The 53539-nt window shown below is 69.7% G+C and carries 37 protein-coding genes and 7 pseudogenes; 32 read left to right on the top strand and 12 right to left on the bottom strand.

Features of this window, described 5'->3' with window-relative positions; genetic code table 11:
• Together SSP29_RS58175 and SSP29_RS50315 are read left to right on the top strand one after the other, a co-directional pair.
• Positions 1 to 191 (top strand): annotated as a pseudogene (locus SSP29_RS58175) (IS110 family transposase); the annotation flags it as partial.
• Positions 192 to 232: 41 nt separating this feature from the next.
• On the top strand, positions 233 to 985 hold the full coding sequence (locus SSP29_RS50315) for a hypothetical protein (RefSeq protein ID WP_089107747.1): 753 nt from the start codon (positions 233 to 235) through the stop codon (positions 983 to 985).
• Between the two features lie 110 nt (positions 986 to 1095).
• On the opposite strand, the gene SSP29_RS50320 is transcribed toward SSP29_RS50315, so the two are convergent.
• Together SSP29_RS50320 and SSP29_RS50325 are read right to left on the bottom strand one after the other, a co-directional pair.
• A complete protein-coding gene (locus tag SSP29_RS50320; RefSeq protein ID WP_089107748.1) occupies positions 1096 to 1458 on the bottom strand; it encodes a DUF8825 domain-containing protein in 363 nt (120 codons plus the stop codon).
• Positions 1459 to 1964: 506 nt separating this feature from the next.
• Positions 1965 to 2753 (bottom strand): annotated as a pseudogene (locus SSP29_RS50325) (ATP-dependent DNA ligase); the annotation flags it as partial.
• Positions 2754 to 2938: 185 nt separating this feature from the next.
• On the opposite strand from SSP29_RS50325, the gene SSP29_RS61105 reads away from it, so the two are divergent.
• Positions 2939 to 4312, top strand: a complete 1374-nt coding sequence (locus SSP29_RS61105) for a site-specific integrase (RefSeq protein WP_275539802.1) — start codon at positions 2939 to 2941, stop codon at positions 4310 to 4312.
• An 80-nt stretch (positions 4313 to 4392) separates the two neighbouring features.
• Here the strand turns inward: SSP29_RS61105 and SSP29_RS52795 are convergent, their stop codons facing one another.
• Positions 4393 to 4803 carry a hypothetical protein gene (locus SSP29_RS52795; protein ID WP_145969081.1) on the bottom strand — a complete coding sequence of 137 codons (411 nt, stop codon included), beginning with the start codon at positions 4801 to 4803 and terminating at the stop codon, positions 4393 to 4395.
• Positions 4804 to 4859: 56 nt separating this feature from the next.
• Here SSP29_RS52795 and SSP29_RS50335 point away from each other — a divergent pair, with 56 nt between their 5' ends.
• The 5 genes from SSP29_RS50335 (at position 4860) to SSP29_RS50355 (ending at position 9080) form a co-directional block, all read left to right on the top strand.
• Positions 4860 to 6122 carry a hypothetical protein gene (locus SSP29_RS50335; RefSeq protein WP_089107751.1) on the top strand — a complete coding sequence of 421 codons (1263 nt, stop codon included), beginning with the start codon at positions 4860 to 4862 and terminating at the stop codon, positions 6120 to 6122.
• The gene (locus SSP29_RS50340; protein ID WP_145969082.1) at positions 6119 to 7090 is read left to right on the top strand and encodes a site-specific integrase; all 972 of its coding nucleotides are present in this window, start codon (positions 6119 to 6121) and stop codon (positions 7088 to 7090) included. The genes SSP29_RS50335 and SSP29_RS50340 overlap by 4 nt, the downstream gene beginning before the upstream one ends.
• Positions 7091 to 7177: 87 nt before the next feature.
• Positions 7178 to 8203: a hypothetical protein gene (locus SSP29_RS50345; protein WP_089107753.1), complete on the top strand. Its 1026-nt coding sequence runs from the start codon at positions 7178 to 7180 to the stop codon at positions 8201 to 8203.
• Positions 8200 to 8601, top strand: coding sequence for a hypothetical protein (locus tag SSP29_RS50350; protein ID WP_089107754.1), 402 nt, complete (start codon positions 8200 to 8202; stop codon positions 8599 to 8601). Before SSP29_RS50345 ends, SSP29_RS50350 begins: the two co-directional genes overlap by 4 nt.
• A 239-nt stretch (positions 8602 to 8840) precedes the next feature.
• A complete protein-coding gene (locus SSP29_RS50355) occupies positions 8841 to 9080 on the top strand; it encodes a hypothetical protein (protein ID WP_245883600.1) in 240 nt (79 codons plus the stop codon).
• A 403-nt stretch (positions 9081 to 9483) separates the two neighbouring features.
• Here the strand turns inward: SSP29_RS50355 and SSP29_RS50360 are convergent, their stop codons facing one another.
• The gene (locus SSP29_RS50360) at positions 9484 to 10743 is read right to left on the bottom strand and encodes an MFS transporter (RefSeq protein ID WP_218036984.1); all 1260 of its coding nucleotides are present in this window, start codon (positions 10741 to 10743) and stop codon (positions 9484 to 9486) included.
• A gap of 470 nt (positions 10744 to 11213) precedes the next feature.
• Here SSP29_RS50360 and SSP29_RS50365 point away from each other — a divergent pair, with 470 nt between their 5' ends.
• From SSP29_RS50365 to SSP29_RS50405, 9 genes are all read left to right on the top strand, one after another.
• Entirely contained in the window at positions 11214 to 14825 is a 3612-nt protein-coding gene (locus tag SSP29_RS50365; RefSeq protein ID WP_145969083.1) for an AMP-binding protein, read from the top strand.
• Between the two features lie 44 nt (positions 14826 to 14869).
• On the top strand, positions 14870 to 21271 hold the full coding sequence (locus SSP29_RS50370; protein WP_089107757.1) for a non-ribosomal peptide synthetase: 6402 nt from the start codon (positions 14870 to 14872) through the stop codon (positions 21269 to 21271).
• Positions 21268 to 24264, top strand: a complete 2997-nt coding sequence (locus tag SSP29_RS50375; RefSeq protein ID WP_089107758.1) for a condensation domain-containing protein — start codon at positions 21268 to 21270, stop codon at positions 24262 to 24264. Before SSP29_RS50370 ends, SSP29_RS50375 begins: the two co-directional genes overlap by 4 nt.
• The gene (locus tag SSP29_RS50380; protein ID WP_089107759.1) at positions 24261 to 25379 is read left to right on the top strand and encodes a condensation domain-containing protein; all 1119 of its coding nucleotides are present in this window, start codon (positions 24261 to 24263) and stop codon (positions 25377 to 25379) included. The genes SSP29_RS50375 and SSP29_RS50380 overlap by 4 nt, the downstream gene beginning before the upstream one ends.
• A 72-nt stretch (positions 25380 to 25451) precedes the next feature.
• Positions 25452 to 27404, top strand: coding sequence for a thioesterase domain-containing protein (locus tag SSP29_RS50385; protein WP_167450208.1), 1953 nt, complete (start codon positions 25452 to 25454; stop codon positions 27402 to 27404).
• The gene (locus tag SSP29_RS50390) at positions 27401 to 27670 is read left to right on the top strand and encodes an acyl carrier protein (protein WP_089107761.1); all 270 of its coding nucleotides are present in this window, start codon (positions 27401 to 27403) and stop codon (positions 27668 to 27670) included. Before SSP29_RS50385 ends, SSP29_RS50390 begins: the two co-directional genes overlap by 4 nt.
• A 31-nt stretch (positions 27671 to 27701) precedes the next feature.
• A complete protein-coding gene (locus SSP29_RS50395; RefSeq protein WP_089107762.1) occupies positions 27702 to 28919 on the top strand; it encodes a cytochrome P450 in 1218 nt (405 codons plus the stop codon).
• Positions 28920 to 29050: 131 nt separating this feature from the next.
• On the top strand, positions 29051 to 30379 hold the full coding sequence (locus SSP29_RS50400) for a hypothetical protein (RefSeq protein ID WP_145969084.1): 1329 nt from the start codon (positions 29051 to 29053) through the stop codon (positions 30377 to 30379).
• Between the two features lie 199 nt (positions 30380 to 30578).
• Positions 30579 to 31331 (top strand): DeoR/GlpR family DNA-binding transcription regulator, encoded by a 753-nt coding sequence (locus SSP29_RS50405; protein ID WP_089107764.1) that lies wholly within the window; start codon positions 30579 to 30581, stop codon positions 31329 to 31331.
• Between the two features lie 1057 nt (positions 31332 to 32388).
• On the opposite strand, the gene SSP29_RS59035 is transcribed toward SSP29_RS50405, so the two are convergent.
• Both SSP29_RS59035 and SSP29_RS61110 read right to left on the bottom strand, forming a co-directional pair.
• The gene (locus tag SSP29_RS59035) at positions 32389 to 32526 is read right to left on the bottom strand and encodes a hypothetical protein (RefSeq protein WP_167450209.1); all 138 of its coding nucleotides are present in this window, start codon (positions 32524 to 32526) and stop codon (positions 32389 to 32391) included.
• Between the two features lie 651 nt (positions 32527 to 33177).
• Positions 33178 to 33306: a hypothetical protein gene (locus SSP29_RS61110; RefSeq protein WP_275539803.1), complete on the bottom strand. Its 129-nt coding sequence runs from the start codon at positions 33304 to 33306 to the stop codon at positions 33178 to 33180.
• 650 nt (positions 33307 to 33956) lie between these two features.
• Here SSP29_RS61110 and SSP29_RS58185 point away from each other — a divergent pair.
• Together SSP29_RS58185 and SSP29_RS50415 are read left to right on the top strand one after the other, a co-directional pair.
• Positions 33957 to 34213: pseudogene (locus tag SSP29_RS58185) on the top strand (DUF485 domain-containing protein).
• Positions 34210 to 34434, top strand: a pseudogene (locus SSP29_RS50415) (radical SAM protein); the annotation flags it as partial. The pseudogenes SSP29_RS58185 and SSP29_RS50415, both read left to right, overlap by 4 nt.
• Before the next feature lie 158 nt (positions 34435 to 34592).
• Here the strand turns inward: SSP29_RS50415 and SSP29_RS50420 are convergent.
• From SSP29_RS50420 to SSP29_RS50440, 5 genes and pseudogenes are all read right to left on the bottom strand, one after another.
• Positions 34593 to 35330: pseudogene (locus SSP29_RS50420) on the bottom strand (hypothetical protein); the annotation flags it as partial.
• Between the two features lie 17 nt (positions 35331 to 35347).
• Complete coding sequence (locus SSP29_RS50425; protein ID WP_089107766.1) at positions 35348 to 36046, bottom strand: hypothetical protein; 699 nt, start codon at positions 36044 to 36046, stop codon at positions 35348 to 35350.
• An 18-nt stretch (positions 36047 to 36064) separates the two neighbouring features.
• A complete protein-coding gene (locus SSP29_RS50430) occupies positions 36065 to 36547 on the bottom strand; it encodes a type II toxin-antitoxin system RelE family toxin (protein ID WP_089107767.1) in 483 nt (160 codons plus the stop codon).
• Positions 36544 to 37096 (bottom strand): annotated as a pseudogene (locus SSP29_RS50435) (DUF4913 domain-containing protein). Before SSP29_RS50435 ends, SSP29_RS50430 begins: the two are co-directional and overlap by 4 nt.
• A 722-nt stretch (positions 37097 to 37818) precedes the next feature.
• Positions 37819 to 38544 carry a class I SAM-dependent methyltransferase gene (locus tag SSP29_RS50440; protein ID WP_089107768.1) on the bottom strand — a complete coding sequence of 242 codons (726 nt, stop codon included), beginning with the start codon at positions 38542 to 38544 and terminating at the stop codon, positions 37819 to 37821.
• Positions 38545 to 38710: 166 nt separating this feature from the next.
• On the opposite strand from SSP29_RS50440, the gene SSP29_RS50445 reads away from it, so the two are divergent.
• From SSP29_RS50445 to SSP29_RS50485, 8 genes are all read left to right on the top strand, one after another.
• Positions 38711 to 40168, top strand: coding sequence for a site-specific integrase (locus SSP29_RS50445; RefSeq protein ID WP_089107769.1), 1458 nt, complete (start codon positions 38711 to 38713; stop codon positions 40166 to 40168).
• Between the two features lie 670 nt (positions 40169 to 40838).
• The gene (locus SSP29_RS50450; RefSeq protein WP_145969085.1) at positions 40839 to 42113 is read left to right on the top strand and encodes a hypothetical protein; all 1275 of its coding nucleotides are present in this window, start codon (positions 40839 to 40841) and stop codon (positions 42111 to 42113) included.
• Positions 42110 to 43678, top strand: a complete 1569-nt coding sequence (locus SSP29_RS50455) for a serine/threonine-protein kinase (RefSeq protein WP_089107771.1) — start codon at positions 42110 to 42112, stop codon at positions 43676 to 43678. Before SSP29_RS50450 ends, SSP29_RS50455 begins: the two co-directional genes overlap by 4 nt.
• Positions 43679 to 44159: 481 nt before the next feature.
• Complete coding sequence (locus SSP29_RS50465; protein ID WP_089107773.1) at positions 44160 to 44546, top strand: hypothetical protein; 387 nt, start codon at positions 44160 to 44162, stop codon at positions 44544 to 44546.
• Positions 44547 to 45026, top strand: a complete 480-nt coding sequence (locus SSP29_RS50470; protein WP_150136525.1) for a hypothetical protein — start codon at positions 44547 to 44549, stop codon at positions 45024 to 45026.
• A 239-nt stretch (positions 45027 to 45265) separates the two neighbouring features.
• On the top strand, positions 45266 to 45868 hold the full coding sequence (locus tag SSP29_RS50475; protein ID WP_089107774.1) for a winged helix-turn-helix domain-containing protein: 603 nt from the start codon (positions 45266 to 45268) through the stop codon (positions 45866 to 45868).
• Positions 45865 to 47136: an MFS transporter gene (locus tag SSP29_RS50480; protein ID WP_089107775.1), complete on the top strand. Its 1272-nt coding sequence runs from the start codon at positions 45865 to 45867 to the stop codon at positions 47134 to 47136. The genes SSP29_RS50475 and SSP29_RS50480 overlap by 4 nt, the downstream gene beginning before the upstream one ends.
• Before the next feature lie 352 nt (positions 47137 to 47488).
• Positions 47489 to 48358 carry a DNA polymerase Y family protein gene (locus tag SSP29_RS50485; RefSeq protein ID WP_245883601.1) on the top strand — a complete coding sequence of 290 codons (870 nt, stop codon included), beginning with the start codon at positions 47489 to 47491 and terminating at the stop codon, positions 48356 to 48358.
• A 164-nt stretch (positions 48359 to 48522) separates the two neighbouring features.
• On the opposite strand, the gene SSP29_RS50490 is transcribed toward SSP29_RS50485, so the two are convergent.
• Positions 48523 to 48882, bottom strand: a complete 360-nt coding sequence (locus SSP29_RS50490; RefSeq protein ID WP_145969086.1) for a hypothetical protein — start codon at positions 48880 to 48882, stop codon at positions 48523 to 48525.
• Between the two features lie 176 nt (positions 48883 to 49058).
• Between SSP29_RS50490 and SSP29_RS59040 the strand changes: the two genes are divergently transcribed.
• The 5 genes and pseudogenes from SSP29_RS59040 to SSP29_RS50515 all read left to right on the top strand — a co-directional run bounded on the left by SSP29_RS59040 (position 49059) and on the right by SSP29_RS50515 (position 53263).
• The gene (locus tag SSP29_RS59040) at positions 49059 to 49202 is read left to right on the top strand and encodes a DUF6207 family protein (RefSeq protein WP_167450207.1); all 144 of its coding nucleotides are present in this window, start codon (positions 49059 to 49061) and stop codon (positions 49200 to 49202) included.
• 161 nt (positions 49203 to 49363) lie between these two features.
• A pseudogene (gene istA, locus SSP29_RS58190) lies at positions 49364 to 50996 on the top strand (IS21 family transposase).
• 11 nt (positions 50997 to 51007) lie between these two features.
• The gene (istB, locus tag SSP29_RS50505; RefSeq protein WP_089107778.1) at positions 51008 to 51802 is read left to right on the top strand and encodes an IS21-like element helper ATPase IstB; all 795 of its coding nucleotides are present in this window, start codon (positions 51008 to 51010) and stop codon (positions 51800 to 51802) included.
• Between the two features lie 48 nt (positions 51803 to 51850).
• Positions 51851 to 52546, top strand: a complete 696-nt coding sequence (locus SSP29_RS50510; protein ID WP_150136528.1) for a chloramphenicol phosphotransferase CPT family protein — start codon at positions 51851 to 51853, stop codon at positions 52544 to 52546.
• A gap of 72 nt (positions 52547 to 52618) precedes the next feature.
• Positions 52619 to 53263 (top strand): class I SAM-dependent DNA methyltransferase, encoded by a 645-nt coding sequence (locus SSP29_RS50515; protein WP_089107780.1) that lies wholly within the window; start codon positions 52619 to 52621, stop codon positions 53261 to 53263.
• Positions 53264 to 53539 lie beyond the last annotated feature (276 nt).

Below are 53539 nucleotides of genomic sequence, written 5' to 3' on the forward strand. Positions count from 1 at the left end.
AGGCCTTCTTCCTGTCCGCGTTCGCGGCTCTGGCCGACCCGGTCTCCCGGACCTACTACGACAAGAAGATCAGCCAGGGAAAGCACCACACCCAAGCCCTCCTCTGCCTCGCCAGACGACGAGCCGACGCGCTCTTCGCAATGCTCCCCGACGGCACCTTCTACGACCCACAGCCCGCCCCATCAGCTTGACGAACCCCATAGGGGCACCCCCCCCCGAGAGCACGGCGCGGTTGCGCGCGGCGGTGGCCAACGCCTTCGAGCGGCCGTTCCGGGGAGCCGGGATCGACTTCGCCCAGATCCCCCAGGGTGACTCCGACGAGGCGTTCGACGCCCGCCGGGAGATGGCGGCCAGGATGCTCCGGGACCGGCGCAGCCCCCGCCAGGACTTCGACGGTGCCCCGCGCGCCGTCGCGGCCGGCGCCGAGTTCGAGCTGCCGCCGTCCCGGTCGGTGTCCAGCATCTTCCACCCGGCCCTGATGGGCCCGGGCGCCCGGATGCTGATCGGCGGCACCGAGGACGTCGGGTTCGACGAGATGGCGGACGCGTGGGCGGCCGCCACGCCGGGCAACCCCGAGATGATCGAGCACATCCGCGCTGCCCAGCGCGACGCCGCCCTCGCCGGTGACGACCTGTCCGCCCAGTTCCCCCTGGCACACGGCCTGCCCGGCCTGATCCGCGCCGTCCAGGAGGCCGACAGTCAGCGGCTGTGCACCGCGGTACGCGACTGCACCAAGGCGAACTCCGCCCTGACCATGCTGTTGGCGTACGCGGGTCACGAGCCCGAGATCCTGCGGACCCTGATGACCGACGAGATGTGGGACCAGTGGGTCCGCGTGGGCTACGCCCCCGTCCTCGGGATCGGCGGCGAGGCCGCGGTCGCCATGAGCGTCATCCTGCATCTCCTCATGCCCGAATGGGCCGAGGGACTGGAGCGCTACCAGATCCTCATGGACGCCCTCCTGATCCAACCCGCCGCCGTGTGACCGCCGCCGGGGGGGCCGGTCCGCGGACGCGCGCCCACGCGAAGGAGGCAATGCGGCCCCGTACCGACCGGCTGAGGTTGAGGTTTCCGAGGCGGCGGCCGGTCACCCCGCTACGCCGCCTCCGTCTCCTGGTTCTCGCCGTGCTCAGCGCCGAGGGCGTGCTTGAGCTGGGAGCGGGCGTCAGGGCGCTGGGGTCCGGTGACCTCGCTCCAGAACCGGTGGGTGACGATCTTGGCGGCCAGGTCGCGCTCCTTCTCACGCAACATGACGACTTGCTCCTGTTCCTCCTCTTCCCAGCCGGGAGAGTCCGGGAAGGATGGGGATGTGCTCAGCCAGTAGCCGTCGGGGCGCTGCCAGGCGTCGGCGGGCTCTGTGGAGTAGGGCAGGCTCCGGATCAGGGTGTCGAGATCGGAGCGCACGGTGTTGAGGTCCTGCTGCAGTTTGAGCAGATCGTCGGGGCATTCGAACGTCACGCCTCCACAGTAGAACGCCGGCTGACTGCTCGGCGTCGACGGCTCCCGGTGGCCCGCTGGAGCCGCGGTACGCCTGCGCCGGCCGCGGTGGCTTGTCCGATCAGGCCGCCGGTCGAGCTTTCCCAGGGGTGGCGCGGTCGCCGTCTCCTTCGCCTTCTTGCTCTTCGCCGATCGTTACGACGACGCGATCGGTGAGGTCGGAGGGGCGGTACCCGGCTCTGCGCCGCTGTCGTGCCGGGCACGGACACCGCATTGTCAGACCTGGCCGGTAGCGTCGGGAGTGTAGGACTCCGTGCACGACCAAGGGGCCCTGGAAGGGCGGACTTTGCTTGGCGGCTGGCCGCGCCCCAGGGCTCCCGGTGTGTCCCGGGTCCCCCAACCCCCTCGTACCGGCAGAAGGAGAAGCCGGACGGCATGCAGCCGCCCGGCCCCACGCGCGTCGGGGGGTACGTGGCAGCACACGACGGTGACGCGCAAGGGAGTGCTCGCAAGCGGCGCGGCTCGGTTCAGGTACTGCGGAGCCGGGTAACAGTGACCACGGCGTGCCGGGTCGTCCCGGCCAGGACTTCCACCACGAGTCCGGACGCGGTGGTGGCGTAGGCCTCCCCTGAGTGGGTGCGGGCGGAGCGCGGTGGGCCGCTGGCGGCCAGGTGCACCGCGACCTGGGCCGCGAGCGGCGCCGTCAGGGACTGGGTGAGCGCAATGCGTCCGGTGGGCAGTCGGACGGCGAGCGCCCGCGGCCGGGCGGCTGGCCCGGTGTAGCCGACGACATCGGCGTCCACGGTTTCGGCGTGACGGATCTTCTTCCAGATCCTGCCCGGCTTGTAGAGGGAGGTGGCGCGTTTGGCGACGACGCCTTCGATGCCCTGCTCCGGGAGTTGCTGGTACCAGGTCATGGCCACCGCCGGGTCGTCGGTCATCGGTACCAACTGGATCGGAGGCTGGACGTCGTGCTCCCGCAGCAGGGCGGCGAGCAGGGCACGCCGGTCGTCGTACGGCCGTGCCCGTACGTCTCCCTGTTCGGGGTGGAGCAGGATGTCCCAGGTCGTGAAGTGGGCGGGCAGGTCTTCGGCAAGGCGGCGCGCCCGGGCCGGAGCGGACACGGCACGCGACTGCGCCGCCCCGAAGTCGATCCTCCCGTGGGCGTAGATCACGGCCTCGCCGTCGAGAACGGTGCCCGGCGGGAGCATGTCGAAGGCCGCGAGGGCCAGGTCCATCCACACCGCGGTGACGTCGCGCCCGGAGCGGGCCTGCAGCCGGACGGTGTCCTTCTCGCGCCAGATGACGGTCCGGTGGCCGTCGAACTTCGGTTATGCGCTGTTGAGCTGTCCAGGCGCTATCGTCCACCGTCATGTCGATCACGGGTTGGCGGGTGCATTTCACTCGCCGAGACCTGGCGTGGCCACGCGAAGAGACCCCGTTCACACGGGAGTTCAGCGGCCTGTTTGCCGGACTCGATCAAGGGCTTGACGATCTGGGTGTGCCTGTGGGGCAGCCCTTCCTGATCAGTCCGGTGGGTGGGTACGACGTGGCGCTGAACCGGTACTTCTCGGCGTGGCTCGCGTCGTCACCGTGGAACACCCAGGCCGCCCATGCCCGGGATCTGCGTACGTACTTCGACTTCCTGTGGTTCGCACGAGGCCGGCGCGACTGGCGTCATGCGAGCGTCGACGACCGGACGGCGTACGAGTGGTGGCGTCGTCGCGACGAGCTGGGACCTCGTCTGGAGGACACCAGCTGGGACCGGGAGGTGTCCACGGTCAACCAGTTCTACCTGTGGGCGATCGAGCAGGACCTCGTTAGGGCCAATCCCATTCGCCAGCGTACGGCCGCGGTCTGGTCGCCTTGGCGGGGAGGGGTGGGCGGCGGCATGATGCGGCAGGTTCCGGCCGAGTCCTCGCACGCGGGGTCGCGGCGGGAGGTGAAGTGGCTGCCGCCGAGGTCGTATCGGCTGTGGCGCAATGTCGGGTTGTGCGGCTTCGACGCGAAGGAGATGCCGAGGCGCGGTTTTCGCGGGAGGTGGGCGGTACGGAACGCGGCGTACGCGGACTCGATGGTCCGCACGGGGCTGCGGTCGTGCGAGCACTCGGCGCTGACGGTGTTCGAGCTGCCAGAGCTGCCGCCTTCGGCGTCCGGGATCGTCAACGCGCGGGCGGTGCTGCCGCACGCGATCTCCAAGGGAAGATCGGGGCGGGCGGTGTACTGGCCGGTGTCGGTGCTGCGGGACGTGCGCGACTACATGGAGTGGGACCGGGCCGAGATGCTCGACTACGGCCGTGCGCGCGGCTTCTACCGCCCGGCACGCCGGTCGCTGCTGGTGGAAGATCCGTCCGTGCCCCGGGTGCGGATGGGTGGCCGGTGGGTACCGGTGGCCCGCCTGGACGCGGCCGAGCGGCGCCGGCTGCTGGTGGCGACGGCGGAGGGCGGGTGGGAGCCGGCGATGGTGTGGCTGAACCAGTGGGGCCTGCCGATGACGATGTCCGGGTGGAAGCAGGTCTTCGCCGATGCCAACGCACGGTGCCGTACCCAGGGCGTGGCCGTCGGAGCGACGCCGCACATGCTGCGGCACACGTACGCGGTGATCACCTTGGAGTTGCTGTGGCGTGGGCATCTGCAGGCGCTGGGCGAGATGAACGAGCAGCAGCGGCTGACGTATCAGCGGGTGTTCGGTGATCCGCTGAACTGGGTGCGGATCAGGCTCGGTCACCGGTCGGCGACGACCACGGCGCTCTACCTGCACACCTTGCAGGAGCTGGAGATGCGCACCCGGCTGGAGCTGGTACCGGAGGGGGCGTGGGAGCCGGTGGGCTTCAGCGAGGAGGGCTGGTTGGAGCGGTCGGCGGTGGCCGCGTGAGCCGGCCGGTGCCGCGCGCGGGCCGTGGCCGTGCGGCGGCCGTGCCCGAAGGCTTCTATGAACCGCCCCCGGCGGTGGAGTTACCCGAGGACGGCGGGGCGCCGATGGTGCGCTTCACCGGTGAGGACGGCCGCGAGCGCGTGTTCCGGTTCGATCAGTTGCCGCTTGCCGGGATGCACCGGGACTTCGCATACGCACTGGGGGCACGGATCGGGCCCGGCGGCGGGCGCCGCACGCAGCGGGCGGCGAGCAGCCAGTGGCAGACCATCAAGCGATTCCTGCTGCTCCTGGACCAGTTGTCCGTTCCGCCGCGGCGGGTGGAGGAGCTGCGGGTGCGTCACCTGGAGCGGTACCTGATGGCCCAGCGGCAGACCTGCGGGGAGAAGTCCGCCCGCCGCAAACTCCAGGACCTGCTGCGGATCGTGCGTGCCCTGCCCGGCCAGGACCGGCTGAACGGCGCCGTGGCGGACTACGCCGGGCGGCCCGGGCACGGCGTGGATGCCCAGCAGGCCGGCCGGGGTACTCCGATCGCGAGTTCCAGGCCATCATGGCCGCCGCCCGCTCGGACGTGGCGGCCATCCGCGACCGGATCGCGGCGGGCGAGCACCTCCTGCGGCGCTTCCTCGACAACGCCGAGGACCTGTCGGCCGACGAGCGGGAGCAGGGGGCGCGGCTGGAGGCAATGGCAGCGACGGGCCGAGTCCAGGTGGACTACCGGGGGCTACCGATGGGCGAGTATCCCGCGGCCTGCTATGCGCAGGCCCGGCAGTTGTTCGTCGTCGACCCCGACCTTGCCCCGCTGCTCATCTACGCGGCCGGGCTGAGCGGGCGCAACCCGGAGACGCTCAAGGAACTGCCCGCCGAGCACCGAGTGCTGGAGGAGCGGGCCGTGGCGGTCACGCTGACCAAGCGCCGCCGTGGCAAGGCCAACTCCCGTACCACGGTGCACTGGAGCGTCGATACGGAGCGGGAACTGCGCACGATGGGCGGCTTCTACCTGCTGCTGCACCGGATGATGGGCCGCAGCCAGGCGTTTTCCGGGACCGGCTCGGTGTGGTCGATCTGGGCGGGCAACGGCCGCGGCAGCGTCCGTAACACCGCCACCGGCGGGCACATCGGTCCTTTCGATACCGAGCTGGCCCGCAAGCTGAAGCTCGGGGCGTGGGCCGAGCGCCACGGCCTGCTCGGCGACGACGGCAAGCCGCTGCAGATGATGGTGACGCGCATCAAGAAGACCGTGGAGGTGCGCACGGCGAAGCAGGTCGGCGGGCATCTGCCGTCCGCGCGGGTGACGAACACGGCGGACACCTCCTTCACCCACTACCTGCGACATGACCCGTTCATCGCCGAGTGGGCGGCCGATGTGCTCACGGAGGCGATCACCGACGCCGAGGAGAGTGCCCGCGCGGTCGTCGTCCGCCTCGGTGGCGGATCGCTCGCCGCCGTGCCGGATCAGGTGCGCGAACAAGCGGCCGCGGGCAACCTCGACACGCTGGCCTGCGCGTGCACGGACATCGAGCACTCACCGGACGGAGGGCGCTGCCACCAGTCGTTCCTGGCCTGCTTCGGCTGCCCCAACGCCCTCGTGCTGGAGCGGCACCTGCCCGCCCTGCTCGCGCTGGCCCAAGCCCTGCGCGACGACCTCCAGCGGCGGGACGTCGCCCAGTGGACGGCCCGGTACGGGGCCACCTGGCAGATCCTCACCCGCGACATCCTGCCCCGCTTCAGCCCCGCCCAGCGCGCCGCCGCCCAGGAGACCCTGCCCCATCTGATGCTCGACCTTCTGGAAGGGCCGACCCAGTGGTCATGACACATGCGGCCCAAGAGCCCGCACCCTGGGCCGCCGCGCCCGCGGACGCCCTGGTCCTGGCTACGCGCCCGCTGCGCCCCGAGAGCCGGCTGGAGGAGACCTCCCAGTACGGCGACGACGTGTGGACGCTGACGCCGGCGTGGCTGCGCGCGGACCGCAAGCCGCTCCGCCTCGACTTCGCCCTCGTCCCGCCCGCGCACCGGGACACCGCCAAGCTGCTGTTCTACGCCCTGCTGATCGAGGACACCCCGCCCGGCGAAGAGCCGATCACGATCTCCAGCATCCGCGCCTACTACACGTGCGTACGCCACTTCCTGACGTGGGCGCAGGGCCGCGGGCTCGCGCTGACCGAGCTGACCGGCGAGGACCTGGACGCCTACCACCGCGACCTGACGGGACTACGGCTGTCGATCAGCGGGGTGTACCGCCACCGCCGTGCCGTGCGGATGCTGTGGGCCTACCGCTCGCGCCTCACCGACCCCCTCGGGCAGGACCCGCTGCGGCGCTCCCTGTGGCAGGCATGGGCGCGGGCTAACCCGCGCCGGTACGACGAGAACCTCACCGACCGTATCCCCGAGCACGTCATGGGCCCGTTGCTGAGCTGGGCGCTGCGCTGGGTGGACGACTTCGCCGACGACGTCCTCGCGGCCCGGGCCGAACGCGACAGCATCGACGCCCGCGCGCCTGTTTCCCCCGATCCGCTGGCGGCCCTTGAGGCCGTCCTGGACGACTTCCGCCGAAGCGGACAGCCGCTGCCTGCGGCACCCGCCCATCAGGCGACCGGGCGGCGCGGCGGGGAGGGGCTCGCGAACTTCACCCATCTCGCGCGGCTCGCCGGTCATCCGCGGTGCCGGTACGACAAGGTCCAGCCCCGGCGGCTGATCGAGGAGGCGGCCCGCGACCTCGGCGTAGACACCGACTCCCCACTCCAGCACCCCGTCCAGGCACAGCTGGAAGAACAGCGCTGACTGGAGAGGATCTCGTACTACGACGTCGGCCAGTACGAGAGGCTGCTGCAGGTCTCCTGCTGGATCGTCATCGCCTACCTCTCCGGCATGCGCGACTCCGAGATCAAACACCTGCGCCGCAGCTGCGTGAGCACGCAACGGGACGCCGACGGCCGGATCTACCGCCACCGGCTGCACGGACTGGCCTTCAAGGGCGAAGGCGTCCACGGCGCAGCCGCCACCTGGATCGTCACCGCCCCCGTCGCCCGGGCCGTCGCCGTCCTCGAACGCTGCCAGCCGGCCGACGAGCCCTACCTGTTCGCGCACCCCCTCAAATCGGCCAACCACCAACGCCACCACATCGCCGGACGCGTGCGGACCAGCGCCACCACCATCAAGGACATCGCCGCCTTGGCCAAGTGGATCAACACCTACTGTGGTGTCCACGCGCGCACGGATTCGATCCCCGAAGTCGGAGGGCACCTGCCGCACCTGACGACCCGCAAGTTCCGCCGCACCCTGGCCTGGTTCATCGCGCGCCGTCCCGGCGGCACCATCGCCGGCGCCCTGCAGTACCGCCACCAGCGCATCCAGATGTTCGAGGGCTACGCCGGCACCAGCGACTCCGGCTTCCGCGACGAGGTCGAGGCCGAAGAAGCCTTCGCCCGCGGCCAATTCCTCGCCTCGATGGGCGCCGACGATGACCGACCAGCCCTGACCGGCCCCGCCGGCGCCGAGGCCGAAGCCCGGCTCGCCGAGCTCGCCCGCCAAACCGTCTTCGACGGCCAGGTCGTCACCGACGAAGCCCGCTTGCGCCGCATCCTGGCCCGTCACGACACCCACCTGTACCCAGGCACCTTCATCACCTGCGTCTACAACCCCGACCGTGCCCTGTGCCGCACTCCCGCAGGTGCCGCCGATCAGCCCGTCATGGCTGACTGCCAGCCGCTGGCCTGCCGCAACACCGCCCTTACCTCCGCCAACCGGCAGGCGATGGCCGATCACCTCGCCCGGCTCGAAGACGCCCTGGCCGACCGCGACCGCCTCGCCCCCTACATCCACCACCGTCTTGAGGAACAGCACCACGCCACAGCCGCGTTCCTCACCCGCCACACCCTGGAGACTGCCGAGTGAAACGTGCCCTGCCCGATGCCGACACCATCAAGGCCGCCATCGACACCGTCCTGGCCGAGGCCGCCACTCGCGGACGGCGCCCCACCGTGACCGCGATCGAGCGGCTCCTCGGCATCCCGCACGCCACCTTCCACCGGCACTACGCCGACCTGATCGACACACACTTCCGACCCGGCATCCCCCAGCCTGCACCACACCAGGCCACCACCGCGTCCCCCGCCCCCGGCACGCGCGCAGACGACAACCTGTCCCGCCTGCGTCGGGAGAACACCGACCTGCGCCGCACCCTCGCCCTGTATGAGGAGGCCATCCGCCAGCTGACCCTCGAAAACGACGCCCTTCGCAGCGGCAGCCCGGTCGTTGTCCTGCCCACCCGCACCACGCCCTTACCACCCTGACCGCGCACTACCCCGGAGGCATGCAGCGTGCGGACCGGCACGGACCTGCGTAGATGTAGCGGTGTGACGCTGGAACCCCCGATCGAGCCGATGCTGGCCGAAGCACGGCGGGCCTGGCCCCGCGACGCGACACTGCCGGGACACCTGGTCGCAGAACAGAAGCCGGACGGCTTCCGCTGCATCCTGTTCGCCCGGCCCGGCCCGGCCTGGTCATGGTCCAGTCCCGCGGGGGCGCGGACTTGACCGGAGCCTTTCCCGACCTCGCCGACGCGGCCACCGGACTGAGCGAGGCCGTCGTGCTGGACGGTGAGCTCGTTGTGCCGCACGAGGGAGGGCTGCACTTCGCCGAACTGCAGCGCCGCGCCCGACACAGGGGCCGCAGCGCCGCCGAGGCCGCGGCCGTACATCCCGCATACATGATCGTTTTCGATGTCCTGGAGACCGGGAACTGGTCCGAATACGTGTCGTCGCTGACATGACCGGGCCGAGCTACAGGGCTGCTCACCCTGCGGATGCGACAGCTGGGCTTAGAGGTCCTAACAGAAGTTGTTGATCATGTGACTTTCGGTGGGGATAGTGACGGCGAGTTCGGGCAGGGAGGTGATGCCGCGGTCTCGACGGCGGCCAGGATCTGCCGGTGGGCAGGGAGGAAAGCGGCACCTTTGTTGGTGTCGAGCCGCGGGGCTAGGGAGCAGTCAGGGTCGAGGATGCGGGCGACGCCGCGTTTGGTGGAGCAGGCCGATTGGAGCCGATCCGGGAGGCGGGCGGGTTGGTTCGACTAGCGCTGAGGTGGAGGCTGGCGCGGGGGCCCGCGCGGCACCATGCTTCCTCGTCCGCGGAGAGGGCCGCGTCGCGTCCGGCGCGGCCTGCTCGTACGGCGGCTCAGCCCGCTGCGGCCGTTGGGGACTCCGCGTGCCGAAAACCTGGCAGCACCAGGCACAGCACGGCCGCGACGGCTGTCGCGGCGGCGAAGGCGCCTACCGCCCAGGCGCCGGAAGCGTGCTGGACGATCAGGCCCGCGATCAGTGGCGCCAGTGTCGCCAGTGCGGTGGCCGCCATCATCACCGTGCTGATGACTCGGCCGCGCATGTCCTCGGGCGCGCTGCGGAGCACCACGGCGACGAGCGCCCCGTTCGCGGCCGGCGCGAGCAGCAGTGCCAGCGCGACCGGCGCCGCCACCAGCGGTGACGGGATGAACAAGGCCGCAGCACCGAACAGCAGGGCGGCGGCCAGGGTGATCGTGGTGGTCAGGGTTGCCAGGCGCACGCGCCCCTGCAGTCGGGGGGCGACCACGGCGCCGAGCAGCCCGCCGGCCGCGATGCCTGCCTGCACGAAACCGATCACCGCAGTGGATGTCCCGTGCTGTTGCATCGCGAGGGTGATGCTGAAGATCACGCCGCTGAAGGCGAAGTTCACCAGGGGCGTCTGGATCACCGCCGCGCGCAGAATCGGTACCTGCCAGACCAGTTGCAGGCCATCGGTCACCTCACGCCACAACGACTTGCGCACGGCCGCCTTCTCCGGCCGGAACCGCCCGCGGATCCGGCTCACCGTGCCGAACGACACCGCGAAGGAGATCGCGTCGGCCAGAAAGGGGACGGCACGACCTACTCCGAACAGCACTCCGCCGAGCGCCGGGCCGGCCAGGCTGGCACCGTAGGTCCGGCCTTCGCTGGCGGCCCACGCCTGCTCCAGCTGCTCATCCGGCACGATTCCCGGCAGCGCGGCGGCGGCGGACGGATCGAAGACGGCACCGGCAGCTCCCTCGATCAGGCTCACGGCGAGGACCACCTGCCAGGACGCGGCATCCAGTGCGATCAGAATGCCGAGCAGAGCCAGCAGCACCGCTCGCGTGATGTCGCAGACGATCATCGTCAGTCGCCGGTCGAACCGGTCCGAAAGCGCCCCAGCGGGCAGTTGCACGCACAGCACGGTAATGGCCCGCACCGTGCCGACGACCCCGGCGAGCACCGCCGAATGGGTCAGGGCCAGGATGAGCAGCGGGTAGGCGATCCCACTGATCTGTGTGCCGGTATCGGACAGCAACTGCCCGATCCACAGCATTCGAAAGCCCCTGTTGCGCCGTAGCGGAACCTGTCGTGGCACATCGGTGGCTATTTCAATTCCGCTGGCGTCACTCACCTTCGGAACCATACGCGCAGGTCAGGGCCACACCAGAGCAAGGGATAGTGATCCATGTCACAGCGTTGCCCTGCATGGCATCCGTGAGCGCATACGACCTCGTGGTTTGCGTCGCGGTGAGCGACTTCCCTCGCGTTACACACCGTTGACACATCCGGATAGCGGCTGCGAGCGTAAGTCTCCGCCGCCCATCCGAGAGTTAATTCGAAGCTATTCGGCAGTACCGCTCTTAACCGTCAAGCAGTCGACGAATTCGCCTGCCGAGAAAGCGGTCGTCCGCCTTTCCCCAGTTAGCGACGCATCCCTCCTGCCAGCTGGGCGCAGACGCAGCGTGAACCATTTGCGACTTTCCATCAATACGGTCTTCGGTGGCTGACGCCGCAAAGCAGAAACAGAGGAGCTCGGTGACACTCTATTCGGCTGCACGGCTCGCGCAGACTTCCCATTTCTGGGCGGACGGATTCCGAAGCGTGCCTTCCGCGCTTGAGCGCTGGGCCCGGGAGCGACCGGACCAGATCGCTTTCACGTTTCTCCAGGACGGGGAGCATCCGTCCGCGAGCTTTACCTGGCGGACCTTGGACCAGGCGGTCGCGACCAGGGCCGGAACGCTCGCCCGCGCTGGGCTGGCCGGTCGCCGGGCCCTGCTGGTGTACGAGCCCGGACTGGAGTTCGTCACGACGTTTGTCGCCTGTCTGCGGACGGGAGTCGTCGCGGTTCCCGTTCCGGTGCCCCGCCGGGCCTCGGCGGGCGAACGGGTCCGGGGGATCGCGGAGGACGCCGACACCGACGTCGTCCTGACCGACACCCCGACACTCTCGGGCCTCGCGGATGCGAGGCTCTCCGGGCTGCGCTTCATCCGGACGGATGTGGCGGGCGCACCCGACGGTCCACGGCGCGAGCCGGACCCGCACGAGCCCGCGTTGCTGCAGTACACCTCGGGGTCCACGTCCACTCCCAAGGGCGTGGTCGTGACGCACGCGAATCTCTGGCACCAACCTCGCGAGCTGGACGAGCTCTGGCCGACCCAGCCGGGCGAACCCACGGTCTCGTGGCTGCCGATGTTCCACGACATGGGGCTGATGTTCGGGCTGGTCCTGCCGATCTTCCGCGCCTCACCGGTCACCCTGTTCGCCCCCGAGGCGTTCGTGCGGCGACCGATCCGGTGGTTGCGAGCCATCTCCGACGCCAGGGCCGTCACCTCGATCGTCCCGAACTTCGCCTACGAGCGATGTCTGGAGAAGATCAGCGCCGAGGAGCGCTCCGAACTCGACCTCTCGTCGTGGCGGTACGCCATCAACGGGGCCGAACCGGTCAGGGCCGAGACCATGCGCCGGTTCATCGACACATTCTCCGCGTGCGGTCTGAGCGAGACCTCCGTCGTCGCCGGATACGGCCTGGCCGAGGCCACGCTGAAAGTCGCGGGAACAGCGCGGGGCCCGTCCCGCGCGCTGAGCCTGTCCGCCGAGCAGCTGCGCGCTGGGCGGGCCGTCCGAGCGCGGGTGGGCGAGCAGGCCGTGGCCAAGGTCGAATGCGGCACGTCCTCGCCGGGCACCGAGATCCGGATCGTCGACCCCGCGACCGCGAAGGCGGTGCCCGAAGGGACCGTGGGTGAGATCTGGGTCAGCGGCCCGTGCGTGGGCGCCGGCTACTGGAACCGCCCGCAGGAGACGGAGCAGACCTTCCGGGCGCGGATCACCGACGATCCCGACGGTCCGACCTACTTGCGGACCGGGGACTTGGGTTTCGTGGCCGACGGCGATCTCTTTGTCACCGGACGCCACAAGGATCTCCTGATCCTCCGGGGTGAGAACCACTATCCCCAGGACATCGAAGCCACGGCGGGCGCAGCCGCGCCGGGCGCAGGTCGCACGACCGCCTGCGCGTTCGCGATCGACGGCGAGCACGAGGAACGCCTCGTTGTCGCGGTCGAGCTCGATCCGTCGACGTCCCCCGACGATGTGGACCGCGAGGCCATGGCGACCGCGATCTGGCAGGAGCACGGCGTCGTACCGGCCGCCCTCCTGTTCCTCCCGCGTGGGCGCCTCCCGAAGACCACGAGCGGGAAGCTCCGGCGCTCGGCCGTGGCCCAGGCCTACCTCGACGGGACGCTCCAGGTACTCCCCGGTTCCGGCGAGGTGCCCGAACCGGTCGCCGCGGCCGGCCACCGCGAAGTCGACGATCTCCTCGAATGGATCGACGACTGGGCGCTGCGCCGGGTCAACACGATGCTCATGGACGAGCGCCGCAGCATCCCGCCGCATGTCGTGCTGGACTTGGCGCGCCGCGGTGTGCTCGGCATGCAGGTCCCGCGCGCGGAGGGCGGGCTGGGCCTCGACGACTCGGGGATGCTGCGAATCCTCGAACGCCTGGCCGGGGTGAACCTCTGCCTGGCCACGTTCGTCTGCGACAACAACGTTCTCGGTGTCCGGCCGGTCCTGCAGTACGCCGAGGGGTCGCTGCGCCGGCGCCTCGCTCCCGAGCTGGCCCGCGGACGGGCGCTCGCGGCGTTCGCGCTCACCGAGCCCGGAGCCGGCTCGTTCGTGCCGTCGATTTCGTCCACCGCGACCCGCACCGACGACGGCTCGTGGCGCCTCGACGGCGTGAAGTCCTGGAGCGGGAACGCGGCCGGCTCCGACCTCATCGTCACGTTCGCCCACGCCTACGACGAGCTCGGGCGCAGCCAGGGCATGACTGCATTCCTCGTCGACAGCGACGACGGCGCGGTTCGGATGGGCGACGAGGAGCTGACCATGGGGATGCGCGCCATGGTCCACAACACCGTCGTTCTCGACGGGACCCGAGTCGGCGACGAGCGCGTCCTGGGTGAGGTCGGCCGCGGGTTCGACGTCGCCAACGACGCCATGATGCGGGCGCGGCTGATGATCGGCGGCCTGTGCCTCGGCGCGATGAAGCGCTGCCTCGGTGTGGCCGTCGGCTACGCCCGACACCGTCCGATCAGCACCGGCTTGATGATCGACAATCCAGTTGTCCGCGAGACGCTCTCCGACGCCGTCGCCGCGGTCCGCGCCGTCGAGGCCGTCGTCTACGGCACGGCCTCGCTGTTCGACGCGCACCGTCCAGTGGACGAGATCGCCGCTCTCGTGCTCAAGGTGGTCTGCCCCGAGCTGCTCTGGAAGGTCGTCGACGACACCGTCCAGCTCCTCGGCGGTCGCGGCTACATCGAGACCAACGAGGTGTCGCGGTTCCTGCGCGATGCCCGGGTCCTGCGCATCTTCGAGGGCCCGACCGAAAGCCTGCGCATGCACCTGGGGTCGCTGGTCCTCAACCGGCAGGACGCGCTGCGGACGCTGGTCGAGAACGAACTCGACGACGCGGACGCGGCTCGCGACCTCACCTCGATGATCGACGACGTGACGGCCACCTACGAGCAGTGGTCCTTCGACGACGCCGTGGAGGGCAGGCGCCTCCTGCACGACCGGCTCGGAGAGGTGACCGCCGCGGGCTTGGTGGACGTCCTGGTCCGCCGAACGGTCGACCCGGCCGACGACGGAAGCGGGGCGCGGGCCTGGGCGGCCCGGCGGCTGCAGCAGGCGTACCAGACCGCCACCGAGCACCCGGTGATGTTGGATGCCGCCCGGCTGCTGGAGTCGACTGCGGCGGAGGTGGCCCGCGCGCACAAGCTCGCCCCGCGCAGCCCCGGCGTCCGGCTCCACGTCGATGCCCTCCTCACCGGTGGTGACACCGCGCGCGACGCGCAGCTCACGTCACCCGCGGCCGGCCCCGCGCCGGTTCCTGCCGGGGCGGCGCAGCCACCCGGTGACCGCGGCGGTGCGCCGACGAAACCAGCGGCCGCACCCGCGGAGGGCGACGTCACGCCGTGGCGGCTCTGGCTGACCGACTGGGTCGCCGGGCGCGCCGGCGTCAGTGCCGAGCAGGTCGAGGGCGCGGCCTCGCTCCAGCGCTACGGCATCGACTCGATCGCCATCACCGAGCTGGTCGCCGACCTCGATGACGACCACGACCTCGACGTGCCCTCCGCGCTGGTGTGGGAGAACCCGACGATCGAGGGGCTCGCACGGCAGATCGCGATCCTCGCCACGCACGCGGCGAGCCGCTCGTGACCGGCCGCACCTGGAACCGAACCGACGCAGAAGGGACACACACGATGCCGGAGGCAGGAGCGCTCACCGTCGGGCAGGAGGCCCTGTGGTACCTGCAGGGGGCCGACCCCGACAGCTCCGCCTACAACGTGGTGTTCGCGCTGCGCATGCTCGGTGGTCTCGACGTCACAGTGCTGCGCCGGGCCGTGACGGCGCTGGTCGAGCGCCACGACGTGCTGCGCTCGCGATTCCCGGAGTCGAACGGGCGTCCGTGCCGCGTGGTGGACCCGCCGGAGCGGTTCGAACTGCAGGTGGAGGACCACGGCGCGATCAGCCACACCGCACTGCACGCGTACGTCCACGCTGCGGCTGCCGAGCCGTTCGACCTGGCGTCCGGCGCCTTCCGGGTCGTGCTCTTCCGGGTGGAGGACCAGGCGCCTGTCCTGCTCCTGGTGACCCACCACATCGTGACCGACTTCGTGTCGCAGGGCGTGGTGATGAACGACCTCCTCGCCCTCTACGGAGCGATGCTCGAGGGCCGCGAGCCCGAACTGCGCAAGCTGCGCGCGACCTACGACGACTTTGTCCGCTCCGAGGCCGACACGCTCGCCTCGGAGCGGGGGAACCTCCTGGACCGGTTCTGGCGCGACGAGTGCGCGGGGGCACCGACCGACATCCTCCTGCCCGCCGAGGGCGAGCCGGAGCACGGATCACGCGGGGCGACCGTGCGCGTACCGCTCGGGCTTCCCCTGCTCGACCGGGTCGAGGCCCTCGCGCGCGAGAGCGAGGTCAGCTCGTTCAGCTGCCTGCTCGCTGCGTTCGAGGCACTACTCGCGCGCTACACGGGGCAGGACGACTTCCTCGTCTCGTGCCCGACCATGCCCGACATGCGCCGTCAGCGCGGCGTCGCCGGCTACTACGTCAACCCCGTGCTGGTCCGCTCGGACGTCCGGAACACCGACGGCTTCACGGCACTGGCCCGCTCGGTTCACGACCGCGTCGCACGTGCCATGATCCACCGCGATCAGCCGTTCCCGCTGGTCGTGCGTGCCCTCGCCCCTCCCCGACAAGCCGGGCGCGCGCCGGTCGGGCACGTCGCGTTCAGCATGCAGGCCGCTCACCGATCCGGCGAACTGCTGAACATGCACGCGAGCGGCGAGTCCAGCCGCCCGTGCGTGGTGCACGACGTGGAGGTCGCGGCGTTCGACGTGCCGCAGCAGGAGGGGCAGTTCGACCTGTCGATCGAGGTCGTGCGCACCAGCGACGACGCCACGGCTGTGCTCAAGTACGACACGGCGCTGTTCGACGAGGGCACGATCGTCCGGCTGGGCACCCACTTCCGCCGGATCCTCCAGGAGGCGCTCGAGCGGCCGCACCGGCCTGTGGGCGACATCGAACTGCTCGACGAGGCCGAGGTGGACGCCCTGCTCCGGCTCGGCGGTGGCGAGTCGGCCGACGTTCCCGCGTCGTCGTTGCTCGACGCCCTGCGCGCTCACGCCGCCGAGCGGCCCGAGGCGATCGCCGTGCGGGCCGGCCGGATCACCGTGTCCTACGCGCGCCTCGCGCGGCTCGTGAACGGCGTCGCCGCCCACCTCGCGTCCCATGGCGTGCGCCGCGGTGACGTCGTCGCGGTCGCCACCGGCCGCTCCGCGGTCCTGCCGGTCGTCGCGCTGGGCGTGATGGCGGCCGGGGCGACGTACCTGCCGATCGATCCCACGCTGCCCGCCGAACGCATCGCCTTCATGCTCGACGACGCCTCGGCCGCCGCTCTGGTGCGCAGTGGCGAGGGCGCGCGGCTCGCCGTCCCGCAGACGGTCACGGCGGTCGATCTTGCCTCAGTCGACCAGATCGAGGAAGTCGAGGAGCTGTCGGCGGACGCGCCCAAGACGGACGACCGCGTACCCGCCTATCTCATCTACACCTCCGGGTCCACCGGTCGGCCCAAGGGGGTCGCGGTCGGCCACAGGGGCCTGGCGAACCTTGCGGACTGGCAGGACCGGACCCTGGCCGTAGACGCGAGCGCGGTCGTGCTGCAGTACGCCTCGCCCGGCTTCGACGCCAGTGTCTGGGAACTGGCCATGGCGTTCGGGTCGGGGGCCACACTGCACCTCCCAGACCCGGGCGCCGTCGCCGGCAGCGCCCTCGCGGCGGAGATCGTCGCGTCCGGCGCGACGCACGTGACCCTGCCCCCGTCGGTGCTCGCGACCCTCGCGCCCGACCAGGTCCCCGGCCTGCGGCACGTGATCGCAGCGGGCGAGGCCTGCCCCGGACCGCTGGCGCGGACCTGGGCGGCCCGCACCGCGTTCCACAACGCCTACGGCCCCACCGAGACGACCGTGTGCGCGACCGCGCACCGCTGCGGCCCCGGTGAGGGTGACCGGCCCCCGATCGGGCGGCCGCTGCAGAATCTGTCGGTCCACGTGGTCACGGACGGCCCGCGCCTCGCCCCCCGTGGCGTGATCGGTGAGCTCGCCGTCGGGGGGCCCGCCGTCGCCTTCGGCTACCTGAACCGTCCCGAGCTCACCGACTCCCGGTTCGTCGAGAACCCATGGCGGGCCGGGCAGCGGCTGTACCTCACCGGCGACCGTGTCCGGTGGCGCAGTGACGGCGTGCTCGAGTTCCACGGCCGGGCCGACGACCAGGTCAAGATCCGGGGTCAGCGCATCGAGCTCGGGGAGATCGACGCCGTTCTCGCCGCCCACCCCGCCGTCGGCCATGCGGTGACCACCACGACCGGCGTCGGCATCGGCACCCGGCTGGTCGCCCACGTCACCGGTGACGGGCTCGATCCGGGCGAACTGAAGGACTGGGCGGATCGCCGGCTGCCGGCCCATATGGTGCCGGCGACGGTCACGGTCGTCGATGCCTTCCCGCTGACCAACAGCGCCAAGGTCGACCGCCGCGCGCTCGCCGCGGCGGGCGGCGCGCCTGGCGCCGTCGATCCGCCGTCCACCGAAGCCGAGGCGCGCATGGTCGCGCTCCTCGCGGAGGAGCTGGGGCTCGACCGGGTCGGCGTGCACGACGACTTCTTCATGCTCGGTGGTCACTCGCTGCTCGCGGCCCGGCTCGCTTTCCGTATCCGCGAGGTTTTCGGCACCGAGGTTCCGCTCGCTGACATCCTCGCCCGTCCCACCGCGGCCGGCCTCGCCCGCCGGCTCGAGGGTGCGGAGGCTCGAACGTCCGACACGTTGCCGCGTGCCCACCCGGCACCCCTCGATGCCGGGGAGCCCTTCCCCCTGACCGACGTGCAGCAGGCGTACCTGCTCGGACGCCAGAAGGACTTCACGCTCGGCGGCGTCTCCGCGCACGGCTACTTCGAGATCGAGGGACCCGATCTCGACCCTGATCGCCTGGGCGCCGCCTGGAACGCGGTGGTCCGCAACCATCCGATGCTGCGCTGCGTCGTCGACGGCGACCGGCAGCGAGTGCTGACGGAGGTGGACGACTACCACATCGAGGTCACCGACCTGCGGGCCGGCCCGCAGACGGCGGTCGAGACCCATCTCGCCGCCCTGCGCGCGGAGATGTCCCACCAGGTCCTGCCCGCGGACCGGTGGCCGTTGTTCGACATCCGACTGACCCGTGTGCCAGATGGCCGCAGCCGGCTGCATCTGAGCGTCGACGGTCTCGTCGCCGACGGGATCAGCCTGCGGAAGATCCTCGCCGAGTGGTACGACGCCTACCAGGGCCATGACCTGGCCCCGGCCGAGGAGGTGACGTTCCGCGACTACGTGCTGGCCGAACGGGAGCTGGAGGCCACCGAGCTGTACGAGCGGTCACGCACGTACTGGCACAAGCGTCTCAACACCCTGCCCACCGGGCCCGCCCTGCCCTCGCACCCGGGCGCCGCGGGCGGTGACGCGGCGGGTAACCGCTCTCCGCAATTCGACCGGCTCCATCACCACCTGCCCTCGGCGACCTGGCAGGCCCTGTTGGAGACCACCCGCCGCTCCGGGTTGACCCCGTCGACCGTTGCCCTCACCGCGTACGCCACAACCCTCGCGGCCTGGTCGAGCTCGCGGCGCTTCACGCTCACCCTGACGATGTTCAACCGGCTGCCGCTGCATCCCGGCGTCGACCGCGTCGTCGGTGACTTCACCACCGTCACGCTGCTCGAGGTCGACCTGCGCGCATCCCGCTCCTTCCTGGAAGCCGCCCACGACGTGCAGCGTCAGCTCTGGTCGGACCTGGACCACCGCTACTACGGCGGCATCCGCGTTAAGCGTGACCTCGCCCGCCGCGGCGACGCCGTCTCCCGAGGGGGCGACACGCCGGTCGTCTTCACCAGCGCGCTGGACGACTCGGGCGGCGGCTGGGGCTTCGAGGGCTTCGGCGAGCTGGTGACCGCGACGAACCAGACCCCGCAGGTGTCACTCGACCACGTGGTGGTGGAGCGCGACGGCGGCCTCGACCTGGTGTGGAACGTCGTGCGCTCCGAGTTCCCGGAGGGGCTGCCCGACGCCATGTTCGCCGACTACCGGGCGGCACTCGAACGGCTCGCGCACGACCAGGCGGCCTGGGACGAAACTGGACGCGACCACCGCCGGCCCGAGCAGATCGTGGAGCATCGCGACGCCAACGAGACGGCGCTGCCGCCGCGTCGGCTGCCCCTGTTGCACGAACCATTCTTCGCCATGGCCGCCCGGCGGCCCGACGCCGTCGCGGTGCGCACACCGCACCGGGCCGTGACCTACCGCGAGCTCGAACGTGACGCGCTGCGGATCGCCGCCTCCCTGGCCGAACTGGACCTGCCGCCGTCGTCGCTCGTTGCAGTGAGCATGCCCAAGGGCCCGGCCCAGGTCGCGGCAGTGCTCGGGGTGCTGCGTGCGGGGCTTGCCTACGTCCCGGTCAGTCCCTCGCTCCCCCGCGATCGACAGAAGACCCTGATCCGGGAGGCCCGCCCCGGCGCCGTGCTGTGCCTGGCCGAACACGGATCTGAAGCCGGGCCACCGGCCGGATCGGTTCCGGTCATCGAGGTCGACCGTCTCCCGGACCGGACCACGGAACCCCCCGAGATCGCGACTGCGGAAGAGGACCTGGCGTACGTCATCTACACCTCGGGCTCCACCGGGACGCCGAAGGGCGTCATGATCGACCATGGCGGCGCCATGAACACCATCGTCGACATCAACCGGCGCTACGAAGTCACCGGCGACGACTCGGTGCTCGGCGTCTCCAGTCTCAGCTTCGACCTGTCGGTGTACGACGTCTTCGGTGTCCTCGCCGCCGGTGGAACGCTCGTCCTGCCGGACCCCCGGCAGGAAATGGACCCCGCCCACTGGCGTCGGCTGATCAGCGATCACGGGGTGACCCTGTGGAACTCCGTCCCCGCCCTCATGCGACTGCTGCTGCAGTGGGACGAACTCGAGGAGTCCGGCGCGCTCACGTCGCTGACCACGGTCATGCTCAGCGGCGACTGGATCCCGGTCGACCTGCCCGACCTGATCCGCGGGCGCTGCCCCAGGGCCGAGGTCATCAGCATGGGCGGGGCCACCGAGGCGTCGATCTGGTCGGTCTTCCACCGCGTGGGCCCACGGCTGCCCGACTGGTCGAGCGTCCCCTACGGCCGGCCCCTCGCCGGCCAGGAGATGCACGTCCTCGACGAGTCGATGACCCCGCGGCCCACCTGGGTGTCCGGGGACCTCTACATCGGCGGACGCGGCGTCGCGCTCGGCTATCTGCACGACCCCGAACTCACCGACACCAAGTTCATGCGGCATCCGGTCTGGGGCACGCGGCTCTACCGAACCGGTGACCGGGCACGCTGGCGGCCGGGCGGGCTCCTCGAGTTCCTCGGCCGCGACGACCTGCAGGTCAAGATCAACGGTAACCGCATCGAGCTGGGCGAGATCGAGGCGGCCCTCGCGGCACACCCGCAGGTCGAGGACGCCGTGGTGACCGCTCCGTCGGTCGGGGGCGACCGCGTCCTCGTGGCTCACGTCGTCCCCGTCCCGGAGGAGGGCGCGCAGGCGAACCAGCCCGCGGTGCCCTCGATCGACACCGGCTCGCTGCGCGATCACCTCCGGCGAAGCCTGCCGGCTGCGATGGTCCCGGGGACGATCGTAGCGATCCCCCGCATGCCGCTGACCTCGAACGGCAAGATCGACCGGGACCGGCTCACCCGGGACGCCGCCGCGGCCGCCGCGCAGGGCAGGGAACCGGACACCGGCGCCGGGCCGGCGCTGGATCACCCACTGGAGCGGGAGCTGGCGGAGATCTGGTCGACCGTCCTGGAATGCACCGTGGACAACGCCCTCGCGAACTTCTTCGCGCTCGGGGGCGACTCGCTGCTGGCCGTGCGCGTCCTCTCGCTCGTCAACGAGAGCCACGGGACGTCCATGACCATGGGCGACCTGTTCGAGGCGCCCACCGTCGGGCAGTTCGCGTCCAGGGTCCGGGCTGGCGCACGGGACACGCAGGCGTCACCGGCTCCGACGATGGCGACGATGGTCGAGGAGGAGCTGTGAACATCGTCCAGCTACTCACCTGGCTCGATGACAAGGGAATCCAGGTCGACCGCCGCGGAGACCGGCTGCTGGTTCGATCACCTCACGGCAGCGTGGACGACGAGGTGCGGTCCCTGCTGCGCGAGCACAAGGCCGCGCTGCTCGCCGAGATCGACCGGGGTGGTGCCGACGCGCCGGCGTCCGCCGGCCAGCAACAGCTCTGGCTCATCGACCAGGTCGAGGGCGGCGGGCACGCCTACAACGCGACCGCTGTCCTGCGGGTCAAAGGCCCGGTGGACGACGCGGCGCTCGACGCGGCGTTCACCGAGCTGGTGCAGCGCAACGAGGTCTTCCGGACCAGCCTCGTCCTGCGGGCCGGAGAGCTGCGCCAACGCGTGCGCCCGGCCGGTCCCGTCACGGTGGACCGCGTCGACCTCGAGGGCCTGCCCGGAGACACCGCCGAGACCCGGATCCGACAGATCGCCGACACGTCGGCGAGGACGCCGTTCGACCTGGCCGACGACGTGCTCGTACGCGCGACACGCATCCGGACCGGCAACGGGGACACCGTGCTCGTCGTCACCCTGCACCACGTCGCAGGTGACGGGCTGTCCATGGCGCTGCTCCACGCCGAGATCGCCGAGCTCTACGACGCAGCGGTCTCGGGCCGGGAGCCGGAACTGCCCCCACAGCCAGGGCAGTACCGCGACTACGCCTGCCGTCGGCGTCAGTCGGCGACCGACGACCGCGAGCGCCCCGGCGACGGCGAGCCGGCCGACCAGTTCTGGGTTCGCTACCTCGACGGGGCGCCCTCAACCGTGATGCCGCTCGACCGGCCTCGTCCGGCGAAGCGCACCTTCGCCGGCGACTGCGTACGGTTCAGGCTCGACACCGAACTGGTCGCCCGGTTGCGCGACCTGGCCAGCGGGCGTGCCACGACGCTGTTCGTGGTACTGCTCGCCGTACTCGGCGACCTGCTCGGCCGTCACGGCGGTCAGGAAGACGTCGTGATCGCGACCCCTGTCGTCGACCGTCCTGAGCGGCGGTTCGAGAAGATGATCGGCTACTTCCTCAACACCGTCGCCATCCGGTGCGACCTCTCGGGCGAGCCGGGGTTCGGGGCGCTCGTCGACCGGGTCCGCGACAGCACGCTCGCCGCCCTCGCGCACGCGAGCACGCCGTTCGAGGAGGTGGTCCGCGCCGTCGGTGCCTCGCGTGGCGGCACGCACAGCCCCGTCTACCAGGTCATGTTCGCGCTGCAGACCGGGCAGCCCAGCCGCCCGTTCCTGTCGGGGAACGAGGTCGAGGAGATCCCCTACGACCCGCCCACCGCCAAGCACGACCTCACGATCATGCTCGATGAGGACGGAGACGGACTGCTCGGGCGCCTGGAGTACAGCACCGACGTCCTCGACCGCGAGACCGCGTGCCTTCTCGCCGACCACCTGGTGACCCTGGCCCACGCCCTGGTGGCCGACCCGAGCCGGCCACTGGCGACGATCCCGCTCGCCACGGACGTGGAGCGGACACGGCTCGCCGAGCGCGAGGACGCGCTGAGCCTGCGCATCGTCGACAGTGAGGGAGCCCGGGTCCCTCTGGGAGTGGTTGGCCGGCTCGTCCTCGACGACGGGGTCTTCCCCGGCCGACAGCTCGCCCGCCACGCCCGGTGGCGGCCCCGCGGCGGCGTCGAGGTACTCGACGACACCCCGACCCAGCCCGGCCTCAACGCGTTCGGGGCACCCGGCACGTCGGCGGCCCACGCCGGGCCGGACGCACCGGCGACACCGGCCACGTCGACGCTGGTGGCCGCGATCTGGGCCGATGTCATCGGGCGGACTCCGGCAGGCGACGAGGACTTCTTCGCCCTCGGCGGCACGTCGATGGCCTTGATGCAGGTCAACTGGGAGCTGCGCCGCCGCGCAGGCGTCGAGGTGCCGATCGCCGAGCTGCTGGCCGCCCCCACGGTCAGCGGCATGGCAGGCACTGTGGCACAGCACCAGGAGCGGACCGGGCGCGAGGGACACACGTCCCGATGGACGCGTACCGAACTGCCACTGCGCGGACCGGGCCACCTGTTCAACGTCGCCGCGCTCTCCCCCACCCAGATGTGGGCGGCTGGCGTTCGCGAGACACCCGGCAGCGCCGAGGGCACACGGTCCGTCGTGCTGCGCTGGAACGGTGAGAGCTGGCACGAGGTGCCCCATCCCGAGCTCGAGAAGGTGTTCGGCGTCGCGGTCGCCCCGTCCGGCGCCGTGTGGCTCTCGGGCAGGCGGGGACTGCTGTGCTTCGAGGGCACCCAGTTCCGCCGGGTCGGGGGTGACGCTCCGCAGTACGACTGCGCGTCCATCACCCGGATCGGCGACGGACTCTGGACCATGGTGCGCCCCGACGACACCCCGGGCGCGCAGACCTACGTCGCGGCCGGCGGCGAGGACGGCCGGTGGCGACGCCTGCCCCTGCCCCTTCCGCCACGGGCGACGACACGCTTCGGGTGCCTCGCCGGGACTTCTGACCGCGACGTCTGGGCGGCGGTCGTCGTCGACGGTGACGACGCCGCCCGGGAGTCGTGGCTCGCGCACTGGGACGGCGAGCGCTGGCAGGAGGTCGTCCCGCCGCCGCTGGGGCGGGCCGAGGTGGAGATCATGCGGGTCGTCCCCCGCGGCCCCGACGACGTCTGGGTGCTCGGCGCACGGCTCACCGCCGAAGGCCGCGTCAGCGTGATGGTGCGCTGGGACGGGCACGAGTGGACCGAACCCACCCTCCCGGCCGGTCACCGTGGGCGCATCAACAGCCTCACGGCAGCGGGCGACGGCACGCTGTGGGCGGTCGGCGGCGGTCAGGGGGACGCAGGCGTCGTGCTGCGCAGCAACGACGGCTGCCACTGGGAGCCCGACGTCGCCCCGTCCTCGGTCCTGCTCGGCGACATCGTCCCCTTCCCGGACGGCGACGGGCTCATCGTGGGGGGCGCCGCCGACGACGGGCTGGCCCTGTTCCGAAGGGAGGGCGTCGCATGACGGCGACTGTCGACATGCCGCCCGGCAACCTCGGCCTCACCGCGGCGCAGAGTGCGGCACTCGAGGCCGACACGACGGACGGCTCCTACCGCGTCGCGCTGCTTGCGGTCCATCCCGGCGAGCTCGATCTCCATGCGCTGGCGCAAGCCCTCATGGAGCTGCGCAGACGCCACGATGTCCTGCGCACGACCGTCCGCTACAACGACGACGGTCCCGTGGGCACGGTCAGCACCCAGACCGTCGTTCCGGTGGAGCTGGTTGCCGGGCCGCCACCGCACTCCGCCGACGGACTGCCACCCAAGCGGCTGGACCTGACCACCGGACCACTCGTGCACGTCGCGGTCTTCTCCGACGTCGGTGGCCGCACCCTTCTGGGATTCCAGGCCCATCCGGTCGTGCTCGACGAGGAGACCGTGCGCCGTGCTGTCCACGAACTCGGCCTGCTCTACCGGTACTTCGCGGGCGGCGGCCCCTTTCCCCCGGTGACACGCGTCGGCTACCGGGAGCACGCCGCCAGGATGCGCTCCACCGCCGGCCGTGTACCCCGCCGGATGCCCGTCGTGTCCCACGAGGTCGGCCCCGCCACCGCGGACCGCGTCCGCCTCATCGGATCATCGCGTGGGCTGCCCGTGGCCCTGCTCGTGCTCGCCGCCTGGATCACCGCAGGTGCGGCGACATCCGGAGCAGCCACCGCGCCGGTCGCGACGTCTCTCCCTGACCCATCCGGGAAGCGGCCCCTGGGCCCGGTCTGCGACCGCATCCTGCTCCGGGGCGAACCGGGAGCGGCGTACGACGTCGTCGCCCTCGCGGAACACCTGCGCGCAGCAACGGCCGACACCAAGCCGGACGACGGCGATACACCGCTCACCTTCACCTTCCATGACGACCGCCCCCGGGCGGGAGGCGGCCCGTTCGAGGTCGTCGAAGCAAGCGGCATGCTCGCTCCCTCCGAGGACTCGCTCGCGGTGCACAGCACGTCGGCGGCGGGCTGGCTCCTGCGCCTCACGCACCGCGCCGACATTGCGAGCTCCACGGCCGCCCGCGCCACCCTCGCCCGCACGGTGGCGCTGCTGGACAACGCGGGTGCCTCCCTGGTCGACGAGGAGCTGCTGTGAGAGCCCACCGAAGCGCTTCCCTCGGGATCCTCGATGACTAAGGAAGGTAGTCCCATCAGCGACCGAACATTCATGTACGGCCCGCCATCCCCTGCCGCCGCTCTCCGGATGTTCTGCCTGCCGTACGCGGGCAAGGGCGCCAGCCTCTACCGACCGTGGTGGGAGGGCTCCGACCGACGGATCGAGTTCGTACCCGTCCAGTTGCCGGGGCGGGAGAACCGTTTCCGGGAGAGCCTTGTCCACGACCTGCGCGAACTGGTGGCGTCCCTCGCCGCCGACATCGCGCCGCACACGAAGCGGCCCTACGCACTGTTCGGCTACTGCATGGGCGCGAGCATCGCGTTCGAGCTGGCCCACCAGCTGTCCCACCTCACCGGGCACCGGCCTCAGCACCTGGTCGTCGCCGGAGGAACCCCGCCGCACCTGCAGCGGGCCGTGTCGTCGGAGCGTCAGCGCACCGACGAGGAACTGATGACCGAACTGCGCCGGCTGGGCGGCACGCCTGTGGCGGCGCTGGACGACGAGCGTCTCCTCGCGTTCGCCCTGCCCGTGCTCCGCGCCGACTGGTCCGTCGTCGACGGGTACACCTACCGGCCCACCCCCGCGCTGGACGTCCCGATCACGGTCCTCGGCTCCACGGACGACCCCGATGTGCCCACGGACGAGCTGCGGCAGTGGGGGCACCACACGAACGCCGACACCCGGGTCCACGTCTTCCCCGGCGACCACTTTTTCGTGGACCGGTTCCCTGAGGAAGTCCGAGGACTGCTGGTCAGCGAGCTGACCGCAGAACCGGCCGACGCGGCGCACCGGCTACCGGCGCACGGGACGACGCCCGAACGTGCTGCCCGGTACGACCACGGCATCGCCGAGGCTCTCGAGGCAAGCGGGCCGCGCGCCCTCGGTGGCATCGACACGAACGCGTGGGGCGCAGCGCTTCACGACCTCGACGCCGCCGCTCTCATGGCGATGACCCGTGCCGTCACCGGCGCCGTGGACGGGCCATCCGTCGACGGGCTCGCCGAGCGGCTCCAGGTGGCGCCACGTCACCGGTGGCTGCTCGACCGCTGGGTGGCGTCCCTACTGGCGGAGGGCTACGTCGTACGACGGGACGGGGCACTCGTCGCGACGAACCAGGCGGGGCCGCAGCCGGCCGACGACAACCGAGTGTCGAGCGCCTGCGCGACGCTCGGCTACGGCGACGAACTGCGCGACTTCTTCCTGCGGTGCAACGGCAACCTCTCCCTGCTGCTCCAGGACAAGCTCACCGTGCAGGAGCTGTGGTTCAAGGGCGGCGGCTTCGCGGTTGCGGAGTCGACCTACCGGGACAACCCCATGGCCCACTACCTGAACGCGGCCCTCGCCGTGGCTGTCGTGCATCACGTGCGGAACCGTGCGGGCAGCACACCGGTCCACGTCCTGGAGCTCGGGGCCGGCATCGGCGCCACCACGAGCACCCTCCTGCCGATGCTCGCCGATACGGGTGTCGAGCTGCGCTACGTCTTCAGCGACATCTCACCGGTGTTCCTGAAGGCGGCTCGCGAGCGGTACGCCGACTTCCCCTTCGTCGAGTTCGAGTTGATCGACATCAACGGCGGGAACGGGTCGTCAACGCCGCCCGCCGACGTCGTCCTGTCAGCGAACGTCCTGCACAACGCCCTCGACACAGGGGCGACGCTGGCCCTACTGCGGCGGATGACCGCGGACGACGGAATGCTCGCGTTCGTCGAATCCAGCCGGGAGCACTACCAGCTGATGGCCTCGATGCTCTTCATGCTCTCGGGGGCTGACGGGCGCTCCCGGCCCGGCTCGGCCGACTTCCGGGCCACCGAGAACCGCGTCTGTCTCACCCAGACGGAGTGGCACGAGCAGCTGCGACGGGCTGGCTTCACCCCGACAGCCACCGTGCCGGACGCGAAGCGGGACCCGGCGGCGGTCCTTGAGCAGTATCTCTACGTGGCCTTTCCCGAGATCCCTCAGACGTCTTCACCGGAAACACCCGAACCAACCAGGAGGGCACTGTGACCTCACACAGCGATACTCGGGAAGCCCTGTCCAGGCTATGGCTGAACGCGCTGGACAGTTCAGCCGAAGAGCAGGTCGCAGACTACGAGAGGTTCTTCCAGTGCGGTGGCAACTCTATCGCCGCGATCAAGCTGTACATGGAAACGGAAGAGCAACTCGCCGTGACAATCGATTCCGCCGAATTCCTGGGGACCCTCGCAGAAGGGGACTTCGGTGATCTTGTCAGGCTTACGGAAGCTGCCGCAGACGCCACAGCCTCCGCTTAGGAGCCCGTTCTCCCTCCGGAGGTTTGCCTACATGTCTGCTCATTCCGAAGTCCCGCGTTTTCCGTTCCCGCCATCGTCGGTACCGTACGACCCCGGACCGGAAATGCGTGAACTCATGGGGAAATGCCCGGTGAACAAGGTCCGCCTGCCCGACGACTCTACGGCGTGGCTGGTCACCGGCTTCCACGAGATACGGGAAGTGATGATCGATCAACGTTACTCCCGCGAGCTGGTCTTCGCTCCCGGCCGCCAGGTGTACGGCACGGAGGCGTCTCTCGCTGACAGCATGGTCGGTATGGACCCGCCGGACCACACTCGCCTGCGCAAGCTGGTGGCCGGCCCGTTCACTCAGAAGAGCATCCGGGCGCTCCGCCCGAAAGTCGCCGAGATCGTAGACGATCTGATCGACTCGATGCTCGCCGGGCCCCGTCCAGCAGACCTCGTCCAGTCGTTCTCGCTGATGGTTCCGGCAAGCGTGACATGTGTACTCCTTGGCGTGCCGGCAGCGGACGCCAGCCGCTTCCACGCGATGGCGAACAAGATATTCGGCAGCTGGAGCCGCTCTGAGGACGAGATCGCCAGGGCGTACACCGCCATGGCCGGCTACATGGCGCAGCTGATCGGCCGGAAGCGGAGAGCACCCGGGGACGACCTGATCAGCGGACTTGTCGAAAACCCCGAGTCAGCCGAGAAACTCTCAGACGTCGAACTCGTCAAGTTCTGCGTGGGGCTGCTGGCCGCCGGCCACGAAACCACCGCAAACTCGATCAGCACGTCGTTCGTAGCGCTCAGTCAGCATCCCGACGAGCTGGCCCGGCTGCGCGCCGACCCCGACCTCGCCCCCGCGGCGGTGGAAGAACTCCTGCGGTACGTGATCATCAGTGGCAGCGGATTTATCCCGCTGGCGCGGATCACCCGGGAGGAAGTGTGCCTTGGCGGGGTCACCATCCCGGCTGGGGAAATCGTCTTGCCGACGTTCGACGCCGCCAACCGGGACAGCGCCGCATTTGACGATCCGGACCGGCTTGACGTCGGACGAGCACCCAAGGTCCACCTGAGCTTCGGCGCGGGCGCCCATCACTGCCTCGGCGCGCAGCTCGCCCGGCTGCAACTGCAGGAGGCGTTTCGCGGGCTGCTGACACGGTTGCCCGGCCTGCGGATGGCGGTGCCGATATCCGCACTCGAGTTCCGTGCGGGGCATCGCATCGCCAACCTGCGTGAGCTCCCTGTCACCTGGGACGACAAATGACGTGACGGGTAACGGTCGAGATCGGATCTCCGACGACTGATCAGCGCGCACGCCGAGGACACGCGGGATAACCGTGCCGCCCGACCGCCATGCCATCCGCCGGTGCGGTACGCACATAGGAGGTTTTTTCTGTGTCAGCATCAACACTTGCCGAACTCAACTGGGCGCAGAAAGCATGGCTGATCGGCCCTCACGACGGTATTGCTGATCTTCCCTGGCGCCACCGGTGCCAAATGCGCGTGGCTTTGCGGAAGGGAGTAGACATCGCCTCGGTCAGGGCATCATTCGAACGGGTCATCGCACACTTCCCGATGCTGCGGGCTCAGGCGGTGCACAATGCCGATGGCGATGTTGCGCTGAGGATATTGCCGACGGTCTCAGCAAGGAACATGGTCGTCGCAGAGATCGCCGGGGATGACATCGGCGAGGTTCCGCAGGCCATCATGGACAACATGCGCGAGGAAGGCCGGCCCAACATCGGGGTCGTCCTGTTCCAGGATTCCACGCGAACCACCTTGGCGATCGAGGCCGCCCACTTCTTCCTTGACGGCGAATCTCTGGCAACGGCGGTGTCGTACGCCTTGAGGTTCCTGGAAGGGCAAGAGCCACTGTGGGACGAGGAGGGAAGCGAGGACGACACTCACCGAGCGATACTGCGGTACGAGAGGAGCGCTGCCGCGCTCAGCACCTCGCAGCGCAACATCGCCCGACTGTGCACCATCGGAGAGAAGGCAGTAGGGCTGGGAAAAGCGGGCCCATACCTCCTGCACACCGAATCATCGATCGGCGGGGCCGGCAGCCGAAGCCTGGGAAGGGCGTGCAGTGCGCTGGCGGCGAGCGCAGGCGTGCCCATGCCCGGCGTGCTGCTGTCACTGTTCCTCATCGCCCGCGGAGCGTTGCTGGACGAACACCACACCTGGCTGGCTGTGTGCTCAGCCAACAGGTTGACGGCCCACGAGCGCAGATACGTGGGCCTGCAGACGCGGCACGGCGCACTACTGGCCGACCTCGGATCCGGTAGCGAGACCTTCGCTGGGCTCGTACGGCGTATGACCGGGGCGCTGACCGACGCGGTACTCAACTCGAGACATGATCCCGACGACCTGCTTCAGGCGTACCGCACCCGCGGCATCCCGGAAAATCCACCGTGCTTCTTCAATTTCATCAACGGGAGGGCGCTGGGTTCTGGCCTGGAACTGGACGAGATGGCGGGAGTGGAGGAAATACAGGTCCCGTGGGTATCCGCGCCGAGCGGTCGTTTCGCCCTGGAACTCAACTGCTTCTCCACCTCGGGGTTCGTGGGGACAAGCGTCGAACACGACCCGAAAATCTACCCGAGGGATCGGATGGCGGAGCTGCTGACCGCTGTCCACAACCTGGCTGAGCGGGCTGCACACTTCGGACCCGAAGCTACGGTGGGCCGGCTCCTGGAACAGGCAGAAGCACGAGCGGAACCATAGGGCTTGCCTCCCTGTCCGGGCCGTGGGAGCTGGTCCCCTCGGACGCTGCCGATGCGCCAGCGGCGGTGATCGCGGTGAGCCCGGACCTCGCTCGAATTGCGCAGAGCCGTGCACCCCGTGGGCAGGTTTGACGAGAGTCACGCAGAGATGGCGAGATTTATGCGTGACTTTGCTCGACTCTGGTCGTAGTGTCACCGCCATGCTCTCTGACCGAAGACATCAGCTGATCCTCCGCGTGCTGCGGGCGGACGGTCCCACCAGGGTGGCCGCCCTGGCCGAAAAGGTCGGAGCAAGTCAGGCCACCATCCGGCGCGACCTCGCGCAACTGGAGGACGAGGGGCTGCTCAAGCGGGTCTACGGCGGTGCCGCCCCGATCGTCGGCGAGGACGACCCGTTCGCCGACGTGGCCGCGGTCCGGGTGGAGGCCAAGGACGCCCTGGCCCTCTGGTGCGCCGAACTGGTGCAGGACGGCGAGACGGTACTGCTCGACATCGGCACCACGGCCCAGCGGGTGGCCCGCCGCCTGCACGGCCGGTCACTGACCGTCATCACCAGCAACCTGGCGGTCTACGAGGAGCTCCAGGACGACAAGGACATCCAGCTGGTCCTGCTGGGCGGCGTGGTCCGGCGCGACTACCGCTCGCTGGTCGGCTTCCTCACCGAGGACAACCTGCGGCAGATCCACGCCGACCGGTTGTTCCTCGGCACCAGCGGCATCCGCCCCGACGGCCAGGTGCTGGACACCACCGCCGTCGAGGTGCCCGTCAAGCGGGCGATGATCGCCGCCAGCGCCCACGTGGTCCTGATGGCGGACGCCGGCAAGTTCCCCGGCACCGGAATGGCCCGGGTCTGCGGCCCCGAGGACCTCGACGTCGTGGTGACCAACGTCCCGGGGGACGACATGACGTGCGGTCGGCTGCGCGAGGCGGGAGTCGAAGTGGTCGAAGTATGAGCATGACCACCCCGGTAGTGCTTCCTTAAAGCCGTCGCCGTCCCGTGCCGGTAGGTGCGGCTCTTCGCGTTCGGTTCGGTGTACCCGAGCGTGACCGGATACGGCAATTCCTCCGGTCGGATCATCCGGCGCGGCTCGGTCGGCCGCTCGAACGGGAAGAGCAGGTTGTCCCTGCCCAGGTTCTTCACCTCGATCCAGGGCCACCGCAGGAGCCCCGGCCCGCGCCGCGACGGCGAACGGCGACCGCTCGCCGAAGGGATGCGGCGTCCGAAACGCAGACCAAGGCGCCAGCGAGTGACGTGCGTTGAACTGGCTCGAACTCCACCCGGGCTCGCTCTCGTGCACCAGCACGATGGCCCGACAGTGCCGGCCGCTCCCGCCCGGCCGCTCGGGACCGAGCTCGGACAAATTGGCAATCACCACCGGACCATCACCAGTACGTGGGACGAAGGCGTAGTGGAGCCAGCGCCGCTCCAAAGGGTCGGACATCACCATGTCCGGGAACGGCTCCACCGGGCCGAGCCGCCCGGCGGCGGGCTCTGGTCCTGTAGAGAGGGACACGGCGCGGAGACGTAACACAACGTCATACACCTCTATTTGCCGCACCTATCGGTCAGTCCGGGTGCGGGCAGTGACGTCCCTTCACCAGCTGCCCTAGGACCCACTACAGACTCACCAGACCCGGGAGGGTCGTCCGGCAGTACCCCTCACTCCACTCGTAAGGCGGAGTGCACCTGAGTGCCTCAACTGCTGCACTCGGACCGGGCGCGATGATTCGCGGGTCGCGTTCAGCCATGCGGACAACGGACAGCAGTAAACCCTGGCCATAATTTCATCTCGTACCGCCACCCCGTCCCGACCGGCAAGGTCGGGACGAGCTCGGCGAGCGCGACGTCGACGGGGAAGTCCACAGCCTCAGACTCCGGCCACGACGATGCACATGCACGTGGAGGAGCCCCTACTGAAGCAGTCGCATCACCGTCTTCACGGTCAGCGTGAGCGGCGTGTTCTGGGCGGCCACGGCAGTGCTGTAGGCGATCGCGACGTGCTCGATCGCCTACATCGCGGCGCACACAATGCGGGCCTGGTGCTCGGTGAGTTCGTCACCGGCGTCGACGGCGAGCGAGGTGAGGGCGATCGCCGCGAGGACGACGAGCGCCGCGAGCAGCGCGAGGTGCTGGAACGGGAGTGGCATGACTGCCTTTCCGGGCGGACAGTTGCCAGTCTCGACCCTTCCGCGGGAACCCGGGCGCCGTACAGGAGTAGATCGCGAAGTGAGACGCATATCACATTTATGTGTCTCGGTCTGTGAATCAGGGCCGTCTGGCTCCTTGTGGTCTGCGCGCGGCTGTGACTCTCAGTGATAGATGGCTCGAAGTGACGGGAAACCCGCAGGCGTAAAACTTGTTCTCAAGCCCGGTTGGCCAGATTGCTCAGCGATGGTTGGCCACTGCGGCGTCGTTCGTTGCGGAGATGCGGCGAGGCAAGGCGTCCAGGGCGTCCCTGGTGACCGATCACGCGGCAGTGGGATGCAGCCCCGACCGACTGGGCAGCTTCCCGTCGCGACGGCACGCATCTCGTCTGACCGGGGCGTTTAGGTGGGGAAGCCCGGATCTCCGAGTGCCACTGAACCGCCGGATCCGGCTCCACGGTGGCCTAAGCCAGGTATAGTTCTTCCTGTCGAATCGGGGGTGTCAACCACCCGATCCCGAGCGACACTGAAGGGCCCAACTCGGGAGGCAACCCGAGTCAGACCCTCCAATGCAGTTCACAAGCCCGGTCGCCTAGCTGTCGACCGGGCTTCTGCGTGCGAAGCTCCAGTCTCCCGACCGGCCCGTGTGTGGGACTACTGCACAAGCTGCCCCACAGCGGCGATGATCGCCACGATCAGCCCTGCCGCCGCCAGATAGACCTGCCAACGTTCGGCATCGGTCCAGCCTCGCCGGCGAGGCTTGGCATCGTCCAGATCACCCACGTCCCACCCCCAATCGATCTTCCAACAGGTTCGTCGAGGGCTTTCGGCGAACCTGCCACGATGGTCGCTGGGGGATGCGATGCGCGTAGGAAGTACGTCACGGGTAACCCGTCGCCCGGCACCGGAACAGCACTATTGATCTGAGCTTTTCCTGAGCTTGTGCGCAGGTCAGCGGGTTGCGGACGTCCGCCGTGGAGGGTCCATCGCGCTCTGCGGACCATCGGCGAGCTGGCGTGGTCCGGAAGATGCCATCCGGACCAGGTTGACCACCGCACTGCTGCCGACCGGCTCCGCAGCCGCCCGCCGCTGCCTGTTCGTGCGCCACCCCTTCCGAGAGGATTCCTCGGCAAGTACGAGGAAGGCGAACCGGCGTGGACGGCTCCCACCCGCATCGCATTCCACCATCCACCCGCATGGGGCTCTCCCCAGCCGAGGCCCGACCGGGACGCATCGCACGTTACGCCGCGCTTGCGTCGCTCACTTGGGCCCGCCGTTAGGCGGGCAAGCAATGGGCTGGTTGTGGGCGATCATCGTGGGATTCGTGCTGAATCAATTGCCTCCTGATCCTCGGCCTCTTCGGCGTCCTGATGATCGTTTACATCTCCGTCACTGGCATGAAGGGCACGACCTGGGTCCAGATGGTTAAGGCCGTGCTGCTTATCGGCGGCAGCTCCGGGGCTACCGACGTACCGCGCCCCTCGAAAGAGCAACACACAAACTCCCCAGCACCGCGGAGTTCGCCGCGGTGCAGGAGAGCGCGGAGTTCGGTGAACTGCGCCGCTCCTACCGCTCCTTCGCTTTTCCCTTGACCGTCGCCTTCATCGCCTGGTGGTACTCGCGGCACGCCGCCGCGAAGCTCGACCCCAAGGCCGCGGCGATCAAGTCCCGGATGGAGGGCGGCGCATGAGCCCCGTACAGCAGAGTGATCACGCCGCTGGCGAGGCCAGCGACCTGGGGGTCTCGCTGACCGACCGCTGCAACCTGCGGTGCACCTGCTGCATGCCCGAGGAGAGCCTGCAGCAGCTCGTCAAGCCCGACCTGCTCACGGACGACGAGATCGTCCACCTGATCGACATTGCCGTCCCTTCCCCCGGCATCAAGGAAGTCCACATCAGCGGCGGCGAACCTGACCCCAGGAGTAAAGGTCAGGGGCATTTTCTGGATAAATTAGATCTAAAGAGCGTTTTGTCCTGGCGGGGGTGTTTGGTATCTCGCGCGAACTGCGGGGGTTGGTGGCTGTGCACGTGAGCGTGTGAGGATCCGTTCGTGGAGTGGGGTCTGTGTAGCGAGCGGCGGGGCGGGCGCACGGCGGGGGCCTTCGCGACACCGGCCGCGCGGCTGGAGGCAGTTGCCGGGCGGACCGGCGGGAGGGGGCCGGCCTCGCCGGTGAGCCGGTCGTCGCACCACTGCAGGGCCTCGCCCACCATGTCGAAGCCGCCTTCGCGCAGGGTGTGCGTCCATGTCTCGGCGTCGACCTCTTCGACCACGACGCGGAACGGCGATGGGGCGCGCTCGTCCAGGGCGCGCAGGGCCACGACGACGACCATGTCGTCCGGGTCGTCGCTGGTGTAGGAGTAGCCCATGGCGTAGTGGTCGCCGTCGCCGGCGAGGCGTCGCTCCAACGCTCGCGTGGCGTCGTCCGCCGCAGGCGGCCCCAGCTCAGAGTCGAGGCCGATGGCGGCGGGCGGGCAGCCTCGGTGAATGAGCCAGGACTGCGCCATCGCAGCCAGCGGCAGCGGAGCCTGTTCGAAGCTGAACGTTCGCTTCTCGTAGTCCCGTTGCAGATGCACGGCGAGCACCTGGGGCATGCCGGGGTGTCCCCCGGTCGCGGTGCGGTCGAACAGGACGTAGTAGCTGTGCGGCCCGTCGTGGTGTTCGGCGAGGGGAACGAGCATGTCCTCGTGGACGCCGACCTTGCGGTAGAAGTCGAGGTACCGCTCTTCGTCGGCGTCGAGATCGTCCAGATCGAAGTCGACCTGGGGAATGGGCTTCCGGACCGACGTCGGTTCGGTGGGAGGCAACAAGGGCCTTTCGGTGGAGTTCAGCGCCGCTGCGCCGGAGCTGACGGCGACGTACCGGAGGGAGCTGGGACCTTCGGCGCCGGCGTCGTGGGGGTGCGGCGGACGGCGAACAGCGCGGCTCGTCCGGCGTCGGTGAGCGCCACCGGCTGCCCGGCGTGCACGGGGTGACTGGTGTCCAGGGCGACCAGACCGGCGTCCTCCAGCCGCCACAACTTGGCGTGGGAGATGCGGGTGCCGGAGGCCGCTGCGACGGACATCCGGCCGGTCAGCAGGTGTTCGTAGAGCTTGGCGCCACCGGCGATGGCCAGCAGCGCCGCCTGGTCGTCCGTCGAGAGCGGCTGCGCGTCGGGCTCGGTGGACGCTGCCGCGGCCTCGATCGGCTCCAGCGCGGCGAGCACCTCCCGGGCGGCGGCGTCCCGGCCGGCGGCAGCCACTTCCAGCTGATCCACGGTGCGCTCGATGCGTGAGAACAGGGCGCCGTCGACCTCGAACTCGCCGCTGGTCAGGCGGTTAAGGAGACGCAGGTAGAAGACAACGCTGGTCTGGGTCTCGACCAGCTCCCGGTGCCGGTCCACCAGCAGGGCGTGCTGCCTGTCGAGGACGCCGCGGTCGCGGTAGACCCACAGGGTGTCGATGTCGTGCCCGGTGGCGGCTTCCAGGTGATGGCCGAGCGGGGAAATCGCACGCCGGGTGGGTGTCGGCGCGGATTCAGGGGGCATAGGTAACGCTCCGTGCGTTCAGCGGGTTTGGTGGTGTGCGGGGTTCGGTGCGGGACGGGGCAGACCTCGCGTCGCGGTGGGCCGCGGACCGGGGCGGGGCACGGGCGCGCGAGTGGCCAGTTGCGGCGAACGGGAGCGTGCCGCGTGGGTACGGGCGCTCAGCGGCCGGCGGGTCATCCCCAGACGGCGGCCGACCTCGTCGTAGACGTCGTTGCCGGCGCGCGGACGGATCGCGACGACGTGGATCTCCTTGTGATGGGCGGATTCCGCGGGCGCCGGGCGGACGGTGTAGACGACTCGCCAGTCACGGCGCGCGTCCACGAACAGCTTCCTGAAGCCCTCCAGGTCGCCGTCGAGGCGCAGTCCGAAGCGCTGGGCGTTCACGACTTCTTGCAGGTAGACGAGGGTGAGGTCGCGTATGTCGCTGGGGGCCTGGAGGAGATCGGTGAGCGCACGGGGGTCGAAGCTCAGTCCGAAGGCGGGCTGTCCCGCTCCGCTCATGACGCCGGCTCGTCGGACTCGGCAGGCCCGGCGATTTGTGCCGTCGCGGCCGCTTCCGTGCGTACGGACGGCGGCGGGCCGGGCAGGAGACGGTGTGCGGGCCGGTCGGGCGAGGTCATGCAGGCCGACAGCGGGCCGCCCGGTGCGCGGATCGCCGCGACGGCGTGAGTGAGGAAGTCCCGGTGCCAGACGAACAGCCCGCTCAATCCGGCTTCGGGATCCTTGTGCTGCTGGTAGGCGAGCCACAGGGCATGGAGCCAGGCCACGACGTCGTCGTGCTCCTGCCACTGCAGGCACCAGGGCGCCGCGGTGGTGACCTCCGACCCGTAAGACCGGGAGGAAGAAGTCGTCGACCCAGTCGGACAGGGCGTCGAGTTCGTCCTCGCGCTCCTCGCCGTCCAGTTCCAGGATCGGGCGCGGTTCCGGTGGAACGGCGGAGGGCGGACCGCCGAGTGAAGGCATGCCGAACGCCGCGAACGGTGATGCGCCCGGCGTTGGGGCAGACGCGAGGTGGTCGAGCTGCTGGGCCTGTTGCGCCGACTGCTCCATGAGCCGCCGCACGCTCGCCTCGATTCCCTCCAGGTGCTGATCCGGAAGACGAACCGGCTCCAACTCTCCATCTTCAGATGGCTTTTCGGATTCGGGCATTGCGAAGTTCGGCCTCCTACGAGACGCGGAATGAGGGAAATGCGGGGAACCCCGCGCGGCGCCGCCGTCGGATTGCACGGCGTTCCGGCGGTGCCGCGCCGACGGCTGCGCGGGAGGGATGGCCGCGTTGGCGGCGGGCAGAGACAGGGATCAGGCGCTGAGAACCATGTCGTCCTGCGTGAGGGTCGCGCCAAGCGTCTCGTTGAGCCGCTTGGCTACTGGCGCAGTGAGGTTTTTCGGGGCAGGGAGTATTCGTGTGAGGTCCGTGCCCGCCCCATTGCGGATAGCGGCTGTTGCGGATGGCGCCCCGGTTCTGCGCCTGGCTTGATAGCGGACGCTGTCACGCGTGCCTTCTTCGGGCGTGACCGTCGACGCCTGCCACAATCAACCGCTGTTGTCCGGGCATGTGTGCTGGGATGATGAGAGCAATGATCTTCTACACTGAGTGGCGCGCGGTGGATGCGGCCGGCCGTTGTGCGCCGAGTGCGCGGACGAGCTCTGCACCACCACTCGATGTGAGCGTACTTCTTCAGCGCGGCCCGGGTGCAGGCCCACCGCCCCGTTTTCGACAGCGAGTTGGTGTTCGTCTCAGCGACGCTGCAGGACTTGAGACTCACTGATGATCACGGGCGGCGTGCGAGGAAGACGAACTCCTTGCCTGGCCGGTCAGGGGCATCACGAACGTCTTCCACTACGTAGCCGTGGCCGACCAGGTCCGTCTCGACCTCTTCCCGATCTCGGAAGCGCAGTGTCGAATCCGACGTCAGTACCTGTCCGTCCACTGCGAAGACGTAGGTCCAGCGGAAGGTCACGAGAGGCCAGCTCACCTCGATCAGCTGGACCCAGCTCTCGACGGAGCCGACGCCCGGGATCTGCGTCACGCGGTAGGACTTCTCGCGGGACCACTCTTCCCAGGCGCGTCTGGCCGGATCACGGGTCTCGAAGACCAGGTAGCCGCCGGGCCGCAGCGCGTGGTAGGCGCCCCGCAGCGTTTTCTGCCAGGTGTGCGGATCAACGATGGCCTGGGCGACATTGGCTGTCATGGTCGCGAGGTCGACCTGCAGTGGCGGGAGGGCTGTCGCGTCACCGCAGATCCAGCGCACTCGCTCACTGCCCGGTTTGGCCCGGGCGATGTCGACGGATGCCTGGGCGGGATCGATGCCGACGACCTCGATCCCGCGGTCGGCCAAGAGGAGTGCGAACACCCCTGTGCCGCAGCCGATGTCCAGAACTTGGCGCGCCCCGGCCTCTTCCACGATCCGGAGGTAGGCGTCGAGATCGCTGCGGTCGGGGTCGAGCGGATCGTAGATCGCGGCGAGTCGTGGATGCCCGAAGCAGTCGTCAGCCATGCGGCCGAACGTATGCAGAGCCGGCCCCGAAGGGCTACTGGATTTCGCTGGACCACCGGTTAGGTCCAGTGTCTCTACCTGTCTCAGCTCGTTTCACGGAGCGAACTGGGTGGGGCAGCTGGGTTGTTAGGTTCCGCGGTTGTTACGCCCCAGCCGCAGGAGTCTGATGTCCTACTTCTTCACCTCGTACAGCAGCGTCGTACGCCACCGGGAGGCGTTCGGCGGGTTCGGCTTCGATGTCCCGGCGATGCTGTCGGCTCCGATGGCGCTGCCGGAGGGCACTCCGTTCTTCCTGGATGAGGACATGCGGCCGCGTGAGCCGATGACTTCGTACTTCTTCTACCTCGCCCGCCACGTCGAGGCGGAGAGCCTCCGGGATTACGCGTATGACCTGATGGGTCTGGAGGACTTCTTGGCCCGGGTGCTTGATCCGCCGGCGGATCTCCTGTCGGCGTCGGAGGAGGATTTGGTGGCTTTCCGGCGGTGGCGCACGCAGCTGGCGCCGGTGCCGGTGGGGCCGGCGACGTGGCGGCGCAACCGTGCGGCGATCAACGGCTTCTACGACTGGGCGGTGGGCTCGGGTCTTCTTCAGCAGCGGCCTTACCTGCGGCGCCGTAACGGCAGGGACGCTCTGTCGTGGGGGACGGCGGCTGATCTGGATGTGCGGCATCTGTCGCGGGCGCAGTGGGTGATGTTGCACCGGGTCGGTCTGGGCGGTGATCTCCCGGACGGGAGCGTGGACCGCGGGTTTCGGCGCGTGAACCGGTTGCGGAGTATGTCGGCGGCGGAGCTTGCGGTCACTACGGGGATGAGGTTGCGGGAGTTCAGCTGCCTGCTGGACATGGAGGTGCCCGGTCCGTCGCGGGGCGGCACGGCGGTGCCGGTGGCGTTGCAGGCGATCGCGAAGTTCGGTTTCCCGCGGGTGGTGATGGTGCAGCAGGTGGTGTTGCGGTCGCTGGAACTGTATCGCCGTACGGAGCGTGCGGCGGTGGTTGCCTGCTGCGGGCCGGTGCTGTGGCGGCGGCGGGCGGACCTGTTCGTGGTGGACGACGTCGACGGGCGGGGGATGCGGCTGTCGGGGCGGTTGCACGGGCGGCGGCGGTCGTTCGCGGTGGCGGCGATGCCGGCAGGTCTGCGGCGGATCGCGGTGCGTGAGGGCGAGCACGGTCTGGAGCCGTTGGGGCTGTTCCTGGGACGGGGCGGCAGGATGCTGTCGGCGTCGCGCTGGCAGCAGGTGTTCGACGACGCTGCTGGCCGGGCGCGGGAGGTGGCGGCCGAGTGGGGCGCGGTGGTGATGCCCGCACGGGTGCGGATCCATGATCTGCGGCACACGTTCGCGGTGTTCATGCTGAGGCTGCTGACCGAGCAGGTGATTGAGGACGAGCGCCGTCGCCGGGAGGCGGGCGGTTCGGGTGCGTGGCTGATGGAGCACGTGGCGCGGGCGCCGTTGATGATCCTCCAGCGGCTTTTGGGGCATCGGGATCCTCGCTCCACGATGACGTACCTGCGCTACCTGGAGGATGTGAGCGCGATCGTGGCGCGGGCGGTGGAGGAGTGGACGGACGCGGACCGGTCGTTCGCCGACTACGCGGCGCAGCTCGGCGGTCGCGTAGGGGGTGTGTGATGCTGCGGCGTGGCGAGCAGCGGAGGCTGCCCGGGCAGCGGGTCGAGCCGCTCGTCGAAGGCGCGGATCCGGCGCGGGTGGGGGTGCGGCAGGTGGCCCGGGCCTCGCGTTCGAAGGCGTTGATGTCGCGGGTGGATCCGGGCCGGTTCGCCTGTAGGGCGCTGGCGGGGGAGCTCGCCGATGAATGGGTGCTGTACTGCGAGGCGATGGCCTTGCGGGATCCTGAGCGGGTGGCCAGGGCGGTGCGTGGCTTCGCCGGTTTCACCGACGCGTGGCTGGCCGGCCACCGGATCGAGCCGGGGACGGTGCGGCTGGCCGGCACCGAAGTGGACCTGACGGAGATCGTCTTCGCCTGGGAGCATGAGTTGCGCCGGGTCTACCCGCATCCGTCGCAGCAGGGGTATGCCGCGGTTTCGGCGGTGCTGGCGCTGATCGGGCAGCGGGGCAGCGGCAGGGAGACCTGCCGGCCAGGCTGGCCGCCCGGGCCGGGGCGCCGGCGCTGTTTGGCAAGCCGCTCGGGGGATCGCCCCTGGAGGAGTTCACGCAGGCCGAGCGGCTGGCGCTGCGTGATGCGGCGAGGGGTGACATCCGCGTTCTGGAGCGGCGCCTTGAGGCGGGGCGTGCCCTGCTGGCGCGTGGGTGTGACCCGGTTGTGGGCGGCTGGGAGAGCGTGGCCAACCTGTTGTGGGCGGCTCACGCCACGGTCCTGGACACCGCGCTGTTGCGGGCCCGCCTGCCGCGGTCGCCGAAGATGTGGCCGGCCGCGTTGCGGGAGGTCGCCGGTGAGCCGGTCACGAAGCGGGCGCCGCAGACGCTGCTGGCCGCTCTGGCGGCGATGGTCTTCCCGCGGGAGATCGATCTGCAGCCGTTCCGGGTGTTGTTGCTGCTGGCCATGGACACGTGCACGCCGGAGGAACTCCACGACCTGGGTATGGAGGATGTGGAGTTCACCGACGGCGGGGTCCGGCTGCGGCAGACGAAGCACCGCGCCGCACGCACGCGTCACCGCCGCTACGCCGATGCCCCTGCCACCGTCCCGGAGAGGGAGGCGGAGTATCCGGGAGAGGGGCGCTGGGACGTACCGGGTCTGCTGCGCCGGCTGGTCTCGGTGACGGAACCGGTCCGCTGCGCCTACCCCGATCTGGTGGAGTGGCTGTGGGTTGCGGTGGAGCCCGCAGGCACCGGCTGTGCCCGGGTGGCCGGACGGCGCGCGGGATTCGTGCTGGCGGGGCGGCGGTTCACCGACTGGATCACCCGCGACCGCGGCGAGGCCGCCCGGGATATGGAGATCACGTCGCCGCACGATGTGCGCCGGCTACGGAAGACCGCGAAGATCGCACGGGCGGTCGTACTGGGCGGGGCCGTCGCTGACCTGGCGGGCGACGATCATCATGTGGAGGTCTTCCGCCGCCACTACGCGCACGGCACCACCACACATGTTCTGGCCGGCCGTGCGCTGACGGGCGTGCAGCAGAAGGTGTTCGCCTCGCTGACCCGTCCGGTGTTCGCGGACGATGAGGCGGTCGCTGACCTGGCCGAGCCGGAGGTGGCGGCCGCGCTCGGCCTGAAGCCCGGCGTGGCGGAGGCGATGCGGGACGAGCAGCTGGACATGGGGCTGGTCAACTGTCGTGATCCCTTCGGCTCTCCGCACAGCCCCGCAGGGCAGGTCTGTCATGTGGCGCCGGCGATGTGCATGCTGTGCCGCAACGCGGTGGTCTTCCCCGCCCACCTGCCGCGCCTGGTCCTGCTGGCGGAGCACATCGAGATGATGCGTAACCGACTGTCCCCGCAGCGGTGGCAGGCCGTCTGGGGCCGCCAGGCCGCCGCGCTGGCGCAGTTGTTCGAGGAGTGTGCCGAGTCGATGCCGACCGCCCGCCGCGAGGCGGAGGAAGGCCGCGCCCGGCTGGACCTCCCGCTCGGGATGCGCACGGAGTACGACCGATGACCCTCCCCGCCGCCTCCCGGCCAGGCGTGCCTGCCGGAGCGTTCGCCGACGACGAGCCGGTCTTCACCCCGGCCTGCGGCCTGCTTCCGCACGTGCCCGTGCCCGTGTTCGGACAGAGGGAACGCTGGAGCGGAGCCTGCCTACGGCGGCCGAGCAACGTCACGCCCGGAAACTGGCGGATCGCGTTCCCCCTGTTCGACCCGGTGTGGAACCTGCGAGCCCGCGAGATGGCCTTCGCCCTCCTCAACCCCACCCACCCTGAGCTGCGGGCCGCCGGAGCCTTCCGCCCTGCTCAGCCCGCCCACCTGTCCACGGTGCGCCAGCTCTTCGAACGCCTGGGCGTCCTGGGACGCTGGGCGCTCGGCCAGGACCTCCCCGGGCAACTGCCACTGTGGGACACCGGCATCCTCACCGCCTTCCTGACCTCACGGGTCAGCGCCGGGGCCAGCGGGGAACTGTCCCTGGGGTCCTACCGGTCGGTGCTCGCCGTCCTGCATGAGCTGCGTGACGTCCTCACCGGCGGGGGCCTGACCGTGGATCCAGTCGCCGTCGAGGTAGCGGGCACCGTGCCGACGACCCCGACCCGGCCCATAGCCCCGGCGGTGTGGTGGCCCCTGCTGCGGGCCGCGTGGACCTACATCGACCGCTTCGCCGACGACATCCTCACCGCCCGCGACGAGGTCCTCGCCCGCCCTGCGCAGCCCGAGCCTCCCACCGCGGCCGCACGGCATCCGATCGATGAGTGCCTGGAACGGTGGCTCGCCGACCCGGCGACCCGGATTCCCGTGCACGCCGCCGCGTTCCGCATCAGCGCGGCTGGCACCCCGATGTGGTCGGTGATCAGCCTGCTGATCACCGACGGCGCCAACCACACCGCCCTGGACGCCGGCCGTCGGGAAGCCGCGCCCCGACGGCGCCGCATCCTCGCCGAGGCCGCCCGCGGCCGCACCCTCCCCCTCGCCCCCGGGCAGGCCCAATCCCTCCTGGGCGCCCAGCGCATCCCCACCGGGACGAGCCCCCGGCCGGCCGCCGAACTGGACGCGGCCCTGGAGACATGGCTTAGCGACCCCACCCACCTGGTACCGGTCCGCGAAGACCGGATCCCGGCCCCGCACGGGCCGCGGACCGTGCGCACCCCGCGCTGGGCACTGCTGGCGCCCCTCGTCTACGGACCGAACAGCCCGGCCGGCATCACGGCGGGAACCGCCGCCGGCCGCCGGCGCCGCAGCATGGTCCAGGCCGCCGTGGACGCGGGCCAGTTCCAGATCCTCGCGGGCCAGGCCCACGGAAGTGATCTGCCGCGCCCGACACCGCACTTCACCACCGTGGACCGCGCGGACGGCACGACAGGGCCGTGGCGCACGCACCTCAGCGACCGCGAACTCGGCGATGAACTGCGTGCCCTGCAGGGAGCCCTGTACTGCTTCGTGGCCGCCCTGACCATGATGCGCGATTCCGAGATCCAGGAAATCCGCCGCGGCGCACTCACTCTCCACTACGGAACACCCGCCGTGCGCTCCTACAAGCTGAAGAACGAGCCCGGGCCGGCCGAGGAGAAGTGGTAGATCATCCAGCCCGTCGCGACCGCCCTGACCGTCCTGGAACGGCTGTCCCGGCACCCCACCCACCTGTTCACCACCCTCCCCGCCCCCGGCACAGCCGCCCGGCGGGGCGTGAGCGCCCCAAGGCTCATCGACGGCTTCATCGCCCACGTCAACACCCACTGCCTGAACACCGGCCTGTCACCCGTTCCCGAGGCACGGGTACGGCCGCACCAGTTCCGCAAGACCATGTCCGTGATCTGCGCCCAGGAACCAGACGGCGAAATCGCGCTCGGCATCCAGCTCAAGCACGCCGCCCGCCGCATCCTGGCCAACCACCACCCACTCCTACGCCGCCCCCGACGGCGCATGGATAAAGGAGTTCGACGACCGGCTCGCCACCGCCACAGCCGCCAGACTCACCAGCCTGCTCGCCGCCCGCACCACCGGAGCCCCCGTAGCCGTCGGCTCTGCCGCCGCCCGCCTGCACGCCGGACTCGACCGCGTGGCCGCCCGGCTCGCCACGGAAACCCCAGACCAGCTCCAAGCCCTTGCCGCCGACCCCCGCACCGCGGCCGACGTGCTGCGCAGCGAACTCCCCGACCTGCACTTCGGCACCCTCAACCACTGCCCGTGGCAGGCGGAGCAGGCCGAGTGCACCCGCCATCTGCCCGAAGCCGAGCGCGGAGCACCACTAATCGGCGCCTGCCAGCCCACCCGCTGCCGCAACTCCGCCGTCACCGCAGCCCACGCCCCTATCTGGCTGGCCGAACAACACGACCTCACCGAACGACTGCGCGACCGCCGCCTGCCGGCCGCCCGCCGCGCCGCCCTGCGCGCCCGCCTCGACGACATCAAGCCCATCACCAATGCCCTCACCCAGGACCTGTGAATGACCGTCTCCCCAGCCTCCGAAGCCCGCCTCCGCGCCGCCATGGCCCGCCTCCTGGCCGGACAGCCCCAGCGCACCGACGGCGCCCTCACCAAGGAGAACCTCGCCCGCGAAGCCAGCGTCAGCCACGCCACCGTCCACCGCGCCACCGGCGTCCTCGCGGAATGGAACTCCCAGGTCACCCGTCCGATCCGACGTACCCCCAGTGAAGTCGCACGCGACGACACCATCACCGCCCTGCGCACCCAGCTCACCCAGGTCCGCAGCCACGCACGCGAACTTCAGGGCCAGCTCGACGCCCTGGCCACCATCACGGCGAACCTGTACGCCGAGAGCCTCCACCTGCGCCGACGCCTCACTGTCAAACCCCTCCCAGACCCCGGCCCGGGCGCCTCCCCGCTGATAGCGAAGCCGAGGCACAAGAAGACGGAGAAGCCCGCCGCTACTCCAAGCCCTCACTCGCAGCGACCTCCAAGCTGACCAGCCTGCGTGCCCCGGATGACGCGCAACGCTGAGGCGCTGGGGCGAGCAGAAGACTGCCTTCCGCAGCATTCCGAGGCGCACCTGAACTGGTCGCTCATCACCCTCATGAACAGGCGTCTGACCGTAAGAAACCCGCCTCCAGCTGGGCGAAGAAGTAGAACCGACGGCCTGAGCCAGCCTAGGGAGACGAGGAACGGAGCCTTGTAAAGGAATCTTTAGAAAGATACCTTTACATCATGAACCGGCGACAGCTCACCGACCCGCGCGCACTGCGGGCCTACGCCCATCCCTTCCGCCTGACACTCATCGGGCTGCTGCGCAGAGAAGGCGCGATGACGGCCACCAGGGCCGCCGAACTGACGGGGGAATCGGTAGCCAGCTGCTCATATCACCTGCGGATGCTGGCCAAGTACGGGCTCGCAGAGCAGACAGGAGAAGGCCAGGGCCGGGAGAAGCCCTGGCGGGCGACGTCAGCGTTCACTTCCTGGCCCGGCTATACCGCAGACCCCGAGGTGCAGGAGGCCGCGACCGCGCTCAGCCTCGCGGTCGTCGAGCGCTACTTCACCGAGGCGACCCGCTGGCTGGAGAACCGACACACCGAACCAGCGGACTGGCAGGAGGCGGCGCCCCTGGGAGACGCGACCATCTTCGTCACCGCCGCTGAGCTCAAGGAACTCGACGAGAAGATATGGGAGCTGCTCCAGCCGTACATCCGCCGCGCTGACGATCCAGAACAGCGTCCCGCCACCGCGCGCCGGGTGTCGTATGTGCACTTCGGGCACCCGGCGCGGGAGTTCGACGGGAAGACGCAGGATGCGACGGAAGAGCCGCGCTCGTGAGTCCCGCCGGGCGGTTACCCGCCCTGCTGCGCGAGCCGTCCTTTCGCCGGTACTGGACCGGACATACCGTCTCGCTCTTCGGAGACCAGATCACACAGATCGCCCTGCCCCTGCTCGCCGTCCTGGCCCTGGACGCGGGTGCCGCGCAGATGGGGTGGCTCACGGCCGCCGGACTCCTGCCGAGCCTGCTGTTCTCGGTGCACGCCGGCGTCTGGGCGGACCGCCGCGGCCGACGGCGCCACATGATGATCACCACCGACCTCGGGCGGGCCGTGACCCTTGTCTCGCTCCCGGCCGCCTGGGCCCTCAGCTGGCTCGGCCTCGGCCAGCTCTACGCGGCCGCGTTCATGGTCGGCACGCTGAGCGTGCTGTTCGACGTGTGCAACGCCGCGCTGTTCATCTCCCTGGTTCCCGCCGAGCGCTACGTGGAGGGCAACTCGCTGCTCAACGGCAGCAGGGCCATGTCCTTCATGGTCGGCACCAGCGCCGGAGGAGCGCTCGTGCAGCTCCTGTCGGCCCCGGTCGCACTGCTCGCCGACACCGCCTCCTACCTGGCATCGGCCTGGCAGCTGTCGCGGATCCGTCCCACCGAACCACCGGCCGCCGCCCGGGCCAAGGGCGATCTATCGGCTGGCTTCCGCTACCTCATCCGTTCCCGGATCCTGCGCAGCTTCTACGGCGCGGTGACCACCCTCAACCTGTTCAACTTCGCCTTCCAGGCCATCTTCGTCCTTTACGCCACCACCGGCCTCGGGCTCAGCCCCGGCCTCCTGGGCACTGTGCTCGGCAGCGGCGCCGCCGGCTCAGTGATCGGTTCCCTGCTGACCGGCCGGATCGTGCGCCGGATCGGAATCGGACGGGCCACACTCCTTGGCCTCTTCGCGTTCCCCGCGCCGCTGGTGCTGGTCCCTCTGGCGCAGGGCTCCGTCCTTCTTGCGGCAACGTGTCTGTTCCTGGCGGAGTTCGGCTCCGGGTTCGGCGTGATGCTCCTGGACATCGCAGGTGGATCACTCACAGCGTCGCTGATACCCGACGCACTGCGATCCCGCGTCGCAGGAGCCAGCCGCCTGTGCAACTACGGCATCCGCCCCATCGGCGCACTGGCAGGCGGGTGGCTCGGCGCAACGATCGGCCTGCGCCCCACCCTCTGGATCGCGACCCTGGGCGCGCTGCTCGGCCTGGCGTGGGTACTGCCCTCCCGGATACTCCTGCGCACCATCACGCCCGTGCCGTCTCACGGCGAAGCCCAGCCGCACAGGACGCCTTGACGTTGGACACCACGGCAACCAGTGCCGCCCTGCCCATCTACCAACTGGGGATCAAGAACAGTCCCTTACCAGCTCGCCAAGCTGGAGGAGGCCGGTCTCATCGACCGCCGCAGCCATGGCAGGGGAATCGCTCTGCGCAGGTGAGAGCGGGCTAAGTGCGCCGGGCCATGATCTTGATAGCGGCCCGGGTGATGGTCGGTCTCGGAGCGTTGGACGAGACGCTCGTACACGTCATGGACCTACACAAACGGGTGACGGAACGCCTGCGAGAACTGCCGCTCTGAGACACCGAACTCCGCCTAAGCGGGGTTCGCTTCTGTACTGGAAGCGCGACGCCCGGGCCCTGACCGAGGTGGTCCAGCTGCGCGCACTCGCCCACCTCGGCCTGCACAGTTCCGCGGGGTGCGCGGGCAACCGGATGCTCGCCGCCATGGCCTGCGCCCTCACCCCACCGGACCGGCGCACCATCATCGACGACTCCCCCGCGGCGATCACCGCGTTCCTGTCACGCCGGCCCGTACGGGAACTGCCCGGCGTGGGCACGAAGACGGCCGCGACGCTCGCCGAGTACGGCCTGCACACCGTCGGCGACGTCGCCGCCGTCCCCCAGCTCACCCTGCAACGCCTCCTCGGCGCACGCGCCGGCCGCGCCCTCCACGAACACGCCCACGGCCGCGACACCCAGATCGTCGACCCCACCCCGACACCGGCGAGCATCAGCACGGAATACCGCTTCGTCCGCGACGAACTCGACCCGGCCGCTCACCGCCGCGCCCTTCTCGCCCTGGCCGAAGACCTCGGCACCCAGCTGCGTGCCGCCGACCAGATCACCTCGGGACTGACCTGCACCATCCACTACGCCGACCACAGCGCGACCCGGCGCAGCCGCACCCTGCCGGAGGCCACCCAGCACACCGTGCTCCTGGCCCGTACCGCATACGCGGTCTACGCATCACTCGGTCTTCAACGAGCTCGGGTCCGCGGTATCGCGTTGCGCGCCGATGCCCTTCGGCCCGACGACCGAGCCACTCGACAACTCACCCTCGACGCGGACGACGACAAACCCCTCGCGATCGAAACCGTCGCCGACCGGGCCCGCGCACGATACGGCCGCCAGATGCTCTACCCCGCCACCCTGGCTGTCAGCACCCGTCCCCCGTCTGCTCGGCATCCGGACGGAGACACGCACACAGAAGACGCGCGTGGACGTCGTGCGACATAAGCGCGACAGCAGCGGGGCGAGGGCGAGCGTCCCTTTTACCGAGGAGCGTGGAAGTCGACCGGCCGATCTGTCCCCTGGACGCGATCACGGACGGGGCCACACCCGCGCCGACTACTTCCAGGCCGCCAATAACGTGCTCGAAGTCCTCGTATCGCACGGGGTTCTCAGGCCAGAGGCAGTTGACCGAGCGGTCGCCCCCGGTCAGTCTGCATGTCCAGCAGAGCGGCAACATCCGGATCCCGAGTGAAGACGGGGCCGTCCCAGTACGCCGGGACCGCCACCGGCGTGAGGAACACCTCGGCACCGTGGACCCGCGCGGTGTCGAAGAGGACCTGCAGCACCTGCACACCCGCCAGGTTGAGCGTGCCGAGGCGGGCACACCACGTCTGAGTCTCCGGGTCGTACGAGGCGATCGTGCGGAGCCTGTCGAGTTGCTCCTGCCATTGGGCATCGGCGGCCCGCGCAGTCTGGATAGTGGCCTCCAACACCCACGCACCGTCAAGGGAGTTCGGCGAAGCGGTCATGTAAGGGACGATAGACGTCGGCACTGACAACTCGCTCGGTCGGGTGAGTATGTCGATGGGCAGCAGCACCGGGTGTCGCCCAGTTCCGGGAACGCTCCTCGTCCGTCGTGTCAGCGAGTTCCGTCAACGCCCCGTCCATCGCAGCCGCGCGGAGCCGGTCAGAAGGGTTAACAGAATTGACCGACATCGAGGATCCAGCATCCGCGGCGTCACTGACAGACGTCGAACCGATCCAAGACGTGTACCTGTCCGAACCCGGCCTGCTCGTCATTGAGGTGGCGGGCCTGGACGACGCCTCTGTCTTCGCGTTCAGGACGTGATCGCCAAGACATGGGTGGCTCTGAACGGCTTCTCTGGCCCCAGAGGAACGAGTCCGGTGGCCCCACGGGTTTGATCGGGAAATGAGTGTCCGTCAGAAGTGGCCCCAGGGGCGGTCTTGTGGTGGGAGCATCGTTGTGCTTCCGACAGTCAGGGGGCCTGGATGGACGGCCCGAGATCCAAAGTTGAGCTTTTCGCGGCGATTCGCCGGGACTCGCGTACGGAGAAGCTGTCGATCCATGAACTCTCCCGCCGCTACGGAGTGCACCGGCGGCTGGTCCGTGAGGCTCTGACGTCGCCGTGGCCCACTGCTCGTAAGCCGATGCCGCCACGGGTGTCGGTCCTGGACCCGTACAAACATCTGATCGACGCGATCCTGCGTGCCGACCTGGACGCTCCGCGCAAGCAGCGTCACACGGCCAAGCGCGTCTTCGACCGGCTGGTGGACGAGCACGGCATGGACAACGTCTCCTATGGACGGGTCCGGGACTACATCAGGCGCCGCAAGCCCGAGATCTGGGTCGAGGAGGGCCGCGGCCCGCCCGCTGTGTTCATTCCGCAGACCCACCGGCCCGGCGAAGAGGCCGAGGTCGACTTCGGCGACGTCTACATCACCCTCAACGGCGTGCGCACCCTGTGTTACCTGTTCGTCTTCCGGCTGTCCTTCTCCGGCCGTCCACCGCATCTTCGTCTCACAGGGGCAGGAAGCCTTCTTCGAAGGCCATCTCCACGCGTTTGAAGTGCTGGGAGGCGTGCCGCGCGGGAAGGTCCGCTGCGACAACCTCACCTCTGCGGTCGCCCGGGTCCTCGGCTTCAACCGCGCCCGGGTGGAGACCGACCGCTGGACGGCCTTCCGTTCCTGGGCCGGCCTGGAGGTCTTCTATTGTCGGCCGGGCATTGACGGCGCCCACGAGAAGGGTGGCGTCGAAGGCGAGGTCGGACGGTTCCGCCGCAACCACCTGGTCCCCGTCCCCGACGTCACCAGCCTGGCTGATCTCAACTCCCAGGTCGATGCCTGGGACCGGCAGGACGACCAGCGCCGGATCGGCGAGCGCCCGCGCACCGTCGGAGAGTACTTCGCCATCGAGAAGCCCCTGCTGCAGCCGCTGCCCGAGGATCACTTCGAGACTGGCAGGCTCCTGACCCCGAGAGTGGACCGCTACGCGCAGATCACCGTGCGCATGAATCACTACTCGGTACCGGTACGGCTGATCGGCCGCCAGGTCCGTGTCCTGCTGCACGCCTGCGAACTGGTGGTCTACGACGGCCGCACCGAAGTCGCCCGGCACGAGCGGCTGGCCACTCGCGGCGGCAGCCGCCTGGACCTGGACCACTACTTGGAAGGGCTGCTGCGCAAGCCGGGTGCGTTGCCGGGGGCAACTGCGCTGGACCAGGCCCGGGCGGCGGGGAAGTTCACCCCGGTGCACGACGCCTGGTGGGAGGCCACCAGCCTCGCGCACGGTGACGCCGCCGGCACTCGCGCGTTGATTGAAGTCCTGCTGCTGCACCGGCATATGAGCCACCATCATGTCGTCGCCGGGATCGCCGCTGCTCTGCAAGCCGGGGCCCTGACCTCGGATGCTGTTGCTCTGGAAGCACGCCGGGCCGCCGAACGGGAGGGCTCCGGCGAGGCCGGCCCGGACACGGCACTCGGGCGGATCGTTTCCCCGGTGATCTCGCTGACCGAACGCCGCCTGGCCGCGCTGCCGCCCGACTCGCGTCCGCTGCCGTCGGTGGCCGCCTACGACCAGCTCCTGCGTCACACCCAGCCGTCAGCCGGCCGTCCCACCAGTTAAGGAGTCCCGCCATGAGCGTCACCCGTCACCGTGGCCTGACCGAACCGGCTGCCGACGCGGCCATCGACGCGGCTTGCCGCAACCTGCGGCTGCCCACGATGCGCGGCCAGTTCTTCGAGCTCGCCGACGCCGCAGCCCGCGACCAAATGACCTACCGCGGGTTCCTGGCCGAGCTGCTGATGGCCGAATGCGACGACCGCAACCGCCGCCGTTCCGAGCGCCGGATCAAAGCCGCGGGCTTCCCCCGCGAGAAGGCACTGCGCACCTTCGAGTTCGACGCGAACCCCGCCATCGACCCGGCTGCCATCCATACCCTGGCTTCATGCGAGTGGGTCCGCAAAGGGCTGCCCCTGTGTCTGATCGGCGACTCAGGCACCGGCAAGTCGCACTTGCTGATCTCGCTGGGCACCGAGGCCGCGATGGCCGGCTTCCGGGTCAGGTACGTCCTGGCCACCAAGCTCGTCAACGAGCTCGTCGAGGCCGCCGACGAGAAACTGCTGACCAAGACGATCGCCCGTTACGGACGGGTCGATCTTCTCTGTATTGACGAGCTGGGCTACATGGAGCTGGACCGGCGGGGAGCCGAGCTGCTGTTCCAGGTGCTGACCGAGCGTGAGGAGAAGAACAGTGTGGCGATCGCCTCCAACGAGTCGTTCTCCTCGTGGACCAAGACATTCACCGACCCCCGGCTCTGCGCGGCCATCGTGGACCGCCTTACCTTCGGCGGCAACATCATCGAGACAGGCAGCGATTCCTACCGCCTCGCCCACACCAAAGCCCGTCAACAGGCCATCGCAGCTTCTTAATCGGCCACCGAAGGGGCGCCCATACGCGCCGACGACCGAGCATGCATCATGATCGGATACCGGCAGCGCACAGAGCGGGGGAAGATGATGGTTGCTCCGGCAGAAGCTGAATCCCACCAGGTTGCGGGCTCGGCGAGAGCTTCGCAGCCATCCGGCGGACTGATCATCTTCCTGAACGGCACATCCAGTTCGGGGAAGTCGAGTATCGCCAAGGAGCTCCTCCCGGTCCTGGACGACACGTATTTCCACATGCCGGTGGACGCCTTCCACGCCATGCGGGCGCGGCGGGACATCGCACCGGACGAAGTGCCCGCCATGCTCAGGCGCACCTGGATGGGCTTCCACCGCGCGGTCGCCGGCATGGCCGCGGGCGGCAACAACATCGTGGTCGACCACGTCCTGAGCGAGCAGTGGCGTCTACTCGACTGCGTCGCCCTGTTCACCCCCGAAGACGTGGTCCTGGTCGGAGTGCACTGCCCCTTGCCGGAGCTCGCGCGGCGGGAGCAAGAGCGCGGGGACCGTCCACCAGGGCTGGCCGCGCGCCAGATTACCCAGGTCCATGCCCACGGCCTCTACGACATCGAGTGCGACACGAGCACCGCCAGTCCGGCCGACTGCGCTCAACGGATCAAGAACTTCCTACCACATCGTCCGACCCCCACAGCATTCGAGAAACTGAGGGCGAACCCCCCGGCCGATCAGCCACTGTCCCGTCTCGAAGGATCTGGCCTCCGTTTCAAGTGACCTGGTCTGATGCGTCGTTGCTCTCAGTTGATCCGGTTCGTCATCCTGATCACTGCACTACTCTGTCGAGCCATGAACGCGGACCGCTGGTTGGCAGACACCCGGACCTCCTACGACACCGTCGCGGTCAGCTATGCCGACCAAATACGCGAAGCTCTGGCCGGGGCGCCGTATCTTCGGGCGGCTCTGGCGCTGTTCGCCGACTTGGTGCACACCGCTGGCGGTGGGCCGGTGGCGGACGTGGGCTGCGGACCTGGACACGTCACCGCTCACCTGCACGAGCTGGGTGTGGACGCTTTCGGCATCGACCTTTCCTCCGTGATGATCGACGTGGCTCGGCGTGACCACCCCCACCTGCGGTTCGAGGTGGGCTCGATGACCGACCTCGACCTCGCCGATGCTTCGGTCGTCGGCCTGCTCGCAATTTGGTCGTTGATTCACGTCCCCGACGAAGCAGTACCCACGGTCTTCGACCACTTCCGGCGCGTGTTGCGTCCCGGCGGACCACTACTGCTCGGCTTTCACGTCGGCGACGAGTCGAGGCTGAAGACGCAGGGCTACGGCGGCCACCCGATGAACGTCCACGTTCACCGCCGCCAGCCTGACCAAGTGGCGGCCTGGCTACGCGATGCCGGGTTCACCGTCGAGGCCCGAATGCTGATCGACCCCGACGAAAGCGTTCCAGGTGCGGTCCTCTTCGCGCGCCGTCAGTCCTAGCCACGTCAGCAGTCCAGTTGCAGCGACGATGCTGCCGTCGCCGCTCTCTTCCAACTGCTTGACGAGTTCCTGGAAGTACGTGACAGGCGCGATGGCCCGCTCAAGGGTCGTGTCCCTCGTCGTGGTGTTGGGGATCAACTGACGGGTGGGGCCAAAATACTTGTTCAAATCACGCCCCAATAATAGCTACCTGGGGCCGCAGGACCCGTTCCTCTGGGGCCAACTGACACGTTCGAAGCCACATGGGCAACGGCAACCATCGAACGGACCACGCGA

Origin of the sequence: Streptomyces hyaluromycini (genome assembly GCF_002217755.1) — a bacterium.
GTDB lineage: Bacteria > Actinomycetota > Actinomycetes > Streptomycetales > Streptomycetaceae > Streptomyces > Streptomyces hyaluromycini.

What these genes read in the sequence shown, in the direction of transcription:
- SSP29_RS50475 (WP_089107774.1), top strand. Translation starts at nt 45,266, where the DNA reads ATGAACCGGCGACAGCTCACCGACCCGCGCGCACTGCGGGCCTACGCC.
- SSP29_RS50370 (WP_089107757.1), top strand. Translation starts at nt 14,870, where the DNA reads ATGCCGGAGGCAGGAGCGCTCACCGTCGGGCAGGAGGCCCTGTGGTAC.
- SSP29_RS50445 (WP_089107769.1), top strand. Translation starts at nt 38,711, where the DNA reads ATGTCCTACTTCTTCACCTCGTACAGCAGCGTCGTACGCCACCGGGAG.
- SSP29_RS50440 (WP_089107768.1), bottom strand. Translation starts at nt 38,544, where the DNA reads ATGGCTGACGACTGCTTCGGGCATCCACGACTCGCCGCGATCTACGAT.
- SSP29_RS50490 (WP_145969086.1), bottom strand. Translation starts at nt 48,882, where the DNA reads ATGACCGCTTCGCCGAACTCCCTTGACGGTGCGTGGGTGTTGGAGGCC.
- SSP29_RS50385 (WP_167450208.1), top strand. Translation starts at nt 25,452, where the DNA reads ATGTACGGCCCGCCATCCCCTGCCGCCGCTCTCCGGATGTTCTGCCTG.
- SSP29_RS50455 (WP_089107771.1), top strand. Translation starts at nt 42,110, where the DNA reads ATGACCCTCCCCGCCGCCTCCCGGCCAGGCGTGCCTGCCGGAGCGTTC.
- SSP29_RS50470 (WP_150136525.1), top strand. Translation starts at nt 44,547, where the DNA reads ATGACCGTCTCCCCAGCCTCCGAAGCCCGCCTCCGCGCCGCCATGGCC.
- SSP29_RS50425 (WP_089107766.1), bottom strand. Translation starts at nt 36,046, where the DNA reads ATGCCCCCTGAATCCGCGCCGACACCCACCCGGCGTGCGATTTCCCCG.
- istB (WP_089107778.1), top strand. Translation starts at nt 51,008, where the DNA reads ATGAGCGTCACCCGTCACCGTGGCCTGACCGAACCGGCTGCCGACGCG.
- SSP29_RS59035 (WP_167450209.1), bottom strand. Translation starts at nt 32,526, where the DNA reads ATGCCACTCCCGTTCCAGCACCTCGCGCTGCTCGCGGCGCTCGTCGTC.
- SSP29_RS50430 (WP_089107767.1), bottom strand. Translation starts at nt 36,547, where the DNA reads ATGAGCGGAGCGGGACAGCCCGCCTTCGGACTGAGCTTCGACCCCCGT.
- SSP29_RS50345 (WP_089107753.1), top strand. Translation starts at nt 7,178, where the DNA reads ATGCGCGACTCCGAGATCAAACACCTGCGCCGCAGCTGCGTGAGCACG.
- SSP29_RS50515 (WP_089107780.1), top strand. Translation starts at nt 52,619, where the DNA reads ATGAACGCGGACCGCTGGTTGGCAGACACCCGGACCTCCTACGACACC.
- SSP29_RS50510 (WP_150136528.1), top strand. Translation starts at nt 51,851, where the DNA reads ATGATCGGATACCGGCAGCGCACAGAGCGGGGGAAGATGATGGTTGCT.
- SSP29_RS50380 (WP_089107759.1), top strand. Translation starts at nt 24,261, where the DNA reads ATGACGGCGACTGTCGACATGCCGCCCGGCAACCTCGGCCTCACCGCG.
- SSP29_RS50335 (WP_089107751.1), top strand. Translation starts at nt 4,860, where the DNA reads ATGGCCGCCGCCCGCTCGGACGTGGCGGCCATCCGCGACCGGATCGCG.
- SSP29_RS50395 (WP_089107762.1), top strand. Translation starts at nt 27,702, where the DNA reads ATGTCTGCTCATTCCGAAGTCCCGCGTTTTCCGTTCCCGCCATCGTCG.
- SSP29_RS50405 (WP_089107764.1), top strand. Translation starts at nt 30,579, where the DNA reads ATGCTCTCTGACCGAAGACATCAGCTGATCCTCCGCGTGCTGCGGGCG.
- SSP29_RS50340 (WP_145969082.1), top strand. Translation starts at nt 6,119, where the DNA reads ATGACACATGCGGCCCAAGAGCCCGCACCCTGGGCCGCCGCGCCCGCG.